Raw genomic sequence first — 56,480 nt, 5'->3', positions numbered from 1 at the left:
CATTCCTGCCATTTTTCTGCATCTTCACCCAGATAGTGCGTAAAGGCTTTTTGCCCCCACGGCACCAGCGTTGGGTTCACAATCGGCGCAAATGCGGACACGCTGGTGTATTTCCCCGGATTTTTCAGCGCCATTATCAGCGCCCCGTGGCCACCCATCGAATGTCCGCTTATCGCGCAGCGCTCGCTGACCGCGAACTGAGAGTGCACCAGGGCAGGCAGTTCATCGCGAATGTAGTCATACATGCGGTAATGGCTCGCCCACGGTTCTTCCGTGGCGTTGAGATAGAACCCGGCGCCTTTACCCAAATCGTATCCGGCATCGTCGGCCACGTCATCGCCACGCGGGCTGGTATCTGGCATCACCAGCGCAATGCCCAGTTCGGCGGCAATACGCTGGGCACCCGCTTTGGTGGTGAAGTTTTCGTCGTTGCAGGTCAGGCCTGAAAGCCAGTACAGCACCGGTGGATTGTCCGCAGGGGGCAGGAAAATGCTGAACGTCATAGCACAATTCAGCGTGGTGGAGTCGTGCCGCCAGCGCTGCTGTCGACCTTCAAAACAACGATGCTCTTCGAGCAGTTCCATGCAGGGCTCCTTAAAGGTAAGACGATTCATAAAACGCATAATACAGAGTTTTCATTGACCTGTGAGCAACTTTCACTTTCGCAGGACGGCGAGATGTTGCATCATAAATTTACTTTTCTTTAACAATTGGAGCGATCATGGCGCTGCGTATCGCGCTCAGCGGATTTGTGGTTCTGGTCGTGGCGATGGGGATAGGGCGCTTCGCCTTCACGCCTCAGGTGCCGCTGATGATAGCCGCCGGGCAACTCACGCTTACCAGCGCGGGGCTGGTGGCGGCAATGAACTATCTGGGCTATCTGGTGGGGGCATGGGATGCCATGCGCGCCCATCGCTTCGTTGAAACGCGTCTCTGGCTTGGCATCACCGGTGCGGTGGCGCTAACGCTGCTCTCCGCGGCGGCAGATAATGCCGTTGTTCACGGTCTGCTGCGCTTTGTGATCGGCTGCATGAGCGGCTGGTCGATGGTGCTGATTGCCGCCTGGACCAACGAGCGGCTGGGGCAACTGGGCAAACCGGGACTCAGTGCGGCCGTCTTTGCCGGACCCGGGGCCGGCATCGCCCTGAGCGGCCTGCTGGCGGTCTATATTCAGGCGAAATCCTTGTCCGCCGGGGCGGCATGGCAAATCTACGGCGTACTGGCGCTGGTGCTGATTGTGCTGGTGGCGCGCTACCTGCCGCGGTCCGGGCAGCTCCATCGGCCCGGTACCGCGCCTGAACCGCTGCTGCTGACCGCAGATCTCAAGCGTCTGGTCTGGAGCTACAGCCTGGCAGGGTTCGGCTATATCCTCCCGGCGACCTTTTTATCGCAAATGGCGGCGGTGCGTTTTCCTGGCAGCCTGTTTGCCCAGTTTGTCTGGCCGATATTTGGCGCCGCCTCGGTGGTGGGAATTGCGCTCAGCATTGCCCTGCGGCATACATCAAGCGCTAACCGCAGGCTGGCGATTGTTCTGTGGTTACAGGGGATTGGCGTGCTGGCGGCCTGGCTGCTGCCGGGCATAGGCGGCTTGCTGACGGGTGGGCTGCTGGTGGGCGGCGGGTTCCTCTGCGCCGTGCAGCTCTCTCTTTTGTACGGTCGCGAGCTGGCGCCAGACCACACGCGTTATATGGCGGGACTGCTCACCACCGGGTATGCCATTGGTCAGCTGGTGGGTCCGGTCACGTCGGCACTGTCGACCTGGCTCACGCATCGGCTGGAACCTGCGCTGGGGCTGGCGGGGATCGCGCTGTTCGTTGGCGGAGCGTTAGTCTGGAACCGTCAGGCTGAAAGGCAACAGCAATTGCAATAATTATCGTCGTGAATACTGGATTATGTGCGTCGCCTCACGCACAATGAGCGCACACTTTTGCCACAACGAGGGCAAAAGACGCCACACCTGCAGGAGAAAAGAATGTCATCACTCAGTAAAGAAGCAGCCCTTGTCCATGAAGCGCTGGTTGCGCGCGGTCTTGAAACGCCACTGCGCCCGCCCGTGCAGGAGCTGGACAATGATACCCGCAAGAGTCTGATCGCCGGCCATATGACGGAGATCATGCAACTGCTGAATCTCGATCTGAGCGACGACAGCCTGATGGAGACGCCGCACCGCATCGCGAAGATGTACGTCGACGAAATTTTCTCCGGCCTGGATTACGCGAACTTCCCGAAAATCACCGTCATTGAAAATAAGATGAAGGTCGATGAGATGGTGACGGTACGCGATATCACGCTGACCAGCACCTGCGAGCATCACTTTGTGACCATCGATGGTAAAGCGACGGTGGCCTATATTCCAAAAGATACGGTCATTGGCCTGTCCAAGATCAACCGCATCGTGCAGTTTTTTGCCCAGCGTCCGCAGGTGCAGGAGCGTCTGACGCAGCAGATCCTGACCGCACTGCAAACTCTGTTGGGTACTAACAACGTGGCGGTGTCTATCGACGCGGTGCACTACTGCGTGAAGGCGCGCGGCGTGCGTGATGCAACCAGCGCAACCACCACCACTTCGCTGGGCGGCCTGTTCAAATCGAGCCAGAACACCCGCCAGGAGTTCCTGCGCGCCGTGCGTCACCACAACTAATCAGACAGGGCAGGGACCATGGAGCGAAACGTCACGCTCGATTTTGTTCGCGGCGTCGCCATTCTCGGTATCCTGCTGCTGAATATCAGCGCCTTCGGTCTGCCGAAGGCCGCTTATCTGAATCCTGCGTGGTATGGCGACATCACGCGCAGCGACGCCTGGACGTGGGCAATCCTCGATCTCTTTGCACAGGTTAAATTCCTGACCCTCTTTGCGCTTCTGTTTGGCGCGGGACTTCAGCTTCTCCTCAAACGCGGTACGCGCTGGATCCAGTCGCGTTTAACGCTGCTGGTTATCCTCGGTTTTATTCACGGGCTGCTGTTCTGGGACGGCGATATTCTGCTCGCGTATGGTCTGGTGGGGCTGATTTGCTGGCGGCTGATCCGCGACGCGCCCGGTGTGAAAAGCCTGTTTAATACCGGCGTGATGCTCTATGTCATGGGACTGGCCGTGTTATTGCTGCTTGGCATGATTGCCGATGCTTCCACCAGTCGTTCATGGATCCCGGATGCGGCCAACCTGCAATATGAGCAGTTCTGGAAGCTGAAAGGCGGCATGGAAGCGATAGGCAACCGGGCCGATATGCTCGGCGATAACCTGCTGGCGCTGGGCGCGCAATACGGCTGGCAACTGGCGGGGATGATGCTGATGGGCGCAGCCCTGATGCGCACCGGCTGGCTGAAAGGGGAATTTAGCCTGCGACACTATCGTCGTACGGGAGCAGGGCTGGTGCTGCTCGGCGTGATCATCAACCTCCCGGCGGTGATGATGCAGTGGCATCTTCAGTGGGATTACCGCTGGTGTGCATTCCTGTTGCAGGTGCCGCGCGAACTGAGCGCGCCGTTCCAGACTATTGGCTATGCGGCGCTGATCTACGGCTTCTGGCCCCAGCTTTCCCGCCTGTGGATCGTCAGTGCGGTGGCCTGCGTTGGGCGGATGGCGTTAAGCAATTACATCCTGCAAACGCTGATATGCACCACGCTTTTCTACCGATTCGGCCTGTTTATGAAATTCGACCGCCTGACGCTGCTGGCGTTTGTTATTCCGGTCTGGATTGTTAACGTGGTGTTTTCGGTTGTCTGGCTGCGTTTTTTCCGCCAGGGCCCGCTGGAATGGGCATGGCGACGGTTAACCGCCCGTGCTTCGGGCGTGTCATTGCGTAATACATCCAGATAACGATCTGGATCACAATCATTAACAAAACGGATGTAAGCGTTTTCATTTGTGTGAGCTTCTTCACGTAGTCTCCTCTCTCTCGCTGCCAGAATAGCCACCTTGCTAAACACAGGGGGTGTCTGTGAGTTGCTGCAATCCTTTAAAGGGTGGTGAATATGATCACCATTCGTGACGTCGCCCGCCAGGCGGGTGTTTCTGTTGCTACTGTCTCCCGCGTGCTGAACAACAGTGCGCTGGTCAGCCCTGAAACGCGTGAAACCGTAATGAAAGCCGTGACCCAGCTGGGGTACCGGCCAAACGCTAATGCCCAGGCGCTGGCGACGCAGGTCAGCGATACCATTGGCGTAGTGGTGATGGACGTGTCTGACGCCTTCTTCGGCGCGCTGGTCAAAGCGGTGGACGTCGTTGCCCAGCAGCACCAGAAATATGTGCTGATTGGCAACAGCTATCACGAGGCTGAAAAAGAGCGTTATGCCATTGAGGTACTGATCCGCCAGCGCTGTAACGCCCTGATTGTGCACTCTAAAGCCCTGAGCGATGAAGAGCTGGCCGGGTTTATGGAGCAGATCCCCGGCATGGTGCTGATCAATCGTATCGTCCCCGGCTACGCGCACCGCTGCGTCGGTCTGGATAACATCAGCGGCGCGATGATGGCGACGCGGATGCTCATCAGCAACGGCCATCAGCGCATTGGTTATCTGGCCTCCAGCCACGGTATTGAAGACGACATGATGCGCCGCGAGGGCTGGCAAAACGCCCTGAAAGAGCAGGGCATTGCGCCGCTGGAAAGCTGGGTAGGTACCGGTTCGCCGGACATGCAGGGCGGTGAAGCGGCAATGGTGGAACTGCTGGGGCGTAATCTTCAGCTGACGGCCGTGTTTGCCTATAACGACAGCATGGCGGCAGGTGCGCTTACCGCGCTGAAAGACAACGGCATTGCGGTGCCGCAGCATTTATCGCTGATCGGCTTTGACGATATCCCGATTGCCCGTTACACCGATCCGCAGCTGACAACGGTGCGTTACCCCATTGCGTCGATGGCGAAACTGGCGACAGAGCTGGCGTTACAGGGGGCGGCAGGGCTGTTAGATCCTGACGCAACGCATTGTTTTATGCCGACTTTAGTACGCCGCCATTCGGTCGCTATCCGACAAACTGTGGCTCCGATCACTAACTGATAACATCACGTGATGTAACCGTTTTCAATCTGTGAGTAAATTCACAGTATCTTAACAAGCCGCTGTCTATGATGTCAGCGTTTTAGGGGCTGAAACACAATGTAACGGTGATTATTCACTTTTACCGTTACCAGCATGCCTCAAACAACGAATAAAACGCATTTCTGGAGCGTTACCGAACACGGAAGCTGGACATTTTATAAGTGAACTTCGGCGATCAGTAACGTTTTATTAACTTCTGCCCGCCGACCGTTTTTCACAAGAACTACCCTGCATAAAAAAAAACCGGAGATACCATGAATAAGAAGGTGTTGACTCTGTCTGCTGTCATGGCAAGCATGCTTTTTGGCGCAGCAGCGCACGCAGCGGATACCCGTATTGGCGTGACTATCTATAAATACGACGACAACTTCATGTCCGTTGTGCGTAAAGCAATTGAAAAAGATGCTAAATCAGCGCCAGACGTGCAGTTGCTGATGAATGACTCCCAGAATGACCAGTCCAAACAGAACGATCAGATTGACGTTCTTCTGGCAAAAGGCGTGAAAGCGCTGGCTATTAACCTGGTTGACCCGGCTGCGGCAGGCACGGTGATCGAGAAAGCGCGCGGCCAGAACGTGCCAATTGTCTTCTTCAACAAAGAACCTTCCCGTAAGGCGTTAGACAGCTACGATAAAGCGTATTACGTGGGTACCGACTCCAAAGAGTCCGGGATTATCCAGGGCGATCTGATTGCGAAACACTGGGCGGCGAACCCGAACTGGGATCTGAACAAAGATGGTCAGATTCAGTTCGTTCTGCTGAAAGGCGAACCGGGCCATCCGGATGCTGAAGCACGTACCACCTACGTTATTAAAGAGCTGAACGACAAGGGCCTGAAAACCCAGCAGCTGGCGTTAGACACCGCAATGTGGGACACCGCTCAGGCGAAAGATAAGATGGACGCGTGGCTCTCTGGTCCGAACGCCAACAAAATTGAAGTGGTCATCGCCAATAACGATGCGATGGCAATGGGTGCGGTAGAAGCGCTGAAAGCCCACAACAAATCCGCCATTCCTGTATTCGGTGTGGATGCCCTGCCAGAAGCGCTGGCGCTGGTGAAATCTGGCGCTATGGCCGGTACCGTGCTGAACGATGCCAACAACCAGGCGAAAGCCACCTTCGATCTGGCGAAAAACCTGGCCGACGGTAAAGGCGCCGCTGACGGGACTAACTGGAAAATTGACAACAAAATCGTTCGCGTTCCTTACGTGGGCGTAGACCAGTCCAACCTGGCTGAGTTTATCGGTAAATAAGTTATCTGCATTGTCTTCACTGGGCGCAATTCGTTGCGCCCTTTTATAACGCGATATGCGAGGCCAACAAGGTATAATTATGGTCAGCACAACTACTCAGTCGTCCGGTGAATACTTGTTGGAAATGACCGGTGTCAACAAGTCATTCCCCGGTGTTAAGGCGCTCGATAATGTTAATTTAAAAGTTCGTCCACACTCTATTCATGCGTTAATGGGTGAAAACGGTGCGGGTAAATCAACATTATTAAAATGCCTCTTTGGGATCTATCAAAAAGATTCTGGCAGCATTCTTTTTCAGGGAAAAGAGATCGACTTCCATTCAGCGAAAGAAGCGCTGGAGAACGGTATCTCGATGGTACACCAGGAATTAAACCTGGTTCTGCAACGTTCAGTTATGGATAATATGTGGTTGGGTCGTTATCCAACCAAAGGTGTCTTTGTCGATCAGGATAAAATGTATCGCGACACCAAAGCCATTTTTGATGAGCTGGATATTGATATCGACCCGCGCGCACGCGTCGGGACATTATCCGTTTCCCAGATGCAGATGATCGAAATTGCCAAAGCGTTCTCCTATGATGCGAAAATCGTGATCATGGATGAACCGACATCGTCATTAACGGAAAAAGAGGTTAACCACCTTTTTACCATTATTCGTAAGCTGAAAGATCGCGGCTGCGGCATTGTCTATATCTCACATAAAATGGAAGAGATCTTCCAGCTGTGCGATGAAATCACCATCCTGCGCGACGGCCAGTGGATCGCCACCCAGCCGCTGGAAGGGCTGGATATGGACAAGATCATCGCCATGATGGTTGGCCGTTCTCTGAACCAGCGCTTCCCGGATAAAGAAAACAAGCCAGGCGAAGTGATTCTGGAGGTGCGTAACCTGACCTCGCTGCGTCAGCCGTCTATCCGCGATGTCTCTTTCGATCTGCACAAGGGGGAGATCCTTGGCATCGCAGGGCTGGTGGGCGCTAAGCGCACCGATATCGTGGAAACCCTGTTTGGTATCCGTGAGAAAGCCGAAGGCACCATTACGCTGCACGGTAAGAAGATCAACAACCACAACGCCAACGAAGCCATTAATAATGGCTTTGCGCTGGTGACGGAAGAGCGTCGTTCCACCGGTATTTACGCTTATCTGGATATTAACTTTAACTCGTTAATTTCTAATATTCGCAATTACAAAAATAAAGTCGGGCTGCTGGATAATTCCCGCATGAAGAGCGATACCCAGTGGGTGATTGACTCCATGCGCGTGAAAACGCCGGGCCACCGCACGCAAATTGGCTCACTCTCGGGAGGGAACCAGCAGAAAGTCATTATTGGTCGCTGGCTATTAACCCAGCCTGAAATTCTGATGCTGGATGAACCTACGCGCGGTATCGACGTGGGTGCAAAATTTGAGATTTACCAGCTGATCGCCGAGCTGGCGAAAAAAGATAAAGGGATCATTATTATTTCTTCCGAAATGCCGGAATTGTTAGGGATCACAGACCGTATTCTGGTTATGAGCAATGGTCTCGTTGCCGGTATTGTTGAAACCAAAACGACAACGCAAAACGAAATTTTGCGTCTTGCGTCTTTGCACCTTTAAGATCAGGGGCTCCTCATGAGTGCGTTAAATAAAAAAAGTTTTCTCACTTATCTGAAAGAAGGCGGTATTTACGTTGTTCTTTTAGTCTTGCTGGCGATTATTATTTTCCAGGACCCTACGTTCTTAAGTCTGCTGAACTTGAGTAACATTCTGACCCAGTCTTCCGTACGTATTATTATCGCGCTTGGCGTGGCGGGGCTTATCGTTACCCAAGGGACTGACCTTTCGGCAGGGCGCCAGGTGGGTCTGGCGGCGGTCATTGCGGCAACCCTGTTGCAGTCGATGGAAAACGCCAACAAGGTGTTCCCGGAGATGGCGACCATGCCGATTTTCGTGGTGATCCTGATCGTGTGCGCCATCGGCGCGGTAATTGGCCTGATTAACGGCATCATCATTGCTTACCTGAACGTGACGCCATTCATCACCACGCTTGGCACGATGATCATCGTTTATGGTATCAACTCCCTGTACTACGATTTCGTCGGCGCGTCTCCAATCTCTGGCTTCGACAGCGGCTTCTCGACCTTCACGCAGGGGTTTGTTGCGCTGGGCAGCTTCCGTCTCTCCTACATCACCTTCTATGCGCTGATTGCGGTGGCGTTCGTCTGGATCCTGTGGAACAAAACCCGCTTCGGTAAAAACATCTTTGCTATCGGCGGTAACCCTGAAGCGGCGAAAGTGTCCGGGGTCAACGTGGCTCTGAACCTGCTGATGATTTACGCCCTGTCCGGGGTCTTCTACGCCTTCGGCGGGATGCTGGAAGCGGGCCGTATCGGCTCTGCAACCAACAACCTCGGCTTTATGTACGAACTGGATGCGATTGCAGCCTGCGTGGTTGGCGGCGTCTCCTTCAGCGGCGGCGTGGGGACCGTGCTGGGCGTGGTGACCGGTGTGATCATCTTCACCGTTATCAACTACGGCCTGACCTACATCGGCGTGAACCCCTACTGGCAGTACATCATCAAGGGCGCCATCATCATCTTCGCGGTTGCGCTGGATTCACTGAAGTACGCGCGTAAGAAGTAAGATCTTCAGAATGAAAAGGCCCGCTCACGTAGCGGGCCTTTTTTTGCCTGGTGGCGCGACGCTCACCGGGCCTACAAAATCGCGATCGTAGGTCGGGTAAGGCGAAGCCGCCACCCGACAAAAGTTATTACTTCTTCTGAATTTCCAGCAACTGCTCTGGCGTTACCGCCGGGTAACCCTGTGCATTCTCCGGCACTTCGTGCATCGTTGGGATCGGCACCAGCGGGCCTAAAAAGCGCGGTTCACGTTTGAATAAGTACAGGTCAGCCAGCGCGCCAAAACGAGCGCCAAACTCACGTACGCGCACGCTCAGCATATCCTTTGGCGATGGCACCGCATAACACTGCGCCTGAATGCCCATATGCAGGGCGATAAACAGCGCCCGCTCGCAGTGGAAACGCTGGGTAATGATGATGAAATCATTGGTGTCGAACACCTTGCGGGTACGCACGATGGAATCAAGCGTGCGGAATCCGGCGTAGTCGAGCACGATATCGGCCGGGTCGACGCCTGCGGCAATCAGATCTTTGCGCATCGTCACCGGCTCGTTATAGCTTTGCAGCGCGTTATCGCCGCTCAGCAGCAGATAGTTCACCTTGCCGCTGTTATAGGCGTTCAGCGCGCCCTGAATACGATACCGGTAATACTGATTTATGACGCCAGTGCGGTAATACTTGGCGGTGCCAAGCACCACACCAACCTGACGGTAGGGGAGATCCTGTAGGTCATCAAAAATGTAGGGGGCTGTTTTCCAGCTCATCCAGCGGTCGAGACCCAGCACGATCAACAGCAGTATGCCGACCAGGACAGACAGGCTGTAAAACACGCGCTTTAACATGCAGATGGCTCGTACCGATGATGAAATTTCCCTCAGGCTACTGTACCCGCCTGGTTAGCGCAAGAAACAGCGATTCAACTGAGGGGTTTTTCGTCAGACTGGCGGGCAACTCTGCCCGCCAAACAGATTATGCCAGCAGCACGCGGTCGATGGTTGAACAGCCCAGCGCTTTCAGCGTGGCTGCGGTCGCGTCCCACTGGATCAGCGGCGCATCGGCCTTTTCAGCCAGGATTGCGCGCTGAATATCCGGGTAGTCATACCCGTTCAGGCTAAGCAGGTTCAGGGCACCCTGGAGCGGAGGCAGCGTCGGGTTAAATGCGGCGTTCTCTGCATAGCTGCCGGTGAAGATGCTGCCGTCGCGGCACTGAAGGGCGACGCCGCTTGGAGATTTGCTGTATGGCGTGTGGCTTTTATTGGCGGCGGCAATGGCCGCTTCGCTCAGCTCATCTCCCGAGAGCGCATAACCGTGGTCCTGCTCGTCCATCAGCAGGGTTTTGATCTCAAGATCTTTCGGGCCGAAAGCATCCGGCAGGTAATCACCCAGCGTATGCGGTGCGCGTCCCGGCAGGTTGATACGCAGTTCAAGACCGCTGTTCAGCTCATTCATAAACTGGCGGCAGTGGCCGCAAGGGGTATAGTTGACGGTGATGGCGCGCAGGGCTTTTTCGCCGCGCAGCCAGGCGTGACTGATGGCGCTCTGCTCCGCGTGGACGGTTTGCTGCATGGTCGCACCGATGAACTCCATGTTTCCGCCGAAGTACCAGGTTCCGCTCACGCCGCGCGCAATTGCGCCTACGTTAAAATGGGAAAGGTCAGCGCGGGCGCAGGCAGCCGCCAGGGGCAGCAGGGCGAAAGCCAGCGCGTCTTCGTCCAGCCCCGTTGCCTGTTTAAGGGCCGTGACCTGATCTGCCGTCAGCAGGGCGGGGAAATGCGCATCCGCCAGAACCGGAGCCAGGGCTGATTGCAAATTCTCTGCAAGCTGAGAGAAAGCAGCTTGAAAACGTGGATGCATGACGTTGCCTCATCAAGGTTAATGGATCGGTAGTGTACGGAGCCGTACGGCCTTTATATGTGATCCAAATCTCATTATGTGTGCAACTTATGAAATGAAAATGAAATTTGCGCGACGCATCGCAAATTTTAGCCCATGACTGCCAGAATAATCGGGAAGATAAACGGCGCGACCAGGGAAGTGATAATCCCGCAGATCACCAGCGCCAGCGAGCTGAATGCCCCTTCCTGATAATCCAGTTCCGCGCAGCGTGCGGTGCCCAGCGCGTGCGAGGCGGTACCCATCGCCAGACCGCGTGCCGCTTTGGTCCGAATTTTCATGATATTCAGCAGCGTATGACCAAACACCGCGCCCAGGATACCGACGAAAATCACGCACACGGCGCTGATGGCCGGAATGCCCCCGATGCTGCCGCCCACGGCCATGGCAATCGGTGTGGTGACGGATTTAGGCAGGATAGAGGCGGCGATCTGCGGCGACGCGCCCATCAATAAGGCCACCGAGGTACCGGTGATCATCGCAACAAGGCTACCCACAAAGCAGATGGTAATGATGGATTTCCAGCGCGCGCGGATCTGATGCAGTTGCTCATATAAAGGAAACGCCAGCGCCACCACGGCAGGCTGCAACAAATCGTTGAGGATCTTGCTCCCGGCGAAGTAACGCTCGTAAGGAATGCCGGTGAGCAGCAGAAAAGGAATAATCACCACCATGGCGACCAGCAGCGGGTTGAGCAACGGCATTTTGAAACGCACCGCAAGCTTACGCGCAGCAAAGAACACCACCAGGGTTAACGGCAGGGACCACCAGATATTCGCCATCATTTTTTTGTTCTCTCCCCGACGACCTTGCGTTCGCCATGCACAATGTGTGAACTCCAGCTGACGACCAGGAATACCACCAGCGTACTGATGGCGCAGGAGACCACAATCGGGCCGAACTGCGCTTTAAGCACATCGTAATACTGCATCACCCCAACGCCGATAGGCACAAAAAGCAGGGCCATATAGCGAATGAGAACGAAGCACCCCGGATTAACCCATTTCGCGGGCAGCACCTGTAATGCCAGTAGCACAAACAGGATCAGCATGCCGATAATGCTGCCGGGTATCGTAATCGGCAGCAGCGAAGCGATAAAAATACCGGCGTACAGGCAGGCATAAATCAGGACGAAGGCGCGAAGGTATTGCCAGATAGTATTCAGTGATTTGCTCATGGTGAAAGTCCTTGCTGAGACGTATTCATCATACAATTAAACCTGAAAATGTGCCACGGATCACATCATGAATTTTGGGCATACCAGACATTCCGCAATGGAACGCCGGGCTTTCAACATACATAGAGAGCAGCTACTATAGCGCGTCTTTTTTCACAGGTACTCAGAATGCGTGTTTTACTGGCCCCGATGGAAGGTGTGCTCGACTCTCTCGTGCGCGAGCTGCTTACCGAGGTGAACGATTACGATCTCTGCGTGACGGAGTTTCTGCGCGTGGTCGATATGTTGCTGCCAGAAAAATCATTTTATCGTCTCTGCCCGGAACTGCATCGTCAGAGCCGCACTCCGTCCGGTACGCTGGTGCGCGTCCAGCTGCTCGGCCAGTATCCTGAGTGGCTGGCTGAAAACGCCGCCCGCGCGGTAGCGCTTGGTTCGTACGGCGTCGATCTTAACTGCGGCTGTCCGTCAAAGCTGGTCAACGGCAGCGGCGGGGGGGCGACGCTACTTAAAGATCCGGAGCTGATTTATCGCGGCGCAAAGGCCATGCGTGAGGCGGTGCCATCGCACCTGCCGGTGACGGTCAAAGTGCGTCTGGGATGGGACAGCGACGACAAGCAGTTTGAAATTGCTGACGCGGTGCAGCAGGCGGGCGCCACCGAGCTGGTGGTGCACGGGCGAACCAAAGAGGATGGTTATAAAGCCGAGCGCATTAACTGGCAGGCGATTGGCGAGATCCGCAAACGGCTTACGATCCCGGTGATTGCCAACGGCGAAATCTGGGATTACGAGAGCGCGCAGGCCTGCCTCAAAGAGACCGGCTGTAATGCCGTGATGATTGGCCGCGGTGCGCTGAACGTGCCGAACCTCAGCCGGGTGGTGAAATATAATGAGCCGCGGATGCCGTGGGCGGATGTGGTGAAACTACTGCAAAAATACACGCGGCTGGAAAAGCAAGGCGATACCGGCTTGTATCACGTCGCGCGCATTAAGCAGTGGCTGAGTTATTTGCGTAAAGAGTACGACGACGCGCTGGGATTATTTCAGGAGATTCGTACGCTACAGACGTCTGCGGATATTGCCCGAGTGATCCAGTCAAAATCCTGAGCGAAGTGTGAAGAGCTTGCCCGGCGCGGAGCCGGGCAGCAGAATCAGAAAATCATCTTGAATACGCCGGTTACCACCAGCAGCCCTATCAGAAATATAATCAAAATAACCCACAATAATATTTTCATTCGCCTCTCCTGCGTATGTCTGTCGAAGTAAGTGTAGCAGCCAATTCATAATTAGCATGAATACATGAAATTAAATCATTGTCTTGGAGAATAAATTTCCGGATATGAAAATGTATAACAATATGCGGATTGCCACGCGTTACTAAAAAACGGAACGTCAGTAAGCGTAAGTTGCGCCTTTATTTTTTTGAGTTCATGGCGTAATGAAACGTTCTCTTACTTTATCTCTGAGTGCTCCTCTTGTTTTTATGCTGGCCGCCTGCGCGCCGGAACATGCCACGGTGTCTCCAGTAAAAACGCAAGCCGCCGCCGCATCTGTAAATACCCAACTGCGTCATGCCGACTGGCCAAAAAGCGAATGGTGGAAAGACTTTAACGACCCCCAGCTCAACGCGCTGATCGACAAAGCGCTGGAGGATGCGGCGGATATGCAAATTGCCCGTCAGCGTATCACCCTGGCGGAAGCACAGGCGAAAGCCGCTGTCGCTGCTGAGGGTCCACAGCTGGATTTTTCCGCAGATGTTGAACGGCAAAAAATGTCGGCAGAGGGGCTGATGGGGCCATTTGCGCTGACCGACCCGGCGGCGGGGACAACCGGCCCCTGGTACACCAACGGCACCTTTGGTCTGACGGCGGGTTGGGATCTGGATTTATGGGGTAAAAACCGCGCCCAAATTGAGGCCCGCATCGGTCAGGTGAATGCGCAAAAAGCGGAGCTGGAGCAGACCCGCCAGCTGCTCGCCAGCAGCGTCGCGCGGCTGTACTGGGACTGGCAGACCGAGGCCGCGGTGGGTGACGTACTCGCGCAAATCAAACGGGAGCAGGAAAATATCATCGGTGCCGATCGCGAGCTTTATCAGCACGGCATTACCTCCTCGGTGGAAGGCGTTGAAACGGATATTAATGCCAGCAAAACCGATGAGCAGCTCGCTGACGTGCACGGCAAAATGAAGGTCATTGAGGCGCGTCTGAATGCGTTGACCCATACCCCTTCAGTCACGCTCGCCCGGCATGCCTTACCTGATGCAGAGGCGTCGCTGCCGTCAACGCTCGGTTATGAACTGCTGGCTCGGCGCCCGGATTTGCAGGAGGCCCACTGGTATATCGAAGCATCCATGAGCGAAGTGGATGCCGCCAGAGCCGCGTTCTACCCTGACATCAATTTGATGGCATTCTTGCAGCAGGATGCATTGCACCTGAGTGACCTGTTCCGCTCATCTGCGCAGCAAATGGGCGTAACCGCCGGGCTGACGCTGCCAATTTTTGACAGCGGTCGGTTGAATGCGAACCTGGATATCGCCCAGGCGCAAAACAACCTCTCCGTGGCGAACTACAACAAGGCCGTGGTAGATGCCGTAAACCAGGTTGCCCGGACGGCCAGCGAAGTGGAAACGCTGACCGCCAAAAATCAGCACCAGCAGCAGATCGAAAAAGATGCGGCGCGCGTCGTTGCGCTGGCACAGGCGCGTTTCAGCGCCGGGATCATTGCCGGCTCCCGAGTGAGTGAAGCAAAAATTCCGGCGCTCAAAGAGCGTATTACCGGGTTCATGCTGAAAGGTCAGTACGTGGATGCCACGCTCCAGCTCACCTCCGCGCTGGGTGGCGGATATCATCACGGCTAACATTGCGCATTATCTATACTTACCTCTTTGCAGATTATCAGGAGGTGAGTATGACGCGAGTCGCAATTGTTACCGCATCGGATTCAGGAATTGGAAAAACGACGGCCCTGATGCTGGCCGAACGCGGGTTTGATGTCGGAGTAACCTGGCATTCAGATGAGAAAGGGGCGCTGGCAACCTGCCGTGAAATTGAAGCGCGCGGGCAGCGTGCCGAGGCCATTCATCTCGACTTAAGCAATTTGCCGGAAGGCGCAAAGGCCATTGAAACCCTGATTACGCGTTTCGGGCGGCTGGATGTGCTGGTTAACAATGCCGGGGCGATGAATAAAGCGCCATTTCTGGACCTGTCGTTTGACGACTGGCGGCACATATTCACCGTTGACGTGGACGGCGCGTTTCTCTGCTCGCAAATCGCGGCGCGTCAGATGGTGAAGCAGGGGGAAGGGGGGCGGATCGTGAATATCACCTCGGTGCATGAACATACGCCATTGCCGGACGCCAGCGCCTATACGGCGGCCAAACATGCGCTGGGCGGGTTAACAAAGTCGATGGCGCTGGAGTTGGTTAAACATAAGATTCTGGTGAACGCCGTTGCGCCCGGAGCGATCGCCACGCCGATGAATGATATGGACGACAGCGAAGTGAAAGAAGGCGCAATGCCGGAAATCCCGCTGGCACGGCCAGGGCATACCAAAGAAATTGCCAGCCTGGTGGCGTGGCTGTGTGACAGCGACGCCAGCTACACCACCGGGCAGTCGTTTATCGTCGACGGCGGTTTTATGCTGGCGAATCCGCAGTTTAAGCCGGAGGGATAGGTTCCCCTCACCCTAACCCTCTCCCTGTGGGAGAGGGAACTAAAAACCCCCTCTCCCTGTGGGAGAGGGCCGGGGTGAGGGCATCAGGCCGCACTCACTCCTGATCCCGCCTCTTCTCTCTGTGCCGCATCCACAGCCGTACCACAATCACCACTGCAACAACCAGGATCAACCAGGCCCAGTGTTTAAGATGCTGATCGAGATTATGCAGCCACGGACCTATTACTTCGCCACCCACGTAGCCAAGCGTGGTGAAAATCAGCGCCCAGGCAATCGCCCCGAGAATGTTCAGCGGCAGGAAGATTTTCGGCGGTAAGCGGCTCGCGCCAATCAGTATTGGCCCGATGATGCGAAAGCCGTACATAAAGCGGGTACCAATCACAAACAGCCAGGGACGTCGCTGGATAAGCCGCTGAGCACGGCGAATTTTCTTTTGATGCTTAGCAAAACGTTGCAAAAGCGTTGGGCCAAAGCGCAGCCCCAGAAAGTAGAGCAGCTGATCGCCAATCATACCGCCCAACGCGACGGCGGCGACCACCAGCGAGAATTTCAGCAATCCCTGATGTGCGGCCACCCCGCCCAGCAGCGTGATGGTTTCGCCTTCCGCGACGCTGCCGATCACCAGCGCGGCGTATCCATATTGTTCAATAAGACCGTTGATATCCATTACGTAAACGTCATCTCCCTTACTGTGCCTGCGTTAATCATATACCCCATCCATCAACCGCGCGGCAATCAACGGAAATTTCCCACTGTACATAAAATAATCTAAAGCCTGCATTATACTTAAGCTATCGCTGACGGGCCGACAACAAGGGGGCGTTATGAACCATGTCTGGGGACTTTTCTCCCATCCCGATCGTGAAATGCAGGTGATCCGTAACGAGAACGAAACGGTCGCGCATCACTATACCCACCATGTCCTGCTGATGGCAGCGGTGCCGGTGGTCTGCGCGTTTATTGGTACTACGCAGATAGGCTGGAACTTTGGTGACGGCACCGTGGTTCAGCTTTCCTGGTTTACCGGACTGTACCTGGCCATTCTGTTTTATGGCCTGATGCTGGCCGGGGTGGCGGTGATGGGGCGGGTCATCCACTGGATGGCGCGCAACTATCCGCAGCGCCCGTCGCTGGCACACTGTATGGTCTTCGCCGGATACGTCGCGACCCCGCTGTTTTTAAGCGGTATTGTCGCGCTCTATCCACTGGTCTGGCTGTGCGCGCTGATCGGTACGGTTGCCCTCTTTTACACCGGTTATCTGCTGTATGTAGGGGTGCCAACCTTCCTCAATATCAATAAAGAAGAGGGCCTGAGCTTCTCCAGCTCTACGCTTGCCATCGGCGTACTGGTCCTTGAGGCGCTACTGGCCCTGACAGTTATTCTTTGGGGTTATGGATACCGTCTCTTTTAAGTTCCCTGCATTGCTGGCGTAAATGCCAGCAATGCAGCATCTGGTTATGATTCTCCGCTGGCGACAACGCACGGTGACCGCTATGATGCCGAAGCCAGCCTGTGTTTATCCGTTGACACAGGCGGTGTACGTCATAACGTGCGTGAATCATTATCAGAAGTCTCATCATGCTGAAATTTCGAGTGTCACTCCTTAGTCTTGCGCTGCTGCTGGGCGTCTCCGCTACCGCGCCAGCCATCGCCAAAACGACCGCAGTCGCCACCGCTGCTGCGCAACCCCAGATTGCGTCCGGCAGCGCGATGATCGTTGACCTGAATACCAACAAGGTGATCTACGCCAGTCATCCGGATCTGGTGCGCCCGATCGCTTCCATAACCAAAGTCATGACCGCGATGGTGGTGCTTGATGCACGACTGCCGCTGGACGAAAAGCTGAAGGTGGATATCAGCCACACGCCAGAGATGAAAGGGATCTACTCTCGCGTGCGTCTGAACAGTGAAATCAGCCGTAAAAATATGCTGCTGCTGGCGCTGATGTCCTCTGAGAACCGCGCGGCGGCGAGCCTTGCCCACCATTATCCTGGTGGTTACGACGCGTTTATCCGCGCGATGAACGCCAAAGCCAAAGCGCTGGGGATGAAAAATACCCATTTCGTAGAGCCAACCGGTCTGTCGATTCATAACGTCTCGACGGCGCGTGATTTAACCAAGCTGCTGATCGCCAGTAAGCAATACCCGCTGATCGGTCAGCTCAGTACCACGCGTGAGGAGATGGCGACATTCTCGAACCCGGCGTATACGCTGCCGTTCCGCAACACTAACCATCTGGTGTATCGCGATAACTGGAATATTCAGTTAACCAAGACCGGATTCACTAATGCGGCAGGGCACTGCCTGGTGATGCGCACCGTGTTTAACGGTAAGCCAGTGGCGCTGGTGGTGATGGATGCCTTCGGCAAATATACCCACTTTGCGGACGCCAGCCGCCTGCGCACCTGGATTGAAACCGGGAAAGTGCAGCCGGTGCCGGCTTCAGCGCTGGCGTATAAAAAGCAGAAAGCGGAACAGATGGCGACGGCGCAGAACGACTGAGCCGCCTGTCTGTGCCGGGTGGCGGCTTCGCCTTACCCGGCCTACGGCCCTAAAGCGGCCCCGATACGTAGGCCCGGTAAGCGAAGCGCCACCGGGCGAAAGCGCCTACTCCGGCAGCGTCCAGTCACCATCGTTGAGTGGACGCTGCATGATCAACGTATCCCGCCAGTCCCCCTTCTTATACCCCACGCTGCGCAGTTGACCGACAACCTCGAAGCCATGTTTTTTATGCAGCCGTAACGATCCCGCATTATTGTTTCCGTCACCAACCACGGCAATCATCTGCCGCCAGGGTCCTTGTTCACAACGGGCGATCAGTGCCTGGAGTAAGGCCGAGCCAAACCCGCGCCCGGTAGTGCTGGCATCCACATAGATGGATTCCTCAAGGGTGTACCGGTAGGCCTGGCGTGGACGATAAAACGTGGCGTAGCAGTAGCCGACAACAATGCCGCGATACATCGCAACCAGCCACGGTAAACCGCTGTCGGTCACGCTCTTCATCCGCTGACGCATCTCATCGACGGTGGGAGGAACTTCCTCGAAGGACGCACGGCCATGAAGCACATGCCAGGCGTATATCGCCGAGATGGCATGCGCATCGTCAGGAAGGGCGTCGCGCACCTCGATTTCAGTTTCGGGGAAAATTTCTACAGCCGACATGTTCTGCCCGCTCCTTGTTTGGAAAGCCAGAGAAACGTTTCTCTGGCAACAGGCAGATACTCTAGTACGTTTGAGGAGGGCTTAACAATCTCTTAAATTTGGCTATAAGAGTTCATCAGAGGCTTGCGTATTGTGTTCCTCTGTTTCGGCACTCTCTTTCCAGTATTTCTTCCGCGTTGTCTTACCAATGCCCGGGTTCATACTGTTTGTAGGGTCATTTTTGCGATAAAACTGTTTAAGCGTCTCCGGCGCTTTGTACAGGTGTCCTACGTTGTGCTCGGCAGGATATTGCGCGCCACGCTCGTGCAGCAGCGCCAGCATCTGTTCTTTCAGCGCGTGTGCATCAACCCCTTTTTTGACGATGTAATCCTGATGGAAGACATAGCACATAAAGTGGCCGTAATAGAGCTTATGCACCAGCTTGCTGTCGATCTCCGGCGGCAGATGTTCAAACCACTCGGTATCGTTGCGACGCAGGGCGATATCCAGCGCCAGAATATCCTCCACCTCTTCGGAATGCACCGCCTGATAACGGATGGCAGCACCCGCCGCGGCGAAGCGGTGCAGAAAGGCTTTGCTGCCTTCTTCCGGCGTACAGGCAAAGAAATCCCCGTCGGCGGTTTTGAAGAATTCGGTGAGCCAGCTCTGCGCTTCGGCAATTCCGTCCCCGGCCATTTTCAGCAGCAGATGGTGCTCATACTTGTCGCGCCAGGTCTTCATCCGCTCCGGTAAATGCGCCGGGAAGACGTTACCCAGCTTCTGCATAAAGCGGTCGGTGAAGTGCGGTTTGAACAACGATACTTTCTCCAGCATCGCGTCGGTGCGGCCCTTCATAGTGAAGAAGAACGGCATTTTGTCGGTGCCGAGTTTGTCGATCATCAGGAAGGTGTCTTTCCCGTAGCGCTCGGCGATGTCGTAAATGTCCCGGTGCATATACTCGCCCGCCACCGGCAGGTGAGTGAACTCGGCCAGAATATGACGACGGATCTCCGTCAGCACCTCCGGCTGATTGGTGCCGATGTAAAACACCTGCTGCTTTTTCTCTGCCGGGAAGGTATCGAGGCGCACCGCAAAAACGGCCAGCTTGCCCGCGCAGCCGGAGGATTCAAACAGGCGATCCGGATCGGCGTTATAGCGCGCCGGCGTATCGGCATTGATATCGCGCACGCGGGTGATGTAATCGTGGTCATGCGCGTGACGGCCATCGTGCTGAACGTCTTCGTCCTTCACGCGGTCATCGTCGAGTTTGCTGAGGATCTGTTCAGGCGTTACGCCCAGATCGATCCCCAGATGGTTAACCAGCGTCAGCTTGCCGTTTTCATCGATACGGGCGAACAGCGACATTTCCGTGTAAGCCGGGCCGCGCTGCACCAGCGAGCCGCCGGAGTTATTGCAGATCCCGCCGATCACCGAGGCGCCAATGCACGATGAGCCGATCACCGAGTGCGGTTCGCGTCCCAGCGGCTTAAGCGCTTTTTCCAGCGAGTAAAGCGTGGTGCCGGGGAAGGCGAGCACCTGTTCGCCCTTGTCCAGCAGGTGCAGTTTGTCGAGGCGCAGGGTGCTGATAATCACGATGTCACGATCGTAATCGTTGCCGTTCGGCGTGGAGCCTTCGGTCAGGCCGGTATTCGCAGCCTGCATTAAAATAATCTTGTCTGCCGCAACGCAGGCGCTGAGCACGCGCCACAGTTCGAGCAACGTACCGGGGAAGACTACCGCCAGCGCGTCGCCCTGGCCGGAGCGAAAGCCCTTCCGATAGCGGGCGGTTTTGGCCGGGTCGGTAAGCAGGTGAGAGTGACCAACCAGGCGAGACAGTTCGTTAATAAATGTAGTGTTATCGTCAGTTCGAACAGAAGACATCTTCCACTCCTTGTGGTGGGGCAAATTTCTCGCTGTAAAGCATAGCGCGATTAGCCGTTGAGCGGTCGGGTATTCATGAGAAAAATCAGAGAATAACCCTGCAAGGTTTTCAGGCTTTATGGCACACTGCGCTTTTCGCACGGTCTGGCCGGGTGCTTCCCGCGGTTATTGATGAGAGAGAATAACAACATGAAATGGCTATGTTCTGTAGGTGTTGCCGTCAGCCTGGCGCTGCAACCTGCGCTGGCAGAGGATTTGTTTGGTAATCACCCGCTCACGCCCGAAGCCCGCGACGCCTTTGTCACGGATTTACTCAAAAAGATGACGGTCGATGAGAAAATCGGCCAGCTGCGCCTGATCAGCGTCGGTCCGGATAACCCGAAAGAAGCCATTCGCGAGATGATCAAAGACGGGCAGGTAGGGGCCATTTTTAACACCGTTACCCGCCAGGATATCCGCAAGATGCAGGATCAGGTGATGGAGCTGAGCCGCCTGAAAATTCCACTGTTCTTCGCTTATGACGTGGTGCACGGCCAGCGTACCGTCTTCCCGATTAGCCTCGGCTTAGCCTCCTCTTTTAATCTTGATGCGGTGAAAACCGTCGGGCGCGTTTCGGCATATGAAGCCGCAGACGACGGCCTGAATATGACCTGGGCGCCGATGGTTGACGTCTCCCGCGATCCGCGCTGGGGCCGCGCTTCGGAGGGCTTCGGTGAAGACACGTATTTAACCGCCACGATGGGCAAAACCATGGTGGAAGCGATGCAGGGCAAAAGCCCGGCAGATCGTTACTCGGTGATGACCAGCGTCAAGCACTTCGCCGCCTATGGCGCGGTGGAGGGCGGTAAAGAGTACAACACCGTCGACATGAGCCCACAGCGCCTGTTCAACGACTACATGCCGCCATACAAGGCAGGGCTGGACGCGGGCAGCGGGGCGGTGATGGTAGCGCTGAACTCTCTCAACGGCACGCCTGCCACCTCCGATTCGTGGCTGCTGAAAGACGTGTTGCGCGACCAGTGGGGCTTTAAGGGCATTACCGTCTCTGACCACGGCGCGATTAAAGAGCTGATTAAACACGGCACGGCGTCCGATCCGGAAGACGCGGTACGCGTGGCGCTCAAGTCCGGCATCAACATGAGCATGAGCGACGAGTATTACAGCAAATACCTGCCGGGGCTGGTGAAGAGCGGCAAAGTGACGATGGCAGAGCTGGACGACGCCGCTCGCCACGTGCTGAACGTGAAATATGACATGGGGCTGTTTAACGATCCTTACAGCCATCTGGGGCCGAAGGATTCAGACCCGGCGGACACTAACGCCGAAAGCCGTCTGCACCGTAAGGAAGCCCGGGAAGTAGCGCGCGAAAGCCTGGTGCTGCTGAAAAACCGTCTCGACACGCTGCCGCTGAAAAAATCCGGCACCATTGCCGTGGTTGGTCCGCTGGCCGACAGCAAGCGCGACGTCATGGGCAGCTGGTCCGCCGCAGGCGTGGCGGATCAGTCCGTTACCGTGCTGACCGGCATTAAGAGCGCCGTGGGTGATAATGCAAAAGTGGTTTACGCCAAAGGCGCGAACGTCACCAACGATAAAGACATCGTGACCTTCCTCAACCAGTACGAGGAAGCGGTGAAGGTGGATCCGCGCACGCCTAAAGAGATGATCGACGAAGCGGTGAACGCCGCGAAGCAGTCCGACGTGGTGGTCGCGGTGGTGGGTGAAGCGCAGGGGATGGCGCACGAAGCCTCCAGCCGTACCGACATTACCATCCCGCAAAGCCAGCGCGATCTGATCGCGGCCCTGAAAGCCACCGGCAAGCCGCTGGTGCTGGTGCTGATGAACGGGCGTCCGCTGGCGCTAGTGAAAGAAGACCAGCAGGCTGACGCCATTCTGGAAACCTGGTTCGCCGGTACCGAAGGCGGTAACGCCATTGCCGACATGCTGTTTGGCGATTACAACCCGTCCGGCAAGCTGCCGATGTCCTTCCCGCGCTCCGTCGGGCAGATCCCGGTTTACTACAGCCACCTGAACACCGGTCGTCCGTATAACGCCGACAAGCCGAACAAGTACACGTCTCGTTATTTCGATGAGGCGAACGGCCCGCTGTATCCGTTTGGCTATGGCCTGAGCTACACCACCTTCAAGGTCTCTGACGTGAAAATGTCAGCGCCTACGATGAAGCATGACGGCAAAGTGACCGCCAGCGTGGAGGTGACCAACAGCGGCAAACGCGAAGGCGCGACGGTGATCCAGATGTACATTCAGGATGTCACGGCCTCCATGAGCCGTCCGGTGAAACAGCTGCGCGGCTTCGAGAAGGTCAACCTGAAACCGGGCGAAACCAGAACGGTCAGCTTCCCGATTGACGTGAATGCGCTGAAGTTCTGGAACCAGCAGATGAAATACGATGCCGAGCCTGGCAAATTCAACGTCTTCATTGGCGTGGATTCCGCCCGCGTGAACAAAGCCGAATTCGAGCTGCAATAATCTTACCTTCCTCCCCATCCCCCGCCTGGCGGGGGATGCCTCTCATCTTGTACGAAAAACGGTTAAATTCGCTGTTTTAAGCTACGCTTTTGTCTCAAGCCTATGAAAAAGGCCACAAAATAATGAGGAAAGCAGAATGACGATTATTAAGGGGATAACAGGATCGGCGGTGCTTCTGGCGGCGCTAAGCCTGCCGCTACAGGCCGCAGAGCCGGTTAAGGTGGGTTCCAAAATTGATACCGAGGGCGCGTTGCTCGGCAATATCATTTTGCAGGTACTCGAAAGCCACGGCGTGAAAACGGTCAATAAAGTACAGCTTGGCACCACACCTGTCGTACGCGGTGCCATCACGTCCGGCGAGCTGGATATCTACCCGGAATACACCGGCAACGGGGCATTCTTCTTCAAGGATGAAAACGATCCGGCCTGGAAAAATGCCAAAGCCGGGTACGAAAAAGTCAAAAAGCTGGACGCGGAAAAAAATAAGCTGGTCTGGCTTACGCCGGCACCGGCCAACAACACCTGGACCATCGCGGTGCGTAAAGATATTGCCGAGAAAGGCAAGCTCACCTCGCTTGACGATCTCAGCCGCTACCTGAAAGAGAAGGGCGAGTTTAAGCTCGCGGCCTCGGCAGAGTTTATCGAGCGCGCTGATGCCCTGCCAGCGTTTGAAAAAGCCTATGATTTCAAGCTCGATCAGTCCCAGCTGCTCTCGCTGGCGGGCGGCGACACGGCGGTGACCATTAAGGCGGCGGCGCAGCAAACCTCCGGCGTCAACGCGGCGATGGCCTACGGCACCGACGGCCCGGTCGCGGCGCTTGGTCTGCAAACCCTGACCGACCCGAAAGGCGTTCAGCCCATTTACGCCCCAACCCCGGTCGTGCGCGAGGCGGTGCTGAAAGCCTACCCGGATATTGCGGAATGGCTCAAACCGGTGTTTGAAAAACTGGATGCGAAAACGCTGCAACAGCTGAATGCCAGCATTGCCGTTGAGGGGCTGGATGCCAAAAAGGTGGCTACCGCCTTCCTGAAACAACAAGGGCTTGTGAAGTAACGGGACAAGGCTGTGCCAATAAAATGTCATAACCGCGTCCTGCTGCTGTTGGCCTGTGTGGCCATTGCGGCGGTCGCGTTACCCTTTGTAAATGTCGCGCCAAACCGTCTGGTGTCGGGCGAACCGCGCGCGCTCTGGCAGATCTGGTCATTTACGCCGCTACTGCTGGGCGCGGCGCTGGCGAGTACTGTAGCCTTAGCCTTCTGGCCAGGGCGAGCCGCCCTTTGGCTGACGCTTCTGCTCAGCGAAGCACTGTTTATCGTGCTGTTCTGGAGCGCGGGACAGGCGGCAACGCAGATGGCCTCGGTTGAAAGCCCGCTGGCGCGCACGTCGATTGGCAGCGGGCTGTGGCTGTGGCTGGCACTTTGTCTGCTGGTCTGTAGCGATGCCATTCGCCGTCTCACACCGCTACCCGTCTGGCGCTGGCTGCTGAACGCGCAATTCTGGGTCATCCCTCTGCTGATCCTCTTCAGCGGCGATCTGAATCAACTCTCGCTGTTAAAAGAGTACGCCAACCGCCAGGAGGTATTTGACAACGCGCTGGCGCAACATCTGACGATCCTGTTCGGGACGCTGATCCCGGCGTTGCTGCTGGGCGTGCCGCTGGGCATCGGGTGCTACCGGCATCCCAGCCGCCAGGGTGCCGTCTTTACCGTGCTCAACGTTATTCAGACCATCCCCTTCGTTGCGCTGTTTGGCCTGCTGATTGCCCCCCTGGCCGGTCTGGTGAAATCCTTCCCTGCGTTGGCCGCGGCAGGCATTGCCGGAACCGGGCTGACGCCTGCCCTTATCGCCCTTGTGCTGTATGCGCTGCTGCCGCTGGTGCGCGGCGTGGTGGCGGGGTTAAGCCAGGTTCCGCCTGACGTGCTGGAAAGCGCCCATGCGATGGGGATGAGTGCGCGCCAGTGTTTCTGGAAAATACAGCTGCCGCTTGCGCTTCCGCTGCTGGTTCGCAGCCTGCGGGTGGTGACGGTGCAAACCGTGGGGATGGCGGTGATTGCCGCGCTGATCGGGGCGGGCGGCTTTGGGGCACTGGTGTTCCAGGGGCTGCTGAGCAGCGCGCTGGATCTGGTGCTGCTGGGTGTTGTGCCCACGATTGCGCTGGCGGTCGTACTGGATGCATTGTTTGCCCTGTGGCTCGCGCTGCTCAGGAGAAGAGCCAATGATTGAATTTCATGATGTGAGTAAAACCTTTGCGGGCCGTCCGGCGGCAAGCCACCTCAATCTGCATTTTGCCGAGGGGGCGTTCTCGGTATTGATCGGGACGTCGGGGTCGGGAAAATCGACGACGCTGAAGATGATCAACCGGCTGGTGGAACATGACAGCGGGACGATTCGCTTTGCCGGAGAGGAGATCCGCAGCCTGCCGGTGCTGGAACTGCGGCGGCGTATGGGCTACGCCATTCAGTCCATCGGCCTGTTTCCCCACTGGACGGTGGCCCAGAACATTGCCACCGTGCTACAACTGGAAAAATGGTCCCGGGGGAAGATCAATGAGCGTGTCGACGAGCTGATGGCGCTGCTGGGCCTGGACGCGTCGCTTCGCGACCGCTATCCGCACCAGCTTTCCGGCGGACAGCAGCAGCGGGTCGGGGTGGCGCGCGCGCTGGCCGCTAACCCGCAGTTGCTGCTGATGGATGAGCCCTTCGGCGCGCTGGATCCGGTCACCCGCGGCGCACTTCAGGCGGAGATGAGTCGCATCCACCGTATTCTAGGGCGCACCATCGTGCTGGTGACGCATGATATCGACGAAGCGCTGCGGCTGGCCGATCGTCTGATACTGATGGATCACGGCGAAGTCGTCCAGCAGGGTACGCCGCTTGAGCTGTTAACCTCGCCGGCGAATGATTTTGTGCGTGAATTTTTTGGCCGCAGCGAGCTGGGCGTCAGGCTGCTCTCGCTGCGCACCGTCAGGGACTATCTGCGTCCGCACGATGCGCAAATCGTTGGTGAACCGCTGCACGATGGGATGAGCCTGCGCGATGCCCTGTCGGCGTTTGTCGCCCGGCAGTGCGAGGTGTTACCCGTTGCGGACGGGCAGGGGACGCCATGTGGGACGATCCATTTTCGCGATCTGCTGGCGGGGGAGGTGACGCGTGAAGTGGGTCCGTGATCCGTTACTCTGGCTGACAGGGCTGTTTATCGCCTTACTCTACCTGATGCCGCACAGCGCGGCGCTGTTTAATGCGCTTATTCCCGGGCTGCCGCGCCCGGTGTACCAGCAGGAGAGCTTTGTTAATCTCACCCTGGCGCACTTCTGGCTGGTGGCGGTGTCAAGCGTGATTGCCATCGTGCTGGGCACAGGCGCCGGGATTGCGGTGACGAGACCCGCGGGCAGGGAGTTTCGTCCGCTGGTGGAGACCATCGCCGCAACGGGGCAGACCTTCCCGCCGGTGGCCGTGCTGGCGATTGCCGTGCCGGCGATCGGTTTTGGGCAGGAGCCTGCCATCATTGCGCTGATTTTGTACGGCGTGTTGCCCATTCTGCAAGGGACGCTGGCGGGGATTGCGGCGGTGCCTGCATCGGTGCTGAGCGTAGCGGAAGGGATGGGGATGAGCGCCTGGCAGCGGCTGGTGAAGGTCGAACTGCCGCTGGCCGCACCGGTGATTATCGCCGGCGTGCGAACGTCCGTGATTATCAACATTGGTACGGCAACCATCGCTTCGACGGTCGGAGCCAATACGCTGGGAACGCCGATCATTATCGGGTTAAGCGGGTTTAATACGGCTTACATTATTCAGGGGGCGGTTCTGGTTGCGCTGGCGGCGATTGTGGTGGATCGCCTGTTTGAACGCCTGGCCGGATACCTCAGCCAACACCGCCGCGAACAATAAATGAATAACCTGCAAGCATAACGCCACCGATACCGCTGATGGCCATCAGTGCAAAGAGGGTAATTACGGCCAGTTTCGTTGCCTTCATCATGTGCTCCTGTTGTTAACGGAACAATTATACGGTGAAGCGCAGCTGTTAATGAACCATTAAATGCCGTTACGACGCATTTGGCCCCAGCGAGTAAACGGGATAACCATGTTCGCGCCATTCCGTCAGGAGCTGCTGCTGGGAAGCGGAGGGGACTTCGCCGCACCAGACCAGCAGCGTCTGTCCCTCAAACAGTTCCGGCCTGAGCTGGGCCAGGGAGTGGGCAAGCACGTCAACGCGCCAGCCCTGCTGGGTGGCAATCCAGGCTTCGAGCCACAGCCGGGTGGTATCGTGTACGTTCCAGCCGATCACCAGCGCATCTTTGCTGTTTTTATTCCGCGCTGAGGCAAGACAGACGGAAATATAGTTAATCAGCACGCCATCAAGCATGCTGAGCAGTGCCTGTAAGGTGGTTTGCTGACACTGAAGCCGACGCCGTAGGGGAATAAAAAGATGGGTGATCAAGGTTTGCGCCGGGTAGTCTCGACCCTGTTCTTTGATCCAGCCGCGCAAACGCTGCAAATTGCCACTCTGCAACAGCCTCAGCAGCGTTTCCTGCTGCTCGCGCCAGAGAAGCTGCGTATCTGGATCGTCCTGGCTCAGAAGCGATTTTACCTTGCCGACCTGTACGCCATTGTCGATCCAGCTTTTGATCTCGCGGATCCGGTCAATATCCGCATCGTTAAACAGGCGGTGCCCGCCGTCCGTTCTTTGCGGCTTAAGCAATCCATACCGTCGCTGCCACGCCCGTAGCGTAACGGGATTGATATCACACAGGAGTGCCACTTCACCTATTGTGTAAAGCGCCATTTTCGCCCCCAGGCTTGCGCGTCCCCAGCTTAACTGTAGACCCACTTTGCGGAACCAGGAAGATTTGATTCTTTTTTGTACAAATTATACGAAAGACAGGTTATCTCCGGCAAAAGGTGTGATGGCGGACACGATTTATCGCTTTTTTGGCACGTTTCAAAGAAAGTTAACCGCTATCAGTGTATGTTACGCGTTTTTAGAATGTGCGGTTTGTGAGTATGTACGAGTTTAATCTGGTGCTGCTGTTGCTTCAGCAGATGTGCGTGTTCCTTGTCATCGCCTGGTTGATGAGCAAAACGCGCCTGTTTATCCCGCTGATGCAGGTCACCGTCCGTCTGCCGCACAAATTCCTCTGCTACGTCGTATTTTCCATATTCTGCATTATGGGGACCTGGTTTGGTCTCCATATCGAAGATTCCATCGCCAATACGCGCGCCATCGGCGCGGTAATGGGCGGGCTGCTCGGAGGCCCGGTTGTCGGCGGTCTGGTGGGGTTAACCGGCGGCCTGCACCGCTATTCGATGGGCGGTATGACGGCGCTGAGCTGCATGATCTCCACCATCGTCGAAGGGCTGCTCGGTGGTCTCGTCCACAGCTATATGATTAAGCGCGGTCGCCCGGATAAAGTGTTCAGTCCCTTTACCGCAGGGGCGATTACCTTCGTGGCGGAAATGGCGCAGATGGCGATCATCCTGCTGATCGCGCGCCCGTTTGACGATGCGTTACATCTGGTCAGCAGCATTGCCGCACCGATGATGGTCACCAATACCGTAGGTGCGGCGCTGTTTATGCGCATTCTGCTCGACAAACGCGCCATGTTCGAAAAATACACCTCGGCATTTTCTGCCACCGCCTTAAAAGTTGCGGCGTCGACGGAAGGGATCCTGCGGCAGGGATTCAACGAGGAGAACAGTATGAAGGTGGCGCAGGTGCTGTATAAAGAGCTGGATATCGGAGCCGTGGCGATTACCGATCGCGAGAAGCTGCTGGCGTTTACCGGTACCGGCGACGACCACCATCTGCCGGGCAAACCGATCTCCTCGGCCTATACCCTGCGCGCTATTGAAACGGGTGAAGTGGTGTATGCCGACGGAAATGAAGTGCCGTACCGCTGTTCCCTGCATCCGCAGTGCAAACTCGGCTCTACGCTGGTCATTCCCCTGCGGGGTGAAAACCAGCGCGTCATGGGCACTATTAAGCTTTACGAAGCCAAAAACCGCCTGTTCAGCTCCATCAACCGCACGCTGGGGGAGGGGATCGCCCAGCTGCTTTCGGCGCAAATCCTGGCGGGGCAGTATGAACGGCAAAAAGCGCTGCTGACGCAGTCAGAAATTAAGCTCCTGCACGCTCAGGTGAACCCGCATTTCCTGTTTAACGCGCTCAACACGCTGAAGGCGGTGATCCGCCGCGACAGCGATCAGGCCGCGCAGCTGGTGCAATTTCTCTCGACCTTTTTCCGCAAAAATCTGAAGCGACCCTCGGAGATCGTCACCCTCGCGGACGAGATTGAGCATGTAAACGCCTATCTGCAAATTGAAAAAGCGCGCTTCCAGTCACGTTTACAGGTGTCGTTATCCGTCCCGGACGATCTGGCGTATCAGCATCTTCCGGCCTTTACCCTGCAACCGATTGTAGAAAATGCCATTAAGCATGGGACGTCGCAGCTGCTGGGAAGTGGAGAGATTATGATTTCCGCTTCCCGTTTTAACCACCATCTGGTGCTGGATATTGAAGACAACGCGGGGCTGTATGAAGCTTCCGCGTCAGGCGGTCTGGGCATGAGCCTGGTGGATAAACGCCTGCGCGCGCATTTTGGTGACGACTGCGGTATCACCGTCGCCTGTGAGCCAGACCGCTATACCCGAATTACCTTACGATTGCCGCTGGAGGAGAACGCATGTTAAGAGTGCTGATTGTCGATGATGAGCCGTTAGCACGGGAAAACCTGCGTGTTCTGTTGCAGGAGCAGAGTGATATCGAGGTTGTGGGGGAATGTGCCAATGCGATTGAAGGCATCGGTGCGGTGCATAAACTGCGCCCGGACGTGCTGTTCCTCGATATTCAGATGCCGCGCATCAGCGGGCTGGAGATGGTCGGAATGCTCGACCCGGAGCACCGTCCCTATATCGTCTTTCTGACGGCCTTTGATGAGTACGCGGTAAAGGCGTTTGAAGAGCACGCATTTGATTATCTGCTGAAGCCGATTGAAGAGAAACGGCTTGAAAAGACCCTGACCCGCCTGCATCAGGAGCGTACCGTGCAGGACGTGACGCTGCTGCCGGAGCATCAGCAGCCCCTGAAGTTTATACCCTGTACCGGGCACAGCCGGATTTACCTCCTGCAAATGGACGACGTTGCCTTTGTCAGCAGCCGTCTGAGCGGGGTATACGTCACCAGCGCTGAAGGTAACGAAGGCTTTACCGAGCTGACCCTGCGCACGCTGGAGAGCCGCACGCCGCTAATCCGCTGCCATCGTCAGTATCTGGTGAACATGGCGCACCTGAAAGAGATCCGTCTGGAGGATAACGGCCAGGCCGAGCTGGTGTTACGTGCCGGGCAAACCGTTCCCGTCAGTCGTCGCTACCTGAAAAGTTTGAAAGAGGCGATAGGGCTGTAAAACTGGTACACTGCGCGCCATTGCATCATCGACATTCGAAGGCTCTATGCTAAGTAACGATATTCTTCGTAGCCTGCGCTACACCCTGAAAGCGAACAATAATGACATGGTGCGCATTCTTGCGCTCTCCGACATGGAATCCACGTCCGCCGGGTTCGACACCTGGATGACTAAAGAAGATGAAGAGGGTTTTGTTCGCTGCCCGGACATTATTCTGTCGGGCTTTCTGAATGGCCTCATCTACGACAAGCGCGGCAAAGATGAATCTGCGCCTGAGCTGGCGCTGGAGCGTCGGGTGAATAACAACACGGTGCTGAAAAAGCTGCGTATTGCTTTCTCCCTGAAAACTGACGACATTCTGGCGATCATGACCGAGCAGAAATTTCGCGTGTCGATGCCGGAAATCACCGCCATGATGCGCGCGCCGGATCATAAGAATTACCGCGAGTGTGGGGATCAGTTTCTGCGTTATTTCCTGCGTGGGTTGACGCAGCGGGTGCATAACCAGAAGGGGTGATTTTAGCCGGATGGCGGCTTCGCCTGACCCGGCCTACAAAACCCGTAGGCCCGTGCAAGCGTAGCGCCGCCGGGCAAAAAAAAGCCGGATTCTCATCCGGCTTTTTTATTACTTCACCTGCTGACCCGGCTTCGCGCCTTCGTCAGGGCTTAACAGGAAGATATCTTTCCCGCCCGGGCCTGCGGCCATCACCATCCCCTCAGAGATGCCGAAGCGCATTTTGCGCGGCGCCAGGTTTGCCACCATCACGGTCTGACGACCAATCAGCACCTGCGGATCGGGATACGCGGAACGAATGCCGGAGAAGACGTTACGCTTCTCGCCGCCCAGATCCAGGGTCAGACGCAGCAGTTTGTCAGAACCTTCTACGAACTCCGCGTTTTCGATCAGCGCCACGCGCAGGTCGACTTTGGCGAAATCATCAAAGGTGATGGTCTCCTGAATCGGATCGTCCGCCAGCGGGCCGGTCACCGGTGCGGCGGCCGCTTTCACCTCTTCTTTGGATGCTTCCACCAGCGCGTCAACCTGCTTCATCTCGATGCGGTTATACAGCGCCTTGAAGGTGTTCACCTTGTGGCCGAGCAGCGGCTGCTGGATGGCATCCCAGGTCAGTTCGGTGTTCAGGAATGCTTCCGCGCGGGCTGCCAGCTGCGGCAGAACCGGCTTCAGCCAGGTCATCAGCACGCGGAACATGTTCAGACCCATGGTGCAGATCGCCTGCAAGACGGCGTCGCGGCCTTCCTGTTTCGCCACCACCCACGGCGCCTGCTCGTCCACATAGCGGTTGGCCACGTCTGCCAGCGCCATGATTTCGCGAATGGCTTTACCGAATTCACGGCTTTCCCAGGCTTCGCCAACCGCAGCGGCGGCGTCGGTGAAGGTTTTATACAGCTCAGGATCGGCCAGTTCGGCAGAAAGCACGCCGTCAAAGCGTTTGGCGATAAAACCTGCGTTACGGGACGCCAGGTTCACCACCTTGTTGACGATGTCCGCGTTCACGCGCTGCACGAAATCTTCCAGATTCAGGTCGATATCGTCGATGCGGGAAGAGAGCTTCGCGGTGTAGTAGTAGCGCAGGCTGTCCGCGTCAAAGTGGTTCAGCCAGGTGCTGGCCTTAATAAACGTCCCGCGAGATTTAGACATCTTCGCGCCGTTCACCGTTACGTAGCCATGTACGAACAGGTTGGTCGGCTTGCGGAAGTTGCTGCCTTCCAGCATTGCTGGCCAGAACAGGCTGTGGAAGTAAACGATGTCTTTACCGATGAAGTGATACAGCTCGGCATCGGAATCTTTCTTCCAGTATTCGTCGAAGCTTACGGTGTCGCCGCGCTTGTCACACAGATTCTTGAACGACCCCATGTAGCCAATCGGCGCATCCAGCCAGACGTAAAAATATTTGCCCGGCGCGTTCGGGATTTCGAAGCCAAAGTAGGGCGCATCGCGGGAGATATCCCACTGTTGCAGACCGGATTCGAACCACTCCTGCATTTTGTTCGCGACCTGCTCCTGCAACGCACCGCTGCGGGTCCACGCCTTCAGCATTTCGCTGAACGACGGCAGGTCGAAGAAGAAGTGCTCGGAGTCACGCATCACCGGCGTCGCGCCGGAGACCACGGACTTCGGTTCGATAAGCTCGGTCGGGCTGTAGGTTGCGCCGCACACTTCGCAGTTATCGCCGTACTGGTCCGGGGATTTACATTTCGGACAGGTGCCTTTGACGAAACGGTCCGGCAGGAACATGCCTTTTTCCGGATCGTACAGCTGAGAGATGGTGCGGTTTTTAATGAAACCGTTCTCTTTCAGACGGGAGTAGATCAGCTCTGACAGCTCGCGGTTTTCGTCGCTGTGCGTGGAGTGATAGTTGTCATAGCTGATATCAAAGCCAGCAAAATCGGTCTGATGCTCCTGACTCATTTCGGCGATCATCTGTTCCGGGGAAATGCCCAGCTGCTGCGCTTTCAGCATGATCGGCGTGCCGTGGGCATCGTCCGCACAGATGAAGTTCACCTCGTGGCCGCGCATTCGCTGGTAACGGACCCAGACATCAGCCTGGATATGCTCCAGCATGTGGCCGAGGTGGATTGAGCCGTTGGCGTACGGCAGGGCGCACGTTACCAGAATTTTTTTCGCGACTTGAGTCATAGTAGGCATTACTTCTTTTAACTGTGAAAAGGGTTTTCGATATTACCAAAAGGGGCATTATTAAGTAAGCACAAACCGCGGCCTTTCAGGTAAACTTGTTTGTCTAAGGTCTTATTCACAAGAACAAAGGAGTCGGGATGAGTTCTCAATCCCAGGCCAAATCACCGGAAGCCTTACGAGCAATGGTCGCCGGGACGCTGGCTAATTTTCAGCATCCAACCCTGAAGCACAATCTCACGACGCTGAAAGCGCTTCATCACGTCGCATGGCTGGACGATACGCTGCACATTGAGCTACAGATGCCGTTCGTCTGGACCAGCGCCTTTGATGCCCTGAAAGAGCAAACCAGCTCTGAGCTGCTGCGCATTACCGGCGCAAAAGCAATTGACTGGAAGCTAAGCCACAGCATCGCCACGCTCAAGCGCGTGAAAAATCAGCCGGGCGTTAACGGCGTGAAGAACATCATCGCCGTCAGCTCGGGCAAGGGCGGGGTGGGTAAATCGTCGACCGCCGTGAACCTGGCGCTTGCGCTGGCGGCTGAAGGGGCGAAAGTCGGCATTCTGGATGCGGATATCTACGGCCCGTCCATTCCAAACATGCTGGGGGCGGAAAACCAGCGTCCAACCTCGCCGGACGGCACCCACATGGCGCCAATCGTGGCGCACGGTCTGGCGACCAACTCCATTGGTTACCTGGTCACGGACGATAACGCAATGGTCTGGCGTGGCCCGATGGCCAGCAAGGCGCTGCTGCAAATGTTGCAGGAGACAATGTGGCCTGACCTCGATTATCTGGTACTGGACATGCCGCCGGGCACCGGTGATATCCAGCTGACGCTGGCGCAGAACATTCCGGTTACCGGCGCCGTCGTGGTCACCACGCCGCAGGATATCGCGCTGATCGACGCCAAAAAAGGCATCGTCATGTTCGAGAAGGTGGAGGTGCCGGTACTGGGTATCGTCGAGAACATGAGCATGCATATTTGCAGCAACTGCGGGCACCATGAGCCTATCTTTGGTACCGGTGGCGCCGAAAAGCTGGCGGCGCAATACCACACGCAACTGCTGGGGCAACTGCCGCTGCATATCACACTGCGTGAAGATCTGGATAGCGGTAAGCCGACGGTGGTCAGCCGTCCAGATAGCGAATTCACGGAAATCTATCGTCAGCTGGCGGGGCGCGTTGCGGCGCAGCTTTACTGGCAGGGCGAAGTCATTCCGGGTGAAATCGCCTTCCGCGCGGTGTAACGCCTCTGCGCGTTAGTGCCGGGTGGCGGCTTCGCCTTACCCGGCCTACCTCGATTTTGTAGGTCAGGTAAGCGTAGCGCCACCTGACTTTACCCAAGCCGATAGTGCATCAAATAATACTCTCCGTCCGGAGAATCTCCCGTCGCCTCAATGTGCCAGCCGTGGCGCTGGTAAAACGCAACCGCCCGCTCATTCTTCACCAGACACTTGAGTGAACCAGTGCTGGTAAACGTCTTCTGCACGTGTTCAAGCAACACATGTCCGACGCCCAGGCTCTGATAGTTCGGATCGACAAACAGGTTGTGCAGAAAATTATCGTTCGTCGAGACTGAGGCAAAGCCAAGTCGGTGCCCATCCTGCTCCGCCACCCAAATCCCTTCGTCCAGGGTTGCCGCGTCAAAATCTTCAAGCTGCCACGCAGAACTGTCCATCCACGGCCAAGCTTCACGTCGGGCGTGAAGGAAGAGCGTGCGCAGGAAAGGGCGATCGCTCTCCTGCCACGGACGGATTAGGATCGTATCAGCGGTGATAGAAAATATCTCCGTTATAGGCTTTGTAGATTTTGCCATCGGCATCGCCAATCAGAACATAATTCTCACCCATGTAGGTCCAGTGTGTGCCGGCATCGGGCGCGGGAAGGTTACGCAGCTGGTACTGTTTGATGGTGTACTCAGGCGTCTGATACTGCGCGGGCGCGGTGTCGCCGATTTTAAACTTCGTAAAATCGGCAATAAACTCTTGCTCTTCATAGGCCTTGATGCCGGAAGGCGCTGTCGATGTTTGCGGTGCAGCGTGCGCGACCCCCGCCAGTGACAGTAATACACCCAGAAGCAACAATTTACGCTTAGCCATTTTTTCTCCAGTCATATCGTTACTGATACTTTTTGTGTGCAGATCCGCTAACGGATGGCAGACAGTTCATTTTAAGTATCCTCACAGGGTGAGTTTGCAAAAAATGTAACAAAAGTGCACGGTTTTGTGTAGTCGCAACCGTCATTAATTATTACTTCGACGAATAAATATGAGCTTATACAGATAACATAATTATTGGTTTATTAATTAATTCTGAAAAAACATTTTCAAGGCAAATTTACTAAGATTCAGGCATGCATTCAACAAATAGAACATTTAAGATTGCCTGAAACCCTCTTTCCGAAAGCCTGATTAAGACAATGCAGGGCTGTAAAGTCTGCCCAAAGGAATGTCGTGTGGTTTTATAAATACTCTTTGTGTTTCTGTTAATTCATTGAATAACAGCAACTTGTGCTTGAGTGAAATGTTACTGTTTTATCCTGTATACGATAATCACTACTATAAAAGATATTGTGTAATAAATGAAAAACACAACAGTTGTATCGATATTATTTTTAATTATTACCCCCTTATCTGGCTGCGTATTTTACCCTGGCCAGCATCTCGATCTCGCTGGGAAAAAGATAATTGCCGCAGAAGATGCAAATGATCGTCTTGAGAAACGGATTGATGTTTATCCTCTTACGCCTTCGTTAATTGAAAAAATGCGACCATCGGTTTTGAAATCTCAGGCAAATCCTAATCTGGATGAACAGGTCAAAAACTGGGAATACCGTATCGGCGTTGGGGATATTCTAACCGTCACCGTCTGGGATCACCCTGAACTGACAACCCCGGCAGGGCAGTATCGTAGCGCCAGTGACACCGGTAATTGGGTCAATGCCGACGGCACGCTTTTCTATCCCTATGTCGGTAAATTGCCGGTGGCTGGCAAAACGGTCGCACGGGTACGCGAGGAGATCACGGCCCGGCTGAACAATGTTATTGAAAGCCCGCAGGTGGATGTCAGCGTCGCCTCTTTTCGCTCACAAAAAGCCTATGTGACGGGCGAGGTGGTGAAGTCAGGGCAGCAGGCTATTACCAATATCCCGTTAACGGTCATGGATGCCGTAAACGCCGCTGGGGGGCTCTCTGCCGACGCGGACTGGCGCAATGTCGTGCTGACGCATAATGGGAAGGACACGCGCCTCTCGCTATATGCGCTGATGCAGCATGGCGATCTCACGCAAAATAAGCTGCTCTATCCCGGCGATATTCTGTTTGTCCCCCGTAACGATGCGCTGAAAGTGTTCGTCATGGGCGAGGTCGTTAAACAGAGCACGCTGAAAATGGATCGCAGCGGCATGACCCTGGCGGAAGCGCTGGGCAATGCCGGTGGGCTGAACCAGAATATGGCCGATGCCACCGGAATTTTTGTCATTCGTTCGCTGCCGAAAAGCGAGCGTTCAGAAATAATTGCCAACCTCTACCAGCTCAATGCTCAGGACGCATCAGCCATGGTGTTAGGCACCGAGTTTCAGCTTGAGCCCTATGACATTGTCTATGTCACCACTGCACCACTGTCCCGCTGGAATCGCGTGATATCACAGCTTGTTCCGACCATCAGCGGGGTGCATGACCTTACCGAAACGGTTCGTTACATCAGATCGTGGCCGCAATAATGTTCAAATCAATACTCGTGGTTTGCACCGGAAATGTCTGCCGTTCTCCGATTGGGGAGCGGCTTTTGCGCCAGCACCTGCCCGACAGATATATCGCCTCGGCGGGCATATTCGGGCTTGAAGGGTGCCCGGCGGATGACAGCGCCCAGGACGTAGCCTGGCGGCATGGGATTTCCCTCGACGGTCATGTGGCGCGCAGGCTGACACGCAATTTGATGCAGGGATCCGATCTTATCCTGGTTATGGAGCCGGAACATCTTCGCTTCATTGCGGCCATGGCGCCGGAGTTTCGAGGAAAGTCGCTGCTTTTTGGGCAATGGCTGGAGCCGCAGGAGATCCCCGATCCCTACCGTCAAAGCCGGGAAGCGTTTGAATATGTGTTTGGGCTATTGGGTAAAGCCAGTCAGGAATGGGCACGTCGTTTAGGTCAGAAAGGAATGAAGCATTAATGTCGTCTTACACAACAGACAATTATGGTGCAGCGGCACCCCAACAACATGAAGTCGATCTCGTTCGTTTGCTCGTCGAGATGATCGACCACTGCACGATGATTCTGTGCGTGACGCTCCTGTTCATCCTGTGCGCCGGTCTCTATGCCTGGATTGCGCCACCTGTTTATCAGGCGGATGCCATGGTGCAAATTGAAAACAAACACGATAACAACCTGCTCAAAGGTTTGAGCCAGCTGGGCACCGATGTGTCGCCGGATGTTGCCCCTGAAATTTTACTGCTGAAATCCCGCATGATCCTCGGCGAGACCGTTGATAAATTAGCTCTGACACAGCAGGCAAAGCAGCGCGTTTTGCCTGTGGTGGGGCGTCTCTGGCAGCGTCTGCAAGGGCGTGAGCAGGGCAAAATCACGTTAGGCGAACTCCAGATCCCGCAGGTGGAAGGCAACGCGCAAGAGCTCACGCTGACCGTACAGGAAGCGGGAAAATATCACCTGACGGGCGAAAACATTGAGGCCGACGGCCAGGTTGGGAAAACGCTGGTTACGCAAGGGATCGTTCTGCTGGTGACGTCGATTGAGGCTGAGCCAGGCACGCAATTTTCGCTTAAGTCGTTGACGCGGCTTGAGACGATCAACGCGCTGAAGAAGCGTCTCACGGTTGCAGAATCGGAGAAACAGAGCGGTATCGTGACCTTAACCCTGACGGGCGAAGACCCTGACAGCATCGCCCGGGTGCTGAATGCAATTGCTGAAAATTATCTCCAGCAAAATATCGCGCGCCAGGAGGCTCAGGATTCTCGTAGTCTGGATTTTTTACAGGCGCAGTTGCCGAAAATCAGCGCGGACCTTGATCAGGCAGAAGCGCGGCTGAATGCCTACCGGGCGCAGCGAGACTCGGTGGACCTGTCTCTGGAGGCAAAATCTGTCCTGGATCAGGTTGTTAACGTTGAGAATCAGCTAAATGAGCTGACGTTCCGGGAGGCAGAGATCTCCCAGCTCTTTAAAAAGAGTCACCCTACCTATCGTGCATTGCATGAAAAGAGACAGACCCTTGAGCGGGAACGGGAGCGTCTCAATAACCGTGTGTCAGCTATGCCCTCCACGCAGCAGGAGATTTTACGCCTGAGCCGCGATGTTGAGTCGGGTCGCACGATTTATTTACAGCTATTGACGCGCCAGCAGGAGCTGAATATTTCCCGCTCCAGCGCTGTCGGAAACGTGAGGATCATTGATGAGGCTGTTACGCTGCCGGACCCGATAAAGCCGCGTAAAGCGTTAATCATCGTTCTTGGCGCGCTGTTCGGGCTAATGCTCTCAATGGGGACCGTGCTGGTACGTCAGGCGTTCAAACGTGGGATCACGCTTTCCGAACAGCTGGAAGCGCAGGGGATGCCGGTTCTGGCTACGTTGCCACGTTCACAGTGGCTGTGGAGTAAAACGCAGTTGCGCAGAAAAAATCCGTTTTCTCGTCGCTGGAAACACAAAACCTCGGATGTGCCTTTCCTGCCCGTCGATCGCCCTGCCGATATGTTTGTTGAAGCGGTGCGCGGGCTGCGGACCAGTCTGCATTTCACCATGATGGAGGCTGAGAACCGCATTGTGATGATTTCTGGCCCCACGCAGGACTGCGGAAAAACGCTGGTGGCGACGAATCTGGCGGCCATCGCCGGGCAGAGCGGTCAGCGGGTGCTGTTTATTGATGCGGATATGCGCCAGGGCTATGTTCATAATATTTTTGGTCTGGAGAACCGCCACGGATTGTCCTGCCTGCTCGAAGGGAAACGCGACTTAGCGGAGGTCATTCAGCATGCTGAAAAAGGGGGAATTGACGTCATCACCTGCGGCCCGGACCCCCTGCGCCCGTTAGAATTGCTGTTAAGCGAACGATTCCTTTCCGTCATGTCCTGGGTTAACGAGCAATATGACATCGTCATCATTGATACACCGCCGGTCCTGGCCGTCACCGATGCCGCGCTGGTCGCCAGAGCAGCCGGAACAACGCTAATGGTTGCCCGTTTCGATAAAACCAGCGTGAAAGAGATGGAGAATACCGTTAAACGGTTACAGCACGTCGGCGTGAAGGTCAGCGGCACAATCCTCAACGATATTGTTAAATCCGCAGCGCTGTATTACAGCTCGGGGTACAGCCAGTATGAATACGGTTATGCTTCGAGGAAAAAAGGGGAAAGGCGTTAGCGCGGGAAAAACAATCCCTCTCCCGGGTGGGAGAGGGATAAGTATTACTTCGCCATCACTTCCTGCGCGGTACGCTCAACCAGAGACAGCAGGATTTTTACGTCCTCCAGCGTCACGGTTGGGTTCAGCAGGGTCAGCTTCAGGCAGGTGATACCGTTATGCTCGGTCACACCGACGTTTGCACGGCCAGACTCCAGCAGCGCATCGCCAATTTTCTGGTTCAGCAGGGCAATACCGGCGTCATCCATCTGCGCCTGCGGACGGAATCGGAACAGCACGCTTGCCAGCTGGGGTTGCATCACCAGTTCCAGAGCAGACTGCTCTTTCACGTAAGCCGCAACCTGCTGTGCCAGCGTCACGCCGTGATCGATGATTGCCGCGTATTGCTCCTGACCCAGCGCTTCCAGGCTCATCCACAGTTTCAGCGCGTCGAAACGGCGCGTGGTTTGCAGAGATTTGGAGACCAGGTTAGGTACACCCGCTTCTTCATCGAACTCAGAGTTCAGATAGGCCGCCTGATAGCGCATCAGTTCATAGTGACGCGCTTCTTTCAGCAGGAACGCACCGCAGCTGATGGTCTGGAAGAACTGCTTGTGGAAGTCCAGGGTGACGGAATCCACGAGCTCGATACCGTCCAGGTAGTGACGATACTGCTCAGACATCAGCAGCGCGCCGCCCCAGGCCGCATCAACGTGCACCCAGATATTCTGTTTCGCAGCCAGCTCAGCAATAGCACGCAGCGGATCGATAGCACCCGCATCGGTCGTACCGGCCGTGGCCACAATCGCCAGGATCTGCTCGCCGTTCGCGTTGCACTGTTCGATTTTCGCCGCCAGATCGGTGAGATCCATGCGGGAGAATTCGTCAGTTTTCACCTGCACCACGGACTGGTAGCCCAGACCCATCAGCGCCATGTTTTTCTGCACGGAGAAGTGGGCATTTTCCGAACACAGCACGCGGATCTTACGCAGATCGCCTGTCAGACCGTCCTGCTGAACCGAGTGGCCCTGACGCGCAAAGAACGCGTCACGCGCCAGCATCAGCCCCATCAGGTTACTCTGGGTGCCGCCGCTGGTGAAGACGCCTGCGTCGCCAGCCTGATAACCCACGCGGGTACGCAGCCATTCGATCAGTTTGATCTCAATGATGGTTGCGGACGGGCTTTGATCCCAGGAGTCCATACTCTGGTTACTGGCGTTGATCAGCACTTCCGCCGCCTGGCTAACCACCAGGCTTGGGCAGTGCAGGTGCGCCACGCACTGCGGGTGATGAACGGACAAACTGTCTTTCAGGAAGAACTCCACGGCGCGTTCGATCGCCGCTTCGTTGCCCAGCCCTTTCGGGTTGAAATCCAGCTTAATACGGTCGCGCAGCTCTGCGACCGTTTTGCCCTGGTACATCTCAGGCTGTTTCAGCCACTGCATCACAGCCTGAGTGCTTTGTTCAATCGCCTGCTGGTAAGCTTCAATGCTCTGCGCAGAGGAGAACAAAATTGGGTTTGAATCAGACATCGTATTCAACAACTCCTGTTATGCCGGGCTAACGCCCGCAGCAAGCAGTGCCTGCTCGAATTTATCCAGGAAGACTTTCAGCTCGTCATCGCTGATAAGCAGAGAAGGCAGCAGACGCAGAACGATACCGTTACGGCCGCCACGCTCCAGAATCAGGCCGGCTTCGAAGCATTTCTTCTGGATCAGTGCAGACAGCTCGCCATCGCCCGGGAAGCAACCCATGTGATCGGCGGCTTCATGTGGCTTAACGATTTCAATACCGATCATCATGCCCAGACCGCGAACGTGGCCGATCACCGGATAGCGTTTCGCCATCTCTTTCAGCTGGCCTTTCAGCCATTCGCCCTGTGCGGCTACTTTGCCCGCGATGTTCTGGTCTTTCAGGATCTTCAGCGTGGTCAGACCGGTAGCCATCGCCAGCTGGTTGCCGCGGAAAGTACCGGTATGGTGACCTGGCGCCCATGCATCGAACTGCTTTTTGATACCGAGCACGGCCAGCGGCAGACCGCCACCGACTGCTTTAGACATCACGATGATGTCTGGCTCAATGCCAGCGTGTTCGAAGGCAAAGAATTTACCGGTACGGGCAAAGCCAGCCTGGACTTCGTCGAGGATCAGCAGGATACCGTGTTCCTGAGTGACTTTACGGATGCGCTGCAACCACTCAACAGGCGCCGGGTTCACGCCACCTTCACCCTGAACGGCTTCGAGGATCACCGCGGCAGGTTTACGCACGCCGCTTTCGACGTCGTTAATCAGATTTTCGAAGTAGTAGGTCAGCGCCTTCACGCCCGCTTCACCACCGATACCCAGTGGGCAACGATACTCGTGTGGGTAAGGCATGAACTGGACTTCTGGCATCATACCGTCAACCGCTTCTTTCGGAGACAGGTTGCCGGTGACGGACAGTGCGCCGTGGGTCATACCGTGGTAACCACCAGAGAAACTGATGATACCGCTACGACCGGTCACTTTTTTCGCCAGCTTCAGCGCCGCTTCAACGGCATCAGCCCCGGACGGGCCAGTGAATTGCAGGCAGTACTCTTTGCCCTGACCAGGCAACAGAGAGAGCAGGTATTCTGAAAACGCGTCTTTCAACGGCGTGGTCAGATCCAGGGTATGTAACGGCAAGCCGCTGGTAATGACATTTTGGATGCTTTTCAGCACATCAGGATGATTGTGTCCAAGCGCGAGGGTGCCTGCGCCTGCTAAACAGTCAAGGTATTCTTTATTATCTGCATCGGTGATCCACACGCCTTCTGCTTTCGTAATCGCTAAAGGCAATTTGCGCGGATAACTCCTGACGTTAGATTCAAATTCGGCCTGACGGGCCAGATAGGTTTCGTTGCTTTTGTGGGCATCTACGGTGTCAATACGGACTTTATCCGTCATCATATCACTCCTACAACCGCCGCTTCGTTATGAGCAACGATTGAATAAAAAGTTAAAAAACAGATGGGGCCTGAAAAAAACGCCGCCAATATAGAGCCTTTTGTCACCGGGCTCAATGGTTAATTTGCTTACTGTTTTGTGACACAGGGCACAGGGCAGGGAAGATCGCCGTTTGTATGGGGGAGATTGCACTTTATGCTAAATAAAAACAGCAGCTTACGTATGATTTATCCGCATTGTAAAATCAGACAAAAGAGTGTGACAAATCGTGCGATTGTCAGGTGAAAAGGAGGCAGTGAGCCTCCTTACGCTGTTTATTTCTGGCTAACGCGTAAAATACCGTGTTCACGTCCCTTCGTTTTATTCCACGACGCGTCCGTAATACCGTTTTCATCCAGGCTTAGCGATATCACAAAACCATTACCACGGATCTCATAGAAATTCGCATTCAGACGTTTAACGCTGGCTTTTTTGCCGTTTACGGTGGCGCTAAAGAAGCCGTTAGAAAGCGTGGCGTTTACCGTATCCGACGAGAACGAGGCTTCACGCAGGGGATCGTGAACGGATGTCGTTGGTTCGTGTTGTGCCGCATTTTCCGCTTTGGTTTTGCTGATATCGCAAGAGCCATCGCCAGCGCTAATTTGCGTGCATCCCGAACGCTCTAATTGCGCGCGATAATGGGCGTTTATGGCGTGCGCAGGCGTCACCACCACAGAGAAAAGTAACGCCAACAGCGTAAATTTAGTTTTCATAAATACCCTTAATTATGGTGGTGATGTTTTTGATTAGCGTCCGCCGCACGAGCGGCATTTGCATATGCAGCAGAGAGTGACGCATTGTTGATGCCTTGTTGCCTTTGTTGTTCAGAAAGATAGCAGGTATCGTAACTGACCCCTTTCGCAGTGCAATTTGCGATGCGTTGCTCAGGCGAGACACAACCTGTAAGCACGGCAGTACTTATGACTAATATCATTAATTTTTTCATTTTATCGCCTTAAAAACGACACAAATAATAAGAAACGTACATCATGCCGATCCAGATCCCGATTGAAATGAGCATCACGTACAGGGCAGCTGAAATAAAAATATGTTTGAGCATGTTCTGTTTAATGAATAAAAGTGTGACGTCGAATAGTTGTTAAGTTATACAAGTAATATTATAGAGGTTTTAGGCTTTTGATTTAAAAGCCAATACCGATGCCTGCACCCATAGCAAGATCGCTGTTTGTAGAATCACTTATACCAGCCTTGATTACAGCGTGTTCACCTGCATGGAAAGATGCTCCTGCGCTGATAGCTTGCTCATTCTTAAATGACCCCACACCGGCGGAGAACATTACAGATTGCTCTTTCTCTACTTGTGGCATGGAAGCGAGAGCGATAGCAGAGGCAACGCCGCTACGCGCTTCTTTCTTGTTCTCGTCAACTTCATTTTGCAGGCTTTTGAATTGAGCATTGCTTGAAGATTGTGCTTGGGCAAAAACATGTTGAGTGGCTTTCAGGTCAGCAGCTTGTGCCGCTGTTTGAGTATTGAGTAATTTAATTTTGTTGATAGTAGCTGTATCAACTTCTTTCTTCGTGATGATTGTTGTTACACCGTTTTTACCGTCTTTACCATCAGCACCATCTTTACCATCATTGCCTTTAGCTCCGGGTTTACCTTCAGCCCCGATAGCACCTGCTACACCCTGAATCCCTTGAGCACCTGCATCACCTTTTGCACCTTCTTTACCATCAATACCATCTTTCGGCACTGGTGCATTCTCAAGTGCAGTGATACGGGTATCGTTAATACTAATTAACCCGCTATTGATACGTGTTTGATCTGCCACGACAGCAATATTTTTTGCATTGTTGTCTGCGGTGATTTGAGCATTTCCAGCAGCAGCTAACGCAGTATGAGCGGTGCTATCAGCATCATTAGCGCTGATTTGAGCGGTAGTAATGCCGGTGCTTAACAAAGTTTTGTTAGCTTGCAGATCTGCATTGATGTTATTCACATTAGTAATCGTCTGGTTCAGTAATGACGTATTACCCGCTACGTTAGTATTAGTGGAATCAATTGAGGATTGCAGTTTTTCGCGATCGCCTTGCAGGTTGTAAATCTGGATAGCCTGGCGATTATTATCACTCTCAACAACATCTAAATCATATACACGGTTATCTGTACCATTAAGGTGAAAACCTGAAGCAGGGTTATTTTGATCATACAGAACAGCAGACGCAGCATTAGCATTATCAACGATACTGGCAAACAGAGTACCAATGACAGCGATTACTGCTTTGTTGAAGAATTTCATTTAAAAGGCTCACATCATTAGAAAGAAAAAATCACATTAGCGTTATGGCTTACGTTTGGTTGTGCAGAGCAAAACGGGTAAGTTTAAGTATTTAAGGGTTTTTGTATTTATTTAATTTCATTGCTGAACTATAGTTATTTTGCACCTAAAAATATTGATTTAAATCAAGATTTATTTGAATGATTAAAAGTGGATAAGGTACGTGTGTTTTATTTTTTTTTCTATTAAAAACAAAAGGTTGCTGATGATTGTTTTAGTCTCTATATTTAACTTGATGATAAAAATAAAATTTTATTTCAATTTTATTTTAATGTTCTTTAAATGTACTCGTTTGTTAGTTTTGGGATATGATTTCATTTGAAAGTATTAGTGTGTGAAACTGAAAGTTTACATTGAATCAGTAAGTTTTGAGGTGAAAAAAAACCAGAAAAGTATCAGGAGAACGTAACGTAAGTTTTAAATGGGAGGGTGTTGGAAAAGCTGGGCGTCTGGTGTGCAGAATGATGATCAGGCGAAGGGTTCTCTTTTTCATAATTGTTGAGATAGTTACTGTCAGTATTATGTGGCTATATATGTTGTACCTGGTGAGATTCAGAACAGGGGAGTTAAAGAAGACATTCTTTATATAGTTTGCGGATTTCAGGTGTAATACCTGCTTTGATAAAACGAAACATCTTGCGCCCTGCCTATGGCCACGGTTACACTAAGTACCTACATATTCTTTTTATGTAACTGATTGTATTGTAATTAATTTGACTCGGGGTGCCCTTCTTTGTGAAGGCTGAGAAATACCCGTATTACCTGATCTGGATAATGCCAGCGTAGGGAAGTCAGATGCCTACCCGGTCATCGCTTCTTCACGCACGGCAGGAGCGAAACCATGCAGCCTGACCTGCTCGACTCACACGTTTTACATCAATTCCGAACCCGTTCCCCGCTCACGCACTGTATGACCAACGATGTCGTGCAGACCTTCACCGCCAACGTTTTGCTCGCGCTGGGTGCTTCCCCGGCAATGGTGATCGAAGCCGAGGAAGCGGAACAGTTTGCCGCGCTTGCCGATGCTCTGCTCATCAACGTGGGTACACTCACCGCGCCGCGCGCCCAGTCGATGCGTCGGGCCATTGAGAGCGCGGTAGCCGCGGGTACGCCCTGGGTTCTGGATCCGGTTGCGGTTGGCGCGCTGGCGTACCGCACCCGATTTTGCCAGCAAATATTGTCCCTTAAACCTGCGGCCATTCGTGGAAACGCCTCCGAAATCCTCGCCCTTGCCGGAATGAGTGCGGGCGGGCGCGGGGTTGATTCCACCGATACGGCAGCGAGCGCGTTGACCGCTGCGCAGACGCTCGCCCGCCAGACCCACGCCGTTGTGGTCGTCACAGGAGAAGTGGATCACATCACTGATGGTCAGCGAACCCGTACGGTCGCGGGCGGCGACCCGCTGATGACCCGCGTGGTGGGAACAGGCTGTGCGCTCTCGGCGGTCGTCGCCGCCTGCTGTTCGCTGCCTGGCGACAGGCTTGATAATGCGACGGCAGCCTGCGGCTTTATGAAGCGCGCAGGGTCAGCTGCACTGACTCACAGCCGGGGCCCCGGCAGCTTTGCCCCGGCGTTTCTGGATGCGCTTTACGCGCTGGAGGAGCTGGTATGACACGCATTAATGCCTTGACTATTGCGGGAACCGATCCCAGCGGCGGAGCGGGGATCCAGGCAGACCTGAAAACCTTCTCTGCGCTCGGCGCTTACGGATGCTCGGTTATCACCGCGCTGGTGGCGCAAAACACGCGCGGTGTACAGTCGGTATATCGTATTGAGCCGGATTTTGTCGCCGCACAGCTGGATTCGGTATTCAGCGATGTACGCATCGACACCACCAAAATCGGCATGCTTGCAGAGGCGGACATTGTTGAAGCGGTCGCTGAACGTCTCAAACGTTATCAGATAAAAAACGTGGTGCTCGATACCGTGATGCTGGCCAAAAGCGGCGATCCGTTGCTCTCCGCCTCTGCCGTCGACACCCTGCGTAAAAAGCTGCTGCCGCAGGTGGCGCTGATCACGCCAAACCTCCCTGAAGCCGCCGCGCTGCTGGATGCGTCACACGCGCAAAACGAACGTGAGATGAAAGAGCAGGGCAATGCGCTGCTGGCGATGGGATGCAGCGCGGTGCTGATGAAAGGCGGTCATCTTGATGATGCAGAAAGCCCGGACTGGCTCTTCACCCGCGATGGCGCTCAACGTTTCACTGCCCCGCGGGTACAGACCAAAAACACCCACGGCACGGGATGTACGCTCTCGGCGGCGCTGGCGGCGCTGCGTCCCCGAAACGCGAACTGGGCGGATACGGTGCAGGAGGCGAAGATCTGGCTCTCGTGCGCGCTGGCAAAAGCCGATTCTCTGGAAGTGGGTCACGGTATTGGGCCGGTTCACCATTTTCATGCATGGTGGTAAGCCGTATACTGGCGTAAAACCTTATGCCAGAGAAAAACAGAGATGGAACAAGCGCATACCCGGTTAATTGCTCAACTCAAGGAACGAATTGCCGCACCGGACAACACGCCGTTGTACCTGAAATTTGCCGAAACGGTTAAAAACGCGGTACGCAGCGGCGTGCTCGCGCACGGTAATATTTTGCCGGGCGAGCGCGATCTGAGCCAGCTGGCCGGTGTGTCGCGCATTACGGTGCGTAAAGCGATGCAGGCGCTGGAAGAGGCCGGCGTCGTCACCCGCGCGCGTGGATACGGTACGCAAATCAACAATATCTTTGAATATTCGCTAAAAGAGGCGCGCGGGTTTTCTCAGCAGGTGGTGCTGCGGGGCAAAACGCCCAACACGCTGTGGGTTAATAAACGCGTCGTGAAATGTCCGGAGGAGATCGCCCGCCACCTTTCCCTTGCGCCGGACAGCGATGTATTTCTGCTTAAGCGCATCCGCTACGTGGATGACGATGCGGTATCAATAGAGGAGTCCTGGGTACCGGTAGGATTAATCCCCAATCCGGACGACATCGGCGTCTCGCTTTACGATTACTTCCGCAGCCAGAATATCTTTCCGCAGCGCACCCGTTCCCGCGTCAGCGCCCGGATGCCGGACAGCGAGTTTCAGGCGCATATCAAGATGGACGATAAGATACCGGTGCTGGTGATCAAGCAAGTCGCGCTCGATCAACAGCACCGGCCAATTGAGTACAGCATCAGCTACTGCCGCAGCGACCTATACGTCTTTGTGTGCGAGGAGTAGGACCTCGCGCGTGGGCGCGCAGTCGCCACCGCGATGGCTGACTACCCAGGCGGCTACGGCATTGCCAAGCTGCACCGCCTCTGGCAGTGACCATCCCGCGGCCAGCCCGGCAAGGGTACCTCCCGCATGGCTGTCACCCGCGCCGATGGTATCGACCACGGTAGCAGGAAACGCCGGAACGTGTCCGGAAGCGTCACCGTCGTACCAGACCGCCCCGTCTTTATCATGGCGTACGATCAGCGCAGCGCCAAACCTCTGCTGCCACCGTGTGCCGAGCTCTTCCACGTTTACGCCAAGCCATTCGGCGGCAAGTTCCGCCTCCTGACGATTGAGCGAGACGATTGGTTTGCAGGCCATGATCCGCGCCATCAGCGGGTCGGGAATATCCGCGATGCGCGGACCGAAATCGATTAAGAGCGTCGCATCCTGAAGACTTTCCAGCCAGGCCGTCAGCAGCTCACCGCTGGGGGACGCCAGCTGGTAGCCGGACAAAGAGATCAGGCTCCCTGCCGGCACGCTTAACCCGTCCAGCCAGCGCTGCTGCCACTGGTTCTCCACGCCGCTAAACGACATAAAGGTCCGTTCACCGTCAGGCTCCACCAGCGCCAGGCACCAGCCGTTATCGCCCGTTTCCGCTTCCACGGCGCTGTGCAGATCCTGCTTCGCCATGGCGTTACGGATAATATCGGCCCACACGCCGTGGCCGACGGGAAGGGCGTTTTGCGCAGCAATGCCGAGCCGCTTCAGGGCGATGGCGATATTCAGCGCGCAGCCGCCAATATTCACTCCCTGTTGCTTCAGCTCGATATCACACCCGCGCCAGGGCAGGGCGTAGGCGTCGGCAATCACGTCGATAACCGCCGCGCCGAGTACCGTTACGGGGCGCGTGGCGTGAAGGGTTTCGAGACGGCGGGCAAAAGCACTCATACGCCCTCCCTTTGCTCCCGGAAGTGCAGCAGTTTTTCGCAGTAGTGGCCGAAATCGAGCCGGTTTACGGCATCAAGTTCGTTTTTGAGTGCCGGATCAATGGCCTGTACACCGTGCAGCGCGCCGCAGATGGCCGTTGCCATCGCGCCGATAGTGTCAGTATCACCGCCCAGGTTGGCGCATAACACCGCGCAGCGGTTCGGATCGGTACCCGCGAGTTCGACCATCGCAATCGCCGCCGGAACGGACTCAAGGGTGCTCGTGCCCGCGCCAATAAGCTGATAGATCTGCTCGCTGGCGGACTCGGTACCGTTGGCTTCGCGCACGGTTTTCAGGGCCAGCTCAATACGAGCGGAAAGCGATGCGCTGAAGGTGGTCGTGTTCGCCTCCTGCGCCGCACGGGCAATACCCGGCAGGGCATCGGCGATGTGATGCCAGCGCTCGCCGTCGATAGCGCGTGAAACCGCCCAGGCGATCACCACCGCACCGGCGATGGCGAGATCCGATTTATGGGTCGGGCTGGAGGCTAACGCAACCTGTTCCACGAAGTGCGCCAGACGCGTGGCTGGCAGGAGGCATCCCAGCGGGGAGGCGCGCATCGCCGCCCCGTTGGTGACGCCGTTGTTTTCCAGCTGGCTCACCGGCTTGCCGTCACGGATGGCGTTCAGGGCAATTTTGGAGGTCGGGCCGAGCACATTCTTATTGAACGCGTCAAAATCCAGCGCCCAGTCCAGAATATGCTTACCGATAACGTCAGGGTTAATTTCCCCGTCGCATTCGATAATCGCGTCGGCCAGGCACAGCGCCATCGATGTATCATCCGTAAATTCGGCCTGCTTAAAGTAACAGGCGGCATTATTCTCAGCCGGGCCGGGTAAGAAACGGTCGATCCAGCCGAAGTGCGCTTTCACCCGCTTGCGCGGCCACAGCTCCGACGGCATCCCCATCGCATCCCCTAACGCCTGCCCGTAAAGAGCACCGAGAATACGGTCTTGTTTCATTTAACTTCCCCTCGTGTCAGCGCGGTATCGCCATCAACCACCTCAATTGCGGTGATCTCTTTATCCGATTCGCGGAAAAACAGCATAAACAGTACGGCAATCACCACAATCATGATTGCACCAAACGTCCACATTCCGGCCCAGTTGAAGGTCAGCCCATTCACCGGCTCTTTATATGCGAACATTTTTTCCATCATCACGCCGCCGAGACGGTAACCCAGCAGGCTACCAAAGCCCTGACAGCACAGCGTGATCAAGCCCTGCGCCGCGTTGCGCATGTGCACGGGCGCTTTTTTATCCACGTAGATGTACGCGGTGACGTAATAGAAGTCATAGCTTACGCCGTGCAGCAGAATGCCGAGGAACAGCAGGGCGTAGGTGAAGTATTGCTCGGCGCCGCCGTAAACAAAGAAACCGTAGCGAATGGCGGCGGTGATCAGGCCCAGCAGCAAGACCTTCTTAATACCAAAGCGTTTGGTAAAGAATGGCAGAGCGAGCATGAAGAAGATTTCAGAGAACTGGCCGAGGGTCATCCAGCCGGTGGCGTTTTTCATCCCCACTTCGGTGAGATAGCCGTTGGCAAAGATATAGTAGAAGGCCAGCGGCATGGCAAACAGGAACGAGCAGAAGAAGAACACCAGGAAGTTTTTATCGCGCAGCAGGATCAGCGCATCCAGCCCCAGCATCACTTTGAAATCCAGCTTGCCGGTACTCTTCGGCGGGGTATTCGGCAGGAACAGCGCGAAGACGCCAAGCAGAAGGGAGCTGGCAGCGGTCATCAGCAGCGGGATATTGGTGTCAGAGATGTCGCTATAGCCCATCATCTGCGGCAGGAAGCCGCACGCCAGGCCGGAGGCAATCCAGCCGATGGTGCCCATCACGCGGATGCGCGGGAAATCAGCCTCCACGTCATCGACGTTCGCAAAGGCGATGCTGTTGGTCAGCGCGATGGTCGGCATATAGGTCAGGGAGTAGGCCAGCAGCAGCGGGAAGAAGGTGCTGAACTGGGTTTGCTGTGCTGCGAAATACATCAGAATCGCGCCAGCGAACATCAGCACGGCCAGCACTTTCTGGGCGGCGAAGAAACGGTCCGTCAGCGAGCCGACAAGGATGGGAGAGAGGATCGCGGCAATCGCGGTACAGGCGTACGACCAGCCAATTTCCCCGGCGGTAAACCCGCTCTTACTCAGCCACAGCCACAGCGGCACAAACCATGCGCCCCAGATAAACCATTCAACGAACATCATGAATGACAGTTGGACTTTCGTTTTCATTTTTTAATCCTGCATGTCAGAGGTACGCATGTAACATACCATGTGATAATACCTTTTAAATACCTTTAAGGCGATTGTTTGATCAGTGTAACAAAAATGTTGTACACGAAACGAGCCAGCAGATTGTGCTTAAAAAAGTTGCAAATGGTGGAAAATAGGTTAAGTCGGTACCAGGCTTAGTCTGCCTGCAAAAACGTGGGCTTGGATCACACGCTCCGACATCATGTCGGACTTACGGGAGCATCACTATGACTGATATTGCGCAACTGCTTGGCAAAGACGCCGACAGCCTTTTACAGCATCGTTGTATGACCATTCCAGCCGACCAGCTTTATCTGCCTGGCCATGATTACGTAGACCGCGTCATGGTCGACAACAACCGTCCGCCTGCCGTACTGCGAAACATGCAGACGCTTTACAATACCGGTCGTCTGGGCGGGACCGGCTATCTCTCCATTCTGCCCGTTGATCAGGGCGTAGAGCACTCGGCGGGAGCGTCGTTTGCTGCTAACCCGCTCTACTTTGACCCGAAAAACATTGTCGAGCTGGCGATTGAAGCGGGCTGTAACTGTGTGGCATCGACGTATGGCGTGCTGGCCTCCGTTTCCCGCCGCTATGCTCACCGCATTCCATTCCTCGTCAAGCTGAATCACAACGAAACCCTGAGCTACCCAACCGAATACGACCAGACACTGTACGCCAGCGTCGAACAGGCCTTCAACATGGGTGCGGTCGCGGTCGGGGCGACTATCTATTTTGGCTCTGAGCAGTCGCGTCGGCAGATAGAAGAGATCTCTGCCGCGTTTGAGCGCGCGCACGAGCTGGGGATGGTGACCGTATTGTGGGCCTATCTGCGTAACAACGCGTTTAAGAAAGACGGCGTGGATTACCACGTATCAGCGGATCTGACCGGTCAGGCAAATCACCTGGCGGCAACCATCGGCGCGGACATCGTGAAACAGAAAATGGCCGAGAATAACGGCGGGTATAAAGCGGTGAACTTTGGCTATACCGACGACCGCGTCTACAGCAAGCTGACCAGCGACAACCCTATCGATCTGGTGCGCTACCAGCTGGCTAACTGCTACATGGGCCGCGCCGGGCTGATTAACTCCGGCGGTGCAGCAGGCGGTGAAACCGATCTGACCGACGCGGTGCGCACGGCGGTGATTAACAAACGCGCCGGCGGAATGGGGCTGATCCTGGGCCGCAAAGCGTTTAAAAAATCCATGGCCGACGGCGTGAAGCTGATTAATGCGGTTCAGGATGTCTATCTGGACAATAAAGTGACGATTGCCTAATCGCACGCATCTTCCTGCCGGGATAAGCGTGACCCGGCAGGAAAGTTCTCTCGCTTACTCCTTCAGCGTTTCAGGATGAGGAGTATTCAGCAGACCCGCCATCCCTCTCTTGCTGCTATTTGCTTTTTCTAAGCCCGGCTGCGTGACGCGGATAAAGGCACACAGAACAAAAGCCAGCAGATAAAGCACCGTATAGGCGATGACCACGCCGAGCGTGCTGAACCAGGGCAGCAGCACCACGGCAATCGCCGGCGCAAGGAAGTTAGACAGACCGGCTGACAGGTTATACACCGAAATCGCCGCCCCCTTGTGCCGCGGCTCCAGCGCCGGGAACACCGCCGCCATCGGTACGAAGGCCGCCACAAAAATCCCCAGCGCGATGGCCGGGACCAGCGCCATGGCAAAGTTATGCCCGAAGTGCTGCGGAATGTAGTAAAACGCCAGGCTCGAGAGCGCCATCCCGATGCAGCCAAACCAGCGCACCACCCGCATCCAGCCCATTTTTTCCGCCACCACGCCCCAGAAGACGTTCGAGAAGATGGTGGTGAAGAAGAATACCGCCCAGACCTGAAGCCACTCGGAGGTGGTGAAGCCCAGTTCGTCAACAAACATCATCGGCATAATGACGGCAAACCCGAACAAGGAGAGGGTGTTGATGATACGCACCATGCTGGAGAGCAGAATACTGCGGTTGGTGTAGAGCAGCGTCGCCGCACGGCCCAGCTCGGCGAATTTTTCCCGGGTGGAGAGATTATGCATGTGCGTTGGGGTTTTGACGCTGCGCAGGGATACCATGGCGATGACTCCCCCCGCCAGACAAAACGCCAGTGCCAGCCACAGGGTGCCCATCTCCCCGATGTGCGGAATGGTAAAGCTCGGAATATAACTGCCCGCCACGCCAATACCTACGGAATAAACCGCCCAGTACCAGCCCAGCGCCGAGCTGGATTTATCGCTACGCACATTATGAATAATGACCACGATGAAGGCGTACAAAAATAACGGGTAGGCCAGGCCGCGGATCCCATAGAACAGCAGAATTAATGCGTAATTTGCCTGACCCAGACCAAAAACGAGAAACAGGACGTGGAAAACGCACCACAGGACGAAGCCAATCAGCATGGTTTTTTGCGGGGTGATGATTTCAGCCACCACGCCGGAGATCCACGCGGAGAGCGCCGCCGCGAGACCGTAGAGCGTGAAGGCGAAAGAGGCTTCAGCAGGCGTGAAGCCCAGTGATTTAATATAGTGCGACAGGAATGCCAGCTCGAAACCGTCACCCGTCATAAAGACCGCGATCGCCAGATATCCCCATAGCAGGTTCAGCGGCAATCCCAGCCACTGTTTATTTATTTCGGACATATTGACCTCGTTTGTAGCGTAAAGGTAAGCCCACACCGGAAATATTCCGGCGTGAGTTTTCTTATTGTCTTTTTCTCTAAATATACTGACGTGTATTTATTCTCTGATTACTGTCGCAGTCTGTTGTAACTGCTTATAAGCCTCGTATCGACGCAGATGAAGGGACTGAAAGTTCGCTTGCGGATAGAAATATTTATCCACGTGGGTAAATTGTTTCATGGCATCGGTCACTGAAGGCGCTATATTTCCCGCCACCGCCCCGAGAATGGCCGAACCCAGTAATACCGGTTCGCTGCATTGGGTCGCTAACACCGGCAGCCCGCAGGTATCTGCCAGCAGCTGGCGAACGAAAGGGTGCTGGCCCGCGCCGCCGCTGATAACGATATTTTCGGTCTGTACGCCGCATTCACGCTGGGCGTCAATGATTTGTCGCAAACCGTAACCGATACCACACAGACCGGCCACATACAGTGCCATCAGGTTATTGATATCGTTCTCCATGCCCAGCCCGCAGATCGTGGCCCGCGCATGGGGATCGGCAAAGGGCGCGCGGTTACCCAGAAATTCGGGTACCACGTGCAGTCCTGCTGCCAGGTTCACCGCCTCTGAGGCGGTGGAGAAGGTCTGTAAAAGTCGGTCCGCCAGGTAAACCGGCAGCAGCAGGTCTGACTCCTGTGCCAGCTGGCGCGCTTGCGGTGCGGCAGGATGGAAACTTAATAACCGATCGATAGCGGCACCCGCGGCGCTTTGTCCGCCCTCAATCAGCCACAGTCCAGGTACCATCGCGCTAAAATAAGGCCCCCAGACGCCGGGCACAAAAACGGCGCTCTCGGCGCTGGTCATGGTGCACGATGAGGTGCCAAAAACATACGCGAGATTGTTCAGCGCGCCGCCGCCAACGCCCAACGTCCCGATGCCGCCAGCGTGGGCATCAATTAACCCTACCGCCACCGGCGTGCCTGGCAGCAAGCCCATCTCACGCGCGGCCTGCTCCGTTAAGCCCTCGCCGCAAGGGGTGCCGGGGGCGGCAATATGCTGCCCTATGCGGACAAAATCTTCTCCGGCCAGCTCGTCCAGGCCAACGGTGCGGAAATAGTCCGGGTCCCAGCGATTCTCATGGGCCAGCCACGTCCATTTACAGGTTACAGTACAGATGGAACGAGTGACATCGCCCGTCGCGCGCCAGGTCAGGAAATCGGCCAAATCGAAAAATTGCCAGGCGCGATCGTAGACCTCACGATGGTTTTCTTTCAGCCACAGCAGCTTGGGCGTCTCCATTTCGGGCGATATTTTTCCGCCAACATAGTCCAGCACCGGATGATGGGTGGCGTTGATGCGCTCCGCCTGGTCTGTCGCACGGTGATCCATCCAGACGATGATATTGTTTTCCGCTTCACCGTCAGGGCTGACCGCCAGCGGTTCGCCATTGTTGTCCAACACCACCAGCGAGCAGGTGGCGTCAAACCCGATGCCGGCAACGCTCTGCGGAGTCGTCCCGGAGCGCGCCAGCGCCTCGCGGATGCAGCGGCAAACGGCCTGCCAGATCTCGGCGCTGGACTGCTCCACGCGGCTTCCGCTGCGGTGCACGGTGGCAATTTTCTGCGTCGCGTGGGAAAGCAGCCTGCCGCTGAGATCGAAAATGCCCGCGCGGACGCTGCCGGAGCCGACGTCTACGCCGATAACGGTTTCTGGTGTACTCTTCATCCTTGCGGCCCTTAAAGATCGACGCTGTTAGGCAGAATCACCAGATCCCGGACGGTAACGTTCTTCGAACGGGTCACCATGAACAACACCGATTCTGCGACTTCAATCGGCTGCATCAGGCTGCCGTTTGCCAGCGCTTCATCCATTTTGGCCTGCGGCCAGTCGTCGAGCAGAGCCGTCACTACCGGCCCAGGCAGAACGGCTCCGACGCGCACGCCATGTTCCGCGACCTGACGACGGGTGGTATGCACGAACGCCTGAACGGCAAATTTGGACGCGGTGTAGATCGGCTCCCAGATAACCGGCACCACGCCCGCAATGGAGCTGGTGAAGATAATATCGCCTGACTTCTGCGCAATCATATGCGGCAGTACGGCGCGAACGCAGCGGAAAGCGGCGTTGATATTCAGGTTCAGTACGCGATCCCAGACGTCCGGGTCGCCTTCAGCAACCGGCCCGCCGATGTAGGCGCCTGCATTGGCGTGAAAAATATCCAGGCCGCCGGCGAGGCCGACAATGTCGCTCAGCATCGCGTCGACTTGCTCGGGTTTGAACAGATCGATTTGCAGGGCAAACGCGTTCTCGCCCAGCTCGGCGACAAGGCGCTGAAGCTTCTCGCCTTCACGGTCGATTAACACCACCTTTGCGCCAGCGCCGAGCAGCGTTTTTGCACACTCCAGGCCAATACCTGAGGCGGCGCCAGTGATAGCAGCGACTTTGCCCTGAAGGGAACTATTCATGGAGGGGACAGAGTGATTCATTTTATAATCCTTTATGCAGAGATGATTTTTAGGGTGTGTCTGCTTTCGCGTGAAGAACGGGGGTTCTGACTGACGCGTGAAGCAAACTGCTCAATCGATGAAGCAGATCTAGCACTTGC

52 protein-coding genes and 1 riboswitch (1 of these 53 only partly in view) are annotated in these 56,480 nt (G+C 55.5%); of the genes, 28 read left to right on the top strand and 24 right to left on the bottom strand.

Features of this window, described 5'->3' with window-relative positions:
- Positions 1-584 carry the 5' portion of an S-formylglutathione hydrolase gene (fghA, locus tag ACQG1Y_RS15360; RefSeq protein WP_141414245.1) on the bottom strand. It extends 244 nt beyond the left edge of the window, so 584 of the gene's 828 nt are visible here — the first part of the coding sequence; it begins with the start codon at positions 582-584; its stop codon lies off the left edge, out of view.
- A 137-nt stretch (positions 585-721) separates the two neighbouring features.
- Here fghA and ACQG1Y_RS15355 point away from each other — a divergent pair, with 137 nt between their 5' ends.
- The 7 genes from ACQG1Y_RS15355 to mglC all read left to right on the top strand — a co-directional run bounded on the left by ACQG1Y_RS15355 (position 722) and on the right by mglC (position 8,916).
- Entirely contained in the window at positions 722-1,870 is a 1,149-nt protein-coding gene (locus ACQG1Y_RS15355; RefSeq protein WP_017383385.1) for a YbfB/YjiJ family MFS transporter, read from the top strand.
- Between the two features lie 102 nt (positions 1,871-1,972).
- Positions 1,973-2,641, top strand: a complete 669-nt coding sequence (folE, locus tag ACQG1Y_RS15350; RefSeq protein ID WP_015572317.1) for a GTP cyclohydrolase I FolE — start codon at positions 1,973-1,975, stop codon at positions 2,639-2,641.
- An 18-nt stretch (positions 2,642-2,659) separates the two neighbouring features.
- Entirely contained in the window at positions 2,660-3,817 is a 1,158-nt protein-coding gene (gene yeiB, locus ACQG1Y_RS15345; RefSeq protein WP_015572318.1) for a DUF418 domain-containing protein YeiB, read from the top strand.
- A 155-nt stretch (positions 3,818-3,972) separates the two neighbouring features.
- Positions 3,973-4,995, top strand: coding sequence for an HTH-type transcriptional regulator GalS (gene galS / locus ACQG1Y_RS15340; RefSeq protein ID WP_003859324.1), 1,023 nt, complete (start codon positions 3,973-3,975; stop codon positions 4,993-4,995).
- A gap of 296 nt (positions 4,996-5,291) precedes the next feature.
- Positions 5,292-6,290 (top strand): galactose/glucose ABC transporter substrate-binding protein MglB, encoded by a 999-nt coding sequence (mglB, locus tag ACQG1Y_RS15335; protein ID WP_017383382.1) that lies wholly within the window; start codon positions 5,292-5,294, stop codon positions 6,288-6,290.
- A 79-nt stretch (positions 6,291-6,369) separates the two neighbouring features.
- Positions 6,370-7,890: a galactose/methyl galactoside ABC transporter ATP-binding protein MglA gene (mglA, locus tag ACQG1Y_RS15330; protein ID WP_003859320.1), complete on the top strand. Its 1,521-nt coding sequence runs from the start codon at positions 6,370-6,372 to the stop codon at positions 7,888-7,890.
- 15 nt (positions 7,891-7,905) lie between these two features.
- Positions 7,906-8,916, top strand: coding sequence for a galactose/methyl galactoside ABC transporter permease MglC (gene mglC, locus ACQG1Y_RS15325; protein WP_003859318.1), 1,011 nt, complete (start codon positions 7,906-7,908; stop codon positions 8,914-8,916).
- A gap of 127 nt (positions 8,917-9,043) precedes the next feature.
- Here mglC and sanA read toward each other — a convergent pair whose 3' ends face one another.
- The 4 genes from sanA to ACQG1Y_RS15305 form a co-directional block, all read right to left on the bottom strand.
- Positions 9,044-9,754, bottom strand: a complete 711-nt coding sequence (sanA, locus tag ACQG1Y_RS15320) for an outer membrane permeability protein SanA (protein ID WP_017383381.1) — start codon at positions 9,752-9,754, stop codon at positions 9,044-9,046.
- 127 nt (positions 9,755-9,881) lie between these two features.
- On the bottom strand, positions 9,882-10,766 hold the full coding sequence (cdd, locus tag ACQG1Y_RS15315; protein WP_047057229.1) for a cytidine deaminase: 885 nt from the start codon (positions 10,764-10,766) through the stop codon (positions 9,882-9,884).
- A gap of 128 nt (positions 10,767-10,894) precedes the next feature.
- Positions 10,895-11,590 (bottom strand): CidB/LrgB family autolysis modulator, encoded by a 696-nt coding sequence (locus ACQG1Y_RS15310; RefSeq protein WP_015572322.1) that lies wholly within the window; start codon positions 11,588-11,590, stop codon positions 10,895-10,897.
- On the bottom strand, positions 11,587-11,982 hold the full coding sequence (locus ACQG1Y_RS15305; RefSeq protein WP_032671768.1) for a CidA/LrgA family protein: 396 nt from the start codon (positions 11,980-11,982) through the stop codon (positions 11,587-11,589). Before ACQG1Y_RS15305 ends, ACQG1Y_RS15310 begins: the two co-directional genes overlap by 4 nt.
- A 168-nt stretch (positions 11,983-12,150) precedes the next feature.
- Here ACQG1Y_RS15305 and dusC point away from each other — a divergent pair, with 168 nt between their 5' ends.
- The 3 genes from dusC to ACQG1Y_RS15290 all read left to right on the top strand — a co-directional run bounded on the left by dusC (position 12,151) and on the right by ACQG1Y_RS15290 (position 15,651).
- Positions 12,151-13,086 (top strand): tRNA dihydrouridine(16) synthase DusC, encoded by a 936-nt coding sequence (gene dusC, locus ACQG1Y_RS15300; RefSeq protein WP_015572323.1) that lies wholly within the window; start codon positions 12,151-12,153, stop codon positions 13,084-13,086.
- A gap of 331 nt (positions 13,087-13,417) precedes the next feature.
- Complete coding sequence (mdtQ, locus tag ACQG1Y_RS15295) at positions 13,418-14,836, top strand: multidrug resistance outer membrane protein MdtQ (protein ID WP_203453006.1); 1,419 nt, start codon at positions 13,418-13,420, stop codon at positions 14,834-14,836.
- A 50-nt stretch (positions 14,837-14,886) separates the two neighbouring features.
- Positions 14,887-15,651 carry an SDR family oxidoreductase gene (locus ACQG1Y_RS15290; protein ID WP_072203318.1) on the top strand — a complete coding sequence of 255 codons (765 nt, stop codon included), beginning with the start codon at positions 14,887-14,889 and terminating at the stop codon, positions 15,649-15,651.
- A 94-nt stretch (positions 15,652-15,745) separates the two neighbouring features.
- Here ACQG1Y_RS15290 and ACQG1Y_RS15285 read toward each other — a convergent pair whose 3' ends face one another.
- On the bottom strand, positions 15,746-16,318 hold the full coding sequence (locus ACQG1Y_RS15285) for a DedA family protein (protein ID WP_032669483.1): 573 nt from the start codon (positions 16,316-16,318) through the stop codon (positions 15,746-15,748).
- A gap of 157 nt (positions 16,319-16,475) precedes the next feature.
- Here ACQG1Y_RS15285 and ACQG1Y_RS15280 point away from each other — a divergent pair, with 157 nt between their 5' ends.
- Positions 16,476-17,063 carry a Yip1 family protein gene (locus ACQG1Y_RS15280; RefSeq protein WP_003859296.1) on the top strand — a complete coding sequence of 196 codons (588 nt, stop codon included), beginning with the start codon at positions 16,476-16,478 and terminating at the stop codon, positions 17,061-17,063.
- Between the two features lie 167 nt (positions 17,064-17,230).
- Entirely contained in the window at positions 17,231-18,154 is a 924-nt protein-coding gene (gene pbpG, locus ACQG1Y_RS15275; RefSeq protein ID WP_015572329.1) for a D-alanyl-D-alanine endopeptidase, read from the top strand.
- A gap of 105 nt (positions 18,155-18,259) precedes the next feature.
- On the opposite strand, the gene ACQG1Y_RS15270 is transcribed toward pbpG, so the two are convergent.
- Both ACQG1Y_RS15270 and dld read right to left on the bottom strand, forming a co-directional pair.
- Complete coding sequence (locus ACQG1Y_RS15270) at positions 18,260-18,814, bottom strand: N-acetyltransferase family protein (protein WP_368740637.1); 555 nt, start codon at positions 18,812-18,814, stop codon at positions 18,260-18,262.
- A gap of 102 nt (positions 18,815-18,916) precedes the next feature.
- On the bottom strand, positions 18,917-20,674 hold the full coding sequence (dld, locus tag ACQG1Y_RS15265; protein ID WP_015572331.1) for a D-lactate dehydrogenase: 1,758 nt from the start codon (positions 20,672-20,674) through the stop codon (positions 18,917-18,919).
- Between the two features lie 189 nt (positions 20,675-20,863).
- Between dld and bglX the strand changes: the two genes are divergently transcribed.
- The 5 genes from bglX (at position 20,864) to ACQG1Y_RS15240 (ending at position 27,049) form a co-directional block, all read left to right on the top strand.
- Positions 20,864-23,161 carry a beta-glucosidase BglX gene (gene bglX / locus ACQG1Y_RS15260; protein WP_368740638.1) on the top strand — a complete coding sequence of 766 codons (2,298 nt, stop codon included), beginning with the start codon at positions 20,864-20,866 and terminating at the stop codon, positions 23,159-23,161.
- A gap of 136 nt (positions 23,162-23,297) precedes the next feature.
- Positions 23,298-24,215, top strand: a complete 918-nt coding sequence (gene osmF / locus ACQG1Y_RS15255; protein WP_368740639.1) for a glycine betaine ABC transporter substrate-binding protein OsmF — start codon at positions 23,298-23,300, stop codon at positions 24,213-24,215.
- Positions 24,216-24,227: 12 nt separating this feature from the next.
- Positions 24,228-25,385 (top strand): ABC transporter permease, encoded by a 1,158-nt coding sequence (locus tag ACQG1Y_RS15250; RefSeq protein WP_368740640.1) that lies wholly within the window; start codon positions 24,228-24,230, stop codon positions 25,383-25,385.
- Positions 25,378-26,328 (top strand): ABC transporter ATP-binding protein, encoded by a 951-nt coding sequence (locus ACQG1Y_RS15245; RefSeq protein WP_193547874.1) that lies wholly within the window; start codon positions 25,378-25,380, stop codon positions 26,326-26,328. Before ACQG1Y_RS15250 ends, ACQG1Y_RS15245 begins: the two co-directional genes overlap by 8 nt.
- Positions 26,312-27,049: an ABC transporter permease gene (locus tag ACQG1Y_RS15240; protein WP_017383373.1), complete on the top strand. Its 738-nt coding sequence runs from the start codon at positions 26,312-26,314 to the stop codon at positions 27,047-27,049. Before ACQG1Y_RS15245 ends, ACQG1Y_RS15240 begins: the two co-directional genes overlap by 17 nt.
- On the opposite strand, the gene ACQG1Y_RS15235 is transcribed toward ACQG1Y_RS15240, so the two are convergent.
- Both ACQG1Y_RS15235 and mlrA read right to left on the bottom strand, forming a co-directional pair.
- Positions 27,024-27,137 carry a protein YohO gene (locus ACQG1Y_RS15235; RefSeq protein ID WP_017383372.1) on the bottom strand — a complete coding sequence of 38 codons (114 nt, stop codon included), beginning with the start codon at positions 27,135-27,137 and terminating at the stop codon, positions 27,024-27,026. The genes ACQG1Y_RS15240 and ACQG1Y_RS15235 overlap by 26 nt on opposite strands.
- Before the next feature lie 69 nt (positions 27,138-27,206).
- Positions 27,207-27,947, bottom strand: a complete 741-nt coding sequence (gene mlrA, locus ACQG1Y_RS15230) for an HTH-type transcriptional regulator MlrA (RefSeq protein WP_017693055.1) — start codon at positions 27,945-27,947, stop codon at positions 27,207-27,209.
- Between the two features lie 218 nt (positions 27,948-28,165).
- Between mlrA and ACQG1Y_RS15225 the strand changes: the two genes are divergently transcribed.
- Genes ACQG1Y_RS15225 through ACQG1Y_RS15215 form a run of 3 tightly spaced genes read left to right on the top strand, consistent with a single transcriptional unit; the run spans position 28,166 to position 31,081 of the window.
- Positions 28,166-29,851 carry a sensor histidine kinase gene (locus ACQG1Y_RS15225; RefSeq protein WP_017383370.1) on the top strand — a complete coding sequence of 562 codons (1,686 nt, stop codon included), beginning with the start codon at positions 28,166-28,168 and terminating at the stop codon, positions 29,849-29,851.
- A complete protein-coding gene (gene btsR, locus ACQG1Y_RS15220; protein WP_015572336.1) occupies positions 29,845-30,564 on the top strand; it encodes a two-component system response regulator BtsR in 720 nt (239 codons plus the stop codon). The genes ACQG1Y_RS15225 and btsR overlap by 7 nt, the downstream gene beginning before the upstream one ends.
- A 46-nt stretch (positions 30,565-30,610) precedes the next feature.
- A complete protein-coding gene (locus tag ACQG1Y_RS15215; protein ID WP_015572337.1) occupies positions 30,611-31,081 on the top strand; it encodes a DUF1456 family protein in 471 nt (156 codons plus the stop codon).
- Positions 31,082-31,189: 108 nt separating this feature from the next.
- Here the strand turns inward: ACQG1Y_RS15215 and metG are convergent, their stop codons facing one another.
- Positions 31,190-33,223 (bottom strand): methionine--tRNA ligase, encoded by a 2,034-nt coding sequence (gene metG, locus ACQG1Y_RS15210; RefSeq protein ID WP_368740641.1) that lies wholly within the window; start codon positions 33,221-33,223, stop codon positions 31,190-31,192.
- A gap of 137 nt (positions 33,224-33,360) precedes the next feature.
- Here metG and apbC point away from each other — a divergent pair, with 137 nt between their 5' ends.
- On the top strand, positions 33,361-34,470 hold the full coding sequence (gene apbC, locus ACQG1Y_RS15205) for an iron-sulfur cluster carrier protein ApbC (protein WP_017383367.1): 1,110 nt from the start codon (positions 33,361-33,363) through the stop codon (positions 34,468-34,470).
- 89 nt (positions 34,471-34,559) lie between these two features.
- Here apbC and ACQG1Y_RS15200 read toward each other — a convergent pair whose 3' ends face one another.
- On the bottom strand, positions 34,560-35,039 hold the full coding sequence (locus tag ACQG1Y_RS15200) for a GNAT family N-acetyltransferase (protein ID WP_032619327.1): 480 nt from the start codon (positions 35,037-35,039) through the stop codon (positions 34,560-34,562).
- Positions 34,990-35,322, bottom strand: a complete 333-nt coding sequence (locus ACQG1Y_RS15195) for an RcnB family protein (RefSeq protein WP_047636951.1) — start codon at positions 35,320-35,322, stop codon at positions 34,990-34,992. Before ACQG1Y_RS15195 ends, ACQG1Y_RS15200 begins: the two co-directional genes overlap by 50 nt.
- A gap of 482 nt (positions 35,323-35,804) precedes the next feature.
- On the opposite strand from ACQG1Y_RS15195, the gene ACQG1Y_RS15190 reads away from it, so the two are divergent.
- The 3 genes from ACQG1Y_RS15190 to ACQG1Y_RS15180 are packed head-to-tail and all read left to right on the top strand — an operon-like array spanning position 35,805 to position 39,591.
- A complete protein-coding gene (locus ACQG1Y_RS15190; RefSeq protein WP_032654252.1) occupies positions 35,805-36,944 on the top strand; it encodes a polysaccharide export protein in 1,140 nt (379 codons plus the stop codon).
- A complete protein-coding gene (locus tag ACQG1Y_RS15185; RefSeq protein WP_349402396.1) occupies positions 36,944-37,393 on the top strand; it encodes a protein tyrosine phosphatase in 450 nt (149 codons plus the stop codon). The genes ACQG1Y_RS15190 and ACQG1Y_RS15185 overlap by 1 nt, the downstream gene beginning before the upstream one ends.
- Positions 37,393-39,591, top strand: a complete 2,199-nt coding sequence (locus tag ACQG1Y_RS15180; protein ID WP_126495656.1) for a polysaccharide biosynthesis tyrosine autokinase — start codon at positions 37,393-37,395, stop codon at positions 39,589-39,591. The genes ACQG1Y_RS15185 and ACQG1Y_RS15180 overlap by 1 nt, the downstream gene beginning before the upstream one ends.
- Positions 39,592-39,635: 44 nt before the next feature.
- Here the strand turns inward: ACQG1Y_RS15180 and ACQG1Y_RS15175 are convergent, their stop codons facing one another.
- The 5 genes from ACQG1Y_RS15175 to ACQG1Y_RS15155 form a co-directional block, all read right to left on the bottom strand.
- Positions 39,636-41,102: a pyridoxal phosphate-dependent decarboxylase family protein gene (locus tag ACQG1Y_RS15175; RefSeq protein WP_033487339.1), complete on the bottom strand. Its 1,467-nt coding sequence runs from the start codon at positions 41,100-41,102 to the stop codon at positions 39,636-39,638.
- 18 nt (positions 41,103-41,120) lie between these two features.
- Positions 41,121-42,497, bottom strand: a complete 1,377-nt coding sequence (locus ACQG1Y_RS15170) for a diaminobutyrate--2-oxoglutarate transaminase (RefSeq protein ID WP_015572345.1) — start codon at positions 42,495-42,497, stop codon at positions 41,121-41,123.
- A gap of 311 nt (positions 42,498-42,808) precedes the next feature.
- Complete coding sequence (locus ACQG1Y_RS15165; protein ID WP_033487338.1) at positions 42,809-43,246, bottom strand: hypothetical protein; 438 nt, start codon at positions 43,244-43,246, stop codon at positions 42,809-42,811.
- An 8-nt stretch (positions 43,247-43,254) separates the two neighbouring features.
- Positions 43,255-43,479 (bottom strand): hypothetical protein, encoded by a 225-nt coding sequence (locus ACQG1Y_RS15160; RefSeq protein WP_071524132.1) that lies wholly within the window; start codon positions 43,477-43,479, stop codon positions 43,255-43,257.
- A 196-nt stretch (positions 43,480-43,675) separates the two neighbouring features.
- Positions 43,676-44,794 carry a YadA C-terminal domain-containing protein gene (locus ACQG1Y_RS15155; protein WP_050515891.1) on the bottom strand — a complete coding sequence of 373 codons (1,119 nt, stop codon included), beginning with the start codon at positions 44,792-44,794 and terminating at the stop codon, positions 43,676-43,678.
- Between the two features lie 748 nt (positions 44,795-45,542).
- Positions 45,543-45,639, top strand: a riboswitch (TPP riboswitch).
- A gap of 35 nt (positions 45,640-45,674) precedes the next feature.
- On the opposite strand from ACQG1Y_RS15155, the gene thiM reads away from it, so the two are divergent.
- The 3 genes from thiM to ACQG1Y_RS15140 are packed head-to-tail and all read left to right on the top strand — an operon-like array spanning position 45,675 to position 48,031.
- Positions 45,675-46,445: a hydroxyethylthiazole kinase gene (gene thiM, locus ACQG1Y_RS15150; protein ID WP_017693063.1), complete on the top strand. Its 771-nt coding sequence runs from the start codon at positions 45,675-45,677 to the stop codon at positions 46,443-46,445.
- Positions 46,442-47,242 carry a bifunctional hydroxymethylpyrimidine kinase/phosphomethylpyrimidine kinase gene (gene thiD, locus ACQG1Y_RS15145; RefSeq protein ID WP_017383356.1) on the top strand — a complete coding sequence of 267 codons (801 nt, stop codon included), beginning with the start codon at positions 46,442-46,444 and terminating at the stop codon, positions 47,240-47,242. The genes thiM and thiD overlap by 4 nt, the downstream gene beginning before the upstream one ends.
- A gap of 42 nt (positions 47,243-47,284) precedes the next feature.
- The gene (locus ACQG1Y_RS15140; RefSeq protein ID WP_003859242.1) at positions 47,285-48,031 is read left to right on the top strand and encodes a GntR family transcriptional regulator; all 747 of its coding nucleotides are present in this window, start codon (positions 47,285-47,287) and stop codon (positions 48,029-48,031) included.
- Here the strand turns inward: ACQG1Y_RS15140 and ACQG1Y_RS15135 are convergent.
- Genes ACQG1Y_RS15135 through ACQG1Y_RS15125 form a run of 3 tightly spaced genes read right to left on the bottom strand, consistent with a single transcriptional unit; the run spans position 48,005 to position 51,233 of the window.
- Positions 48,005-48,958 carry a PfkB family carbohydrate kinase gene (locus tag ACQG1Y_RS15135; RefSeq protein WP_368740643.1) on the bottom strand — a complete coding sequence of 318 codons (954 nt, stop codon included), beginning with the start codon at positions 48,956-48,958 and terminating at the stop codon, positions 48,005-48,007. The genes ACQG1Y_RS15140 and ACQG1Y_RS15135 overlap by 27 nt on opposite strands.
- The gene (locus tag ACQG1Y_RS15130; protein ID WP_015572351.1) at positions 48,955-49,959 is read right to left on the bottom strand and encodes an ADP-ribosylglycohydrolase family protein; all 1,005 of its coding nucleotides are present in this window, start codon (positions 49,957-49,959) and stop codon (positions 48,955-48,957) included. Before ACQG1Y_RS15130 ends, ACQG1Y_RS15135 begins: the two co-directional genes overlap by 4 nt.
- Positions 49,956-51,233, bottom strand: coding sequence for a nucleoside permease (locus ACQG1Y_RS15125; protein WP_003859236.1), 1,278 nt, complete (start codon positions 51,231-51,233; stop codon positions 49,956-49,958). Before ACQG1Y_RS15125 ends, ACQG1Y_RS15130 begins: the two co-directional genes overlap by 4 nt.
- Positions 51,234-51,481: 248 nt before the next feature.
- Between ACQG1Y_RS15125 and fbaB the strand changes: the two genes are divergently transcribed.
- Positions 51,482-52,534, top strand: coding sequence for a class I fructose-bisphosphate aldolase (gene fbaB, locus ACQG1Y_RS15120; protein ID WP_015572352.1), 1,053 nt, complete (start codon positions 51,482-51,484; stop codon positions 52,532-52,534).
- Between the two features lie 54 nt (positions 52,535-52,588).
- On the opposite strand, the gene ACQG1Y_RS15115 is transcribed toward fbaB, so the two are convergent.
- The 3 genes from ACQG1Y_RS15115 to ACQG1Y_RS15105 all read right to left on the bottom strand — a co-directional run bounded on the left by ACQG1Y_RS15115 (position 52,589) and on the right by ACQG1Y_RS15105 (position 56,361).
- Positions 52,589-53,896, bottom strand: a complete 1,308-nt coding sequence (locus ACQG1Y_RS15115) for an RbtT/DalT/CsbX family MFS transporter (RefSeq protein WP_023304097.1) — start codon at positions 53,894-53,896, stop codon at positions 52,589-52,591.
- Between the two features lie 96 nt (positions 53,897-53,992).
- Positions 53,993-55,600, bottom strand: a complete 1,608-nt coding sequence (locus tag ACQG1Y_RS15110; RefSeq protein WP_368740943.1) for an FGGY-family carbohydrate kinase — start codon at positions 55,598-55,600, stop codon at positions 53,993-53,995.
- An 11-nt stretch (positions 55,601-55,611) separates the two neighbouring features.
- On the bottom strand, positions 55,612-56,361 hold the full coding sequence (locus ACQG1Y_RS15105; RefSeq protein ID WP_017693070.1) for an SDR family oxidoreductase: 750 nt from the start codon (positions 56,359-56,361) through the stop codon (positions 55,612-55,614).
- Positions 56,362-56,480: the final 119 nt, after the last annotated feature.

Source organism: Enterobacter cloacae complex sp. 397G4, assembly GCF_050031515.1.
GTDB classification, from domain to species: domain Bacteria; phylum Pseudomonadota; class Gammaproteobacteria; order Enterobacterales; family Enterobacteriaceae; genus Enterobacter; species Enterobacter hormaechei_C.
The sequence above is the reverse complement of the archived record's forward strand: the minus strand, read 5'-3'. Positions and strand labels throughout refer to the sequence as shown.

Excerpts from the sequence above, each read along its gene's own strand:
- ACQG1Y_RS15170 (WP_015572345.1), bottom strand. The coding sequence starts at position 42,497 with ATGATGACGGATAAAGTCCGTATTGACACCGTAGATGCCCACAAAAGC.
- ACQG1Y_RS15280 (WP_003859296.1), top strand. The coding sequence starts at position 16,476 with ATGAACCATGTCTGGGGACTTTTCTCCCATCCCGATCGTGAAATGCAG.
- ACQG1Y_RS15200 (WP_032619327.1), bottom strand. The coding sequence starts at position 35,039 with ATGGCAAAATCTACAAAGCCTATAACGGAGATATTTTCTATCACCGCT.
- thiD (WP_017383356.1), top strand. The coding sequence starts at position 46,442 with ATGACACGCATTAATGCCTTGACTATTGCGGGAACCGATCCCAGCGGC.
- ACQG1Y_RS15185 (WP_349402396.1), top strand. The coding sequence starts at position 36,944 with ATGTTCAAATCAATACTCGTGGTTTGCACCGGAAATGTCTGCCGTTCT.
- ACQG1Y_RS15105 (WP_017693070.1), bottom strand. The coding sequence starts at position 56,361 with ATGAATCACTCTGTCCCCTCCATGAATAGTTCCCTTCAGGGCAAAGTC.
- yeiB (WP_015572318.1), top strand. The coding sequence starts at position 2,660 with ATGGAGCGAAACGTCACGCTCGATTTTGTTCGCGGCGTCGCCATTCTC.
- ACQG1Y_RS15125 (WP_003859236.1), bottom strand. The coding sequence starts at position 51,233 with ATGAAAACGAAAGTCCAACTGTCATTCATGATGTTCGTTGAATGGTTT.
- ACQG1Y_RS15130 (WP_015572351.1), bottom strand. The coding sequence starts at position 49,959 with ATGAAACAAGACCGTATTCTCGGTGCTCTTTACGGGCAGGCGTTAGGG.
- dld (WP_015572331.1), bottom strand. The coding sequence starts at position 20,674 with ATGTCTTCTGTTCGAACTGACGATAACACTACATTTATTAACGAACTG.
- metG (WP_368740641.1), bottom strand. The coding sequence starts at position 33,223 with ATGACTCAAGTCGCGAAAAAAATTCTGGTAACGTGCGCCCTGCCGTAC.
- thiM (WP_017693063.1), top strand. The coding sequence starts at position 45,675 with ATGCAGCCTGACCTGCTCGACTCACACGTTTTACATCAATTCCGAACC.
- ACQG1Y_RS15215 (WP_015572337.1), top strand. The coding sequence starts at position 30,611 with ATGCTAAGTAACGATATTCTTCGTAGCCTGCGCTACACCCTGAAAGCG.
- ACQG1Y_RS15285 (WP_032669483.1), bottom strand. The coding sequence starts at position 16,318 with ATGGATATCAACGGTCTTATTGAACAATATGGATACGCCGCGCTGGTG.
- sanA (WP_017383381.1), bottom strand. The coding sequence starts at position 9,754 with ATGTTAAAGCGCGTGTTTTACAGCCTGTCTGTCCTGGTCGGCATACTG.
- cdd (WP_047057229.1), bottom strand. The coding sequence starts at position 10,766 with ATGCATCCACGTTTTCAAGCTGCTTTCTCTCAGCTTGCAGAGAATTTG.
- mglB (WP_017383382.1), top strand. The coding sequence starts at position 5,292 with ATGAATAAGAAGGTGTTGACTCTGTCTGCTGTCATGGCAAGCATGCTT.
- ACQG1Y_RS15355 (WP_017383385.1), top strand. The coding sequence starts at position 722 with ATGGCGCTGCGTATCGCGCTCAGCGGATTTGTGGTTCTGGTCGTGGCG.
- pbpG (WP_015572329.1), top strand. The coding sequence starts at position 17,231 with ATGCTGAAATTTCGAGTGTCACTCCTTAGTCTTGCGCTGCTGCTGGGC.
- apbC (WP_017383367.1), top strand. The coding sequence starts at position 33,361 with ATGAGTTCTCAATCCCAGGCCAAATCACCGGAAGCCTTACGAGCAATG.
- ACQG1Y_RS15225 (WP_017383370.1), top strand. The coding sequence starts at position 28,166 with ATGTACGAGTTTAATCTGGTGCTGCTGTTGCTTCAGCAGATGTGCGTG.
- mglC (WP_003859318.1), top strand. The coding sequence starts at position 7,906 with ATGAGTGCGTTAAATAAAAAAAGTTTTCTCACTTATCTGAAAGAAGGC.
- ACQG1Y_RS15165 (WP_033487338.1), bottom strand. The coding sequence starts at position 43,246 with ATGAAAACTAAATTTACGCTGTTGGCGTTACTTTTCTCTGTGGTGGTG.
- ACQG1Y_RS15270 (WP_368740637.1), bottom strand. The coding sequence starts at position 18,814 with ATGTCGGCTGTAGAAATTTTCCCCGAAACTGAAATCGAGGTGCGCGAC.
- ACQG1Y_RS15245 (WP_193547874.1), top strand. The coding sequence starts at position 25,378 with ATGATTGAATTTCATGATGTGAGTAAAACCTTTGCGGGCCGTCCGGCG.
- dusC (WP_015572323.1), top strand. The coding sequence starts at position 12,151 with ATGCGTGTTTTACTGGCCCCGATGGAAGGTGTGCTCGACTCTCTCGTG.
- ACQG1Y_RS15310 (WP_015572322.1), bottom strand. The coding sequence starts at position 11,590 with ATGATGGCGAATATCTGGTGGTCCCTGCCGTTAACCCTGGTGGTGTTC.
- bglX (WP_368740638.1), top strand. The coding sequence starts at position 20,864 with ATGAAATGGCTATGTTCTGTAGGTGTTGCCGTCAGCCTGGCGCTGCAA.
- fbaB (WP_015572352.1), top strand. The coding sequence starts at position 51,482 with ATGACTGATATTGCGCAACTGCTTGGCAAAGACGCCGACAGCCTTTTA.
- folE (WP_015572317.1), top strand. The coding sequence starts at position 1,973 with ATGTCATCACTCAGTAAAGAAGCAGCCCTTGTCCATGAAGCGCTGGTT.
- ACQG1Y_RS15140 (WP_003859242.1), top strand. The coding sequence starts at position 47,285 with ATGGAACAAGCGCATACCCGGTTAATTGCTCAACTCAAGGAACGAATT.
- ACQG1Y_RS15175 (WP_033487339.1), bottom strand. The coding sequence starts at position 41,102 with ATGTCTGATTCAAACCCAATTTTGTTCTCCTCTGCGCAGAGCATTGAA.
- btsR (WP_015572336.1), top strand. The coding sequence starts at position 29,845 with ATGTTAAGAGTGCTGATTGTCGATGATGAGCCGTTAGCACGGGAAAAC.
- mlrA (WP_017693055.1), bottom strand. The coding sequence starts at position 27,947 with ATGGCGCTTTACACAATAGGTGAAGTGGCACTCCTGTGTGATATCAAT.
- ACQG1Y_RS15155 (WP_050515891.1), bottom strand. The coding sequence starts at position 44,794 with ATGAAATTCTTCAACAAAGCAGTAATCGCTGTCATTGGTACTCTGTTT.
- ACQG1Y_RS15180 (WP_126495656.1), top strand. The coding sequence starts at position 37,393 with ATGTCGTCTTACACAACAGACAATTATGGTGCAGCGGCACCCCAACAA.
- ACQG1Y_RS15110 (WP_368740943.1), bottom strand. The coding sequence starts at position 55,600 with ATGAAGAGTACACCAGAAACCGTTATCGGCGTAGACGTCGGCTCCGGC.
- ACQG1Y_RS15115 (WP_023304097.1), bottom strand. The coding sequence starts at position 53,896 with ATGTCCGAAATAAATAAACAGTGGCTGGGATTGCCGCTGAACCTGCTA.
- galS (WP_003859324.1), top strand. The coding sequence starts at position 3,973 with ATGATCACCATTCGTGACGTCGCCCGCCAGGCGGGTGTTTCTGTTGCT.
- ACQG1Y_RS15190 (WP_032654252.1), top strand. The coding sequence starts at position 35,805 with ATGAAAAACACAACAGTTGTATCGATATTATTTTTAATTATTACCCCC.
- ACQG1Y_RS15235 (WP_017383372.1), bottom strand. The coding sequence starts at position 27,137 with ATGAAGGCAACGAAACTGGCCGTAATTACCCTCTTTGCACTGATGGCC.
- mdtQ (WP_203453006.1), top strand. The coding sequence starts at position 13,418 with ATGAAACGTTCTCTTACTTTATCTCTGAGTGCTCCTCTTGTTTTTATG.
- ACQG1Y_RS15195 (WP_047636951.1), bottom strand. The coding sequence starts at position 35,322 with ATGGCTAAGCGTAAATTGTTGCTTCTGGGTGTATTACTGTCACTGGCG.
- ACQG1Y_RS15305 (WP_032671768.1), bottom strand. The coding sequence starts at position 11,982 with ATGAGCAAATCACTGAATACTATCTGGCAATACCTTCGCGCCTTCGTC.
- ACQG1Y_RS15160 (WP_071524132.1), bottom strand. The coding sequence starts at position 43,479 with ATGAAAAAATTAATGATATTAGTCATAAGTACTGCCGTGCTTACAGGT.
- ACQG1Y_RS15290 (WP_072203318.1), top strand. The coding sequence starts at position 14,887 with ATGACGCGAGTCGCAATTGTTACCGCATCGGATTCAGGAATTGGAAAA.
- ACQG1Y_RS15135 (WP_368740643.1), bottom strand. The coding sequence starts at position 48,958 with ATGAGTGCTTTTGCCCGCCGTCTCGAAACCCTTCACGCCACGCGCCCC.
- mglA (WP_003859320.1), top strand. The coding sequence starts at position 6,370 with ATGGTCAGCACAACTACTCAGTCGTCCGGTGAATACTTGTTGGAAATG.
- osmF (WP_368740639.1), top strand. The coding sequence starts at position 23,298 with ATGACGATTATTAAGGGGATAACAGGATCGGCGGTGCTTCTGGCGGCG.